Here is a 56564-nt window from a genome sequence, read left to right on the forward strand (position 1 = left end):
GCCTGATCGCCACGTTGGCGCTCAGCGCCGCGAGCAGGATGCCCACGACGACGACGATCGGCACGACGAGGGCGGCGTCGCGCAGGCCGATGAACGGCGTGCCCTGGAAGGTCACCGCCAGGTAGCCCTTGACGAAGAAGTTGACGATGGCGACGATGGCGGCACCCGCCAGCACCGAGCCCACGAGGGCCGCGATCACCCCCTCGAGGATGAACGGCGTCTGGATGAACCGGTTCGACGCGCCGACCAGGCGCATGATGCCGAGCTCTCGCCGTCGGCTGAAGGCGCTGAGCCGGATGGTCGTCGCGATCAACAGCACCGCCGCGATGAGCATCAGCGAGGCGATGCCGATGGCCGTGTAGCTCGCGGCGTTCAACACCGAGAAGATCGGGTCGAGGTACCCCCGCTGGTCGACGACGCTCTGCACGCCGGCGAGGCTCGACAGGCTCTCGGTGAGCACGTCGGACTGCGTGGGGTCCTTCAGGTTCACCCAGAAGGTCTCGTTGAGGTACGCGGGCTGGACGAACTCGGTGGCCGGGCTGTCGGCGAACTGCTGCTTGAAGCGGTCGTACGCCTCGGTCTGGTCCTCGAAGTAGAACTTGTCGACGTACGGCGTGAGCACGTCGCTCTGCAGCTGGGCCTCGACGCCGTCCTTCTGGTCTTGCGTCGCCATCGCGCCGGTGCAGTTGCCCGTCGTGTCGGTGTCGGTGCAGAGGTAGACGGCGACCTGGGCCTTGTCGTACCAGTAGCCCTTCATCTGCGTGATCTGCATCTGCAGCAGCGCGGCCGTGCCGACGAAGGTCAACGAGATGAACGTGACGAGCACGACCGAGACGACCATCGAGGCGTTGCGGCGCAGGCCGCTGCCGACCTCGCTCATGACGAGTCCGAGTCTCATGCGTCCGCCCCTCTCGTGCTCAGGTCTTCGACTCCGATGGCCTGGATGGGCACCGCCTGCGTCTGGTAGCCGCCGTGGCGCTCGTCGCGCAAGATGTTGCCCGCGCTCAGCTCGATCACCCGACGTTGCATCTGGTCGACGATGCCGGCGTCGTGCGTGGCCATGATGACCGTCGTGCCCCCGGCGTTGATGCGCTCGAGCAGGGTCATGATGCCCGCACTCGTCGAGGGGTCGAGGTTTCCGGTCGGCTCGTCGGCCAGCAGGATGGCGGGCTTGTTGACGATGGCCCGCGCGATCGCGACGCGCTGCTGCTCACCGCCCGAGAGCTCGTGCGGCAGGCGGTGCTGCTTGCCGACCAGGCCGACCATCTTGAGGACGTCGGGCACGGCTTCTTGGATGAAGCCCTTGCTCTTGCCGATCACCTGCAGGCTGAACGCGACGTTGTCGAAGACGTTCTTCTGCGGCAGCAGGCGGAAGTCCTGGAACACCACGCCGAGGTTGCGGCGGAAGTACGGGACCTTGCGGCTGGACAGCGTGCCGAGACGCTGGCCGAGCACGTGGATCTGGCCCTGCGACGGCTTCTCTTCTTTCAGCACGAGCCGCAGGAAGCTCGACTTGCCGGAGCCGCTGGCCCCGACGAGGAACACGAACTCGCCCTTGAGGATCTCGAGGGTGACGGCGTTCAGTGCGGGCCGGGGGTTGCCGACGTAGACCTTGGTGACTTCATCAAACCGAATCATGACGGGGATCACCCTAAGCGCGGGTCAAGGCGATCGGCGCAACGACTCGCTGCGGTGCTAGTCCTGGTCGTCGCGCTTGCGCCAGCGGATGCCGGCCGAGATGAAACCGTCCAGGTCGCCGTCGAAGACGTTCGAGGGGTTGTTCACCTCGTGCTCGCTGCGGAGGTCTTTCACCATCTGGTACGGCGCCAGCACGTAGCTGCGGATCTGGTCGCCCCAGCTGGCCGTGATGTTGCCCGCGAGCTCTTTCTTCTTGGCGTTCTCGGCCTCTTTCTGCAGCAGCAACAGGCGCGACTGCAGCACGCGCATGGCGGCGGCGCGGTTCTGGATCTGGCTCTTCTCGTTCTGCATCGAGACGACGGTGCCGGTCGGGATGTGCGTCAGGCGGACGGCCGAGTCGGTCGTGTTGACGCTCTGACCACCGGGGCCCGACGAGCGGAACACGTCGACGCGGATGTCGTTCTCGGGGATGTCGATCGACTCGGTCTCTTCCATCAGCGGGATGACCTCGACCGCGGCGAAGCTGGTCTGACGCTTGCCCGCCGCACCGAACGGGCTCATGCGCACGAGACGATGCGTGCCGGCCTCGACGCTCAGGGTGCCGAACGCGTAGGGCGCGTCGATCTCGAACGTGGCGCTCTTGATGCCCGCCTCCTCGGCGTAGCTGGTGTCCATCACCGTGGCGGACATGCCGTGCTTCTCGGCGTAGCGCAGGTACATGCGCAGCAGCATCTCGGCGAAGTCGGCGGCGTCGACCCCGCCGGCACCGGCGCGGATCGTGATGACCGCGGGCCGAGGGTCGTACTCGCCGTCGAGCAGGGTCTGCACCTCGAGGACGTCCATCATCTTCTGCAGGGCCTTGAGCTCGGCCTGCGCCTCGTCGGCGCTCTCTTGGTCGTCGCCGTCGTTCGCCATCTCGACGAGCACCCCGAGGTCGTCGAGCCGCTGCTCGGTCGTCTCGAGCTTCTCGAGCTCGGACTGCCGGTGGCTGAGGGCGCTGGTGACCTTCTGCGCGTTCTCGGTGTCGTCCCACAGGTCGGGTGCCGAGGCCTGCTCGCTGAGCTCGGCGATCTCGGCCACGAGACGGTCTTGCCCGATCACCGCACGGATGTCTTCGAACGTGGCCCGGAGGGCGGCAATCTGCTCAGAGAAATCCAGTGCGATCATGGTCCCCGAGCTTACCCGGCGCACGTGGGGGCGACGTGCGGGTGCGGGGACGGGCCCGGGGGCTCGCGCGTCAGCGCCGGGCGACGCCCGCCTCACGCAGGGCCACGTCGGCGAGGCGCCGGACGACCTCGGGTTCGCCCGCGCGCCACGCCGCGACGGGGTCGGGCGACACGGCGAGCGCCGCCCGGGCGTCACGGCCGGTCAGGGCCCGCAGCGCGAGCAGGTCGTCGCCGCCCGGCAGGGCGAGCAGCGACCGGGTCGAGGAGGCGCGGCGCGCGAAGGCGATCCGCCCGCGCAGCCAGACCCACAGCACCACGAGGCTCGGCACCCCGGCCACGACGAGACCCGCGACCAGCGCGGCGCGGGCCACGCCGTCCTGCTGCTGCCGTCCGGCGTCGGCGAGGGACTGACCGGCACCGCTCGCTCCGTCGAAGGGTGCGCTGGCGGCGTCGCCGACCAGGGGCACCCCGGCCAGGGCGCGCGAGGCGTCCTGCATGGTGCCCTGGAAGCCGGCCCCCGCCTCCTCGAGCTGTCGCCCGAGGTCGGCGAAGGTGCCGATGAAGCCCGCGATCGCCACCCCGAGCACGACGAACGCGACGACGAGGCCGATCGCCACCACGTCGCCGGTCACCTGGCGGGCACGGACGAGGGGCGACGACGAGTAGAGCTGCATGGTCACAGTGTGCCCGCCCGTCGCCGGTGGGCGGCGACCCCGGGCGGCGACCCCGGGCAGGCGGGCCCGGCGTCAGCGGGTGCCGAGGGCGGGCGTGCGGTCGGCGTAGCCGGCTCGGCCGGCCCGGGCGACGGCGTCGGGCAGTGCGGCGAGCAGGGCGTCGACGTCGGCCTCGGTCGAGGTGTGACCGACGGTCATGCGGAGCGCCCCGCGGGCCGCGTCGGGCGACAGCCCCATGCCGAGCAGCACGTGGGACGGTTCGGGGATGCCCGCCTGGCACGCGGACCCGGTCGACACGCTGACCCCGGCGGCGTCGAGCAAGAACAACAACGAGTCGCCCTCGCACCCCTCGAAGGTGAAGTGGGCGTTGCCGGGCAACCGGTCGACGGGGTCGCCGCGCAGCACCGCGCCGGGCACCGAGGCCAGCACGCCGGCGACCAGGCGGTCGCGCAACGGCTCGTAGTCGGCGTGCGGTTGTTCGGCCGCGACGGCGAAGGCCACGGCGGCCGGGGCGTCCTGGGTGCCCGAGCGCACCTGCCGCTGCTGACCCCCGCCGTGGATGAGGGGCACGACCGTCGCCGACCGCGACAGCACGAGGGCTCCGATGCCGATCGGCCCGCCGACCTTGTGCGCGCTGACGCTGAGCGCCGCGAGCCCCGACGACGCGAAGTCGATCGGCACCTGCCCGTACGCCGCCACCGCGTCGGAGTGCACGGGCACCCCGTGTGCGGCGGCGAGCGCGACGACCTCGTCGACGGGCTGCATCGTGCCGACCTCGTTGTTGGCCCAGAGCAGGCTGACGAGGGCGACGTCGTCGTGCTCGTCGAGGGCCGCGGCGAGCGCGTCGACGCGCAGTCGGCCCCGCTCGTCGAGCGGCAGCCAGGTGACGACGGCGCCCTCGTACCGTTCGAGCCACTCGACGGTGTCGACGGTCGCGTGGTGCTCGCCGGCGGGGACGAGGAGGCGCGGGCGCGGTCGGTCGGACTGCCTCGCCCACCAGAGTCCCTTGATCGCGAGGTTGACCGCCTCGGTGCCGCCCGAGGTGAAGACGACCTCGATCGGGTCGCAGCCGAGGGTCGCGGCGACGCGTTCGCGAGCCTCTTCGAGCACCCGCTTGGCGTTCTGCCCGGCGGAGTGGATCGACGACGGGTTGCCCACGGTGCCGAGGGCCTCGGCGTAGGCGGCGATGGCCAGCGGGTGCATCGGGGTGGTGGCCGCGTGGTCGAGGTAGACGCTCATGGAAGGGTCCTCAGGCTGGGGTGGGGCGGGTGCGCCGGTGACGCCAGGTGATTTCGGGGCCGACGCGCGCCTCCTCTACTGTAAGTGCCGTGACCGACCTCGACCCCCTGCGCGACCTCGGCGTCCGCACCGGCCCCGACGGGCCGACCCTGCGGGTCTGGTCGTCGTCGGCGACGCGCGTCGACCTCGTGATCGACGACGCTCCCCACGACCGCGTCGTGCCGATGGTGCGTGACGAGCACGACGTCTGGAGCGCCACCGACGGCGCCCTGACCCCCGGTCGTCGGTACTGGCTGCGGGCCGACGGCCCCTCGGGCCCGGGTAGCGCCTTCGACCCGTCGCTCGAGCTGCTCGACCCGTACGCGCGCGGGCTCGGTCGCACCGGCCGGGGCACGTGGCGCTCGGCGGTCGTCGACGAGGCGTTCGACTGGGGCGGGGTCGAGAAGCCGCGCACGCCGCTCGACCGGGTCGTCGTCTACGAGGCGCACGTCAGGGGGCTGACCCGGCTGGCGCCGTTCGTGCCCGAAGAGCTGCGGGGCAGCTACGCCGGTCTCGCCGCCGAGTCGACCATCGCCTACCTGCAGGGGCTCGGCGTCACGGCCGTGCAGCTGCTGCCGGTGCACCAGCACGTCGACGAGCAGCGCCTCGTCGCGCAGGGCATCGAGAACTACTGGGGCTACAACACCCTGAACTACTTCGCGCCGCACGCCGCGTACGCGAGCCGCGACGCCCAGCTCGCCGGGGCGTCCGCGATCGTGCGCGAGTTCAAGGGCATGGTGCGCCTGTTGCACGAGGCCGGCATCGAGGTCTACCTCGACGTCGTCTACAACCACACCGCCGAAGAGGGCGAGGTCGGCGGGCCGGTGACGAGCCTCCGGGGTCTCGACGGCGCCGCCTACTACCGGCACGACGCCGAGGGCCGCCCCGTCGACGTGACCGGCTGCGGCAACTCGCTCGACACCAGCACGCCCGCCGCCTCGCGACTCGTGCTCGACTCGCTGCGCTACTGGGCGAACGAGGTGCAGATCGACGGGTTCCGGTTCGACCTGGCGGCCACCCTCGGGCGGGGCGCCGACCACGCCTTCGACCCCGAGCACCCGCTGCTCTCGGCGATCGTGACCGACCCGGCGCTCGAGGGCGTGAAGATGATCGCCGAGCCGTGGGACGTCGGGCTCGGCGGCTGGCAGACCGGGGCCTTCCCCGAGGGCTGGATCGAGTGGAACGACCGCTTCCGCAACCGGGCCCGCGACTTCTGGTTGACCGACATCGCCGCCGCGCGGTCGCAGGGCGCTCCCCCGTCGGGTCTCGGCACCTTCGCCTCGAAGCTCAGCGGGTCGAGCAACATCTACGCCCGCGAGCGCGGTCCGCTGTCGGGCGTCAACTTCGTCACGGCGCACGACGGGTTCACGCTGCTCGACCTCGTCTCGTACGACGGCAAGCACAACCTCAGCAACGGCGAGGCCAACCGCGACGGCACGGACGACAACCGCTCGTTCAACCACGGCGTCGAGGGCGACAGCGTCAACCCCTGGATCTCGGACGCCCGACGCCGTTCGATGCGCAACCTGCTCGCCACCCTGTTCGTCTCGGCCGGCATCCCGATGCTGACGGCCGGCGACGAACGCGGCCGCACCCAGCACGGCAACAACAACGCGTACTGCACCGACAGCGAGCTGACCTGGGTCGACTGGACCGACGAGCCCTGGCACCGCGACCTGCACGACGACGTGGCGACGCTCGCCCGGCTGCGGGCGGAGAACCCCGCGCTCCGCCCGTCCCGCTTCGGCCTCGACGGCGCCTGCACGCTGAGCGCCAACGAGATGTCGTGGCACTCGGCCTCGGGCGACGAGATGCGGCCCGACGAGTGGAACGACCCGGGCGTCCGCACCCTGCAGTACCTCGCCGTCTCGACGCCCGAGCACGAGGCGCCGAACACCGTGCTGGTCGTGGTGCACGGTGCCGAGACGAGCGTCACGGTGACGCTCCCCCGGCACGAAGGCGTCACCTCGTACGACGCCCTGTGGTCGAGCGACGACCGGAGTCTGCCCCACGACACCGCCCCCGGCGACGAACTGATCGTCTCGGGGCCGACCGTCGTGCTGTTCCGCGCCGTGACCGTCGACGCCGGCACGAGCGGCGGGGCCGACGCCACCGACGGGGCCGACGCCACCGGCGACGCCGTCGGGGCCGACGCGTGACGAAACCGACCGCAGGAGGCGCGCGCGGCCCCGCCACGCCGGCCACCGTCGCGCTCACCGCGGCCGGCATCGCCTTCACCCCGCACACCTACGAGCACCACGACACGGCGACGAACTTCGGCGAGGAGGCCGCGGCCGAGCTCGACCTGTCCGAGGAGCGCGTCTTCAAGACCCTCGTGGCCGACGCCGACGGCACCCTCGTCGTGGGAGTCGTCCCGGTCTCCGGTCGCCTCGACCTCAAGGCCCTCGCTGCAGCCGTCGGAGCGAAGAAGGCCTCGCTCGCCGAGCCCGCCCTCGTCGAACGCCGCACGGGCTACGTCGTCGGCGGCATCAGCCCGCTCGGCCAGAAGACCGCCGCGACGACCGTCGTCGACGCGAGCGCCGCCTCCTTCCCGTCGGTGTTCGTCAGCGGCGGGAGGCGCGGGTTCGACATCGAGATCGCCCCCGACGACCTCGTGCGCGCCACCGGCGGCACCTACGCGGCGATCCGCCGCGACTGACGCCCGCCGCGCCTCCCGCACACCAGCCCGCGGAGCCCACGCCGCCACGAAGTGGACACCGCGCCACGCGAAAACGTGGCGCGGTGTCCACTTGGTGGCGCGAAGAGAGGGCGACGGGCGCCGGGGCGGCAGAGCAGGCCGGGCGCGGCGAGCAGGCAGGCCGGGCGCGGCGAGCAGGGCGGGCGGGCGCGGCGAGCAGGCCGGGCGGCGAGGCAGGGCGGGCGCGGCGGCGGGCACACGGCGAGCGCGGGCTAGGGTCGGGCGCATGACCGGCAGTCCGGCCCGGATCGAGGGCACGCTCACCTCGTGGGACGACGACCGCGGGTTCGGGTTCCTCACCCCGGGTTCGGGGCGGGGCCGCGCGTTCGTGCACATCACGGCGTTCAGCCGGGGGTCGGCGCGGCCCCGCGTGGGCGACGCCTTCTCGTACGAGGTCGACCGGCACGGTGACCGGGGGCCGGCGGCGGTCCGCGTCGCAGCGGTCGGTGGCCGGTGGTCGGCGCCCCGGGCCCGGGCGCCGCGCCCGACCCGAGGCGGGCAGGTCGCCCTCGTCGTCGGGCTCGTGATCGTGGTGGCGGTCGTGGTCGGCGTCGCGACGCTCACCCCCGCGGGAGGACGCACCGCGGCCGTCGACGACGCCCTGCCCTGGCTGATCGGCGGCGCCCTCGTGCTCAGCCTGGTGACGGCCGTCGTCTACGCCGTCGACAAGTCCGCCGCCCGCCACGGACGACGCCGCGTGCCCGAACGCGTCCTGCTGCTGCTCGGACTGGTCGGCGGCTGGCCCGGAGCCCTCGTCGCGCAGCAGCTGCTGCGTCACAAGACGAGCAAGCGGTCGTTCCAGGTCGCCTTCTGGGCCACGGTGGCCGTCGACGTGCTGGCCGTCGCGGCCGCCCTCGTGCTCGTCGGCTAGCACCGCGCGCTCGTCCGCCGGCGTACCGCCGGCACGCGCACCGCCTGCACGCACACCGCCGGCACGCGCACCGAGACCCCGGTGGACCGCCGAGACACTCGTGAGCGCGCGGGTGTCCCGGCGACCTCCCGGGGCCTCGCCGACCTCAGACCAGCTGCTTCTCGCGGGCGAAGTGGCAGGCGGCCGTGTGGTCGGCGCCGTCGCGGCCGTGCGGCAGCATGGCGGGCACCTCGTCCTCGCACCGCGAGCGCTGGGCCTCGGGCAGCATCGCGTAGAGCGGGCACCGGCTGCGGAACCGGCAACCCGTCTGCTTGACCGTCGGCGTCGGCGGGTCCCCCGGCAGCACGATGTGCTCGCGGGCCCGCTCCTTGACCGGGTCGGGCACCGGCACCGCCGAGAGCAGCGCCTGCGTGTAGGGGTGCAGCGGGTGCTCGAACACCTCGTCGACCGGGCCCGTCTCGACCGTGCGGCCGAGGTACATGACCGTGACCCGGTCGGCCACGTGCCGGATGACCGAGAGGTCGTGCGACACGAACAGGTACGACAGGTCGAGCTTCGCCTTGAGCTCGGCGAGCAGGTTGAGCACGCCGGCCTGGATCGACACGTCGAGCGCCGACACCGGTTCGTCGAGCACGATCAGCTTCGGGTCGGCGGCGAGCGCCCGGGCGATCGAGATGCGCTGCCGCTGCCCGCCCGAGAACTCGTGCGGGTAGCGGGTCGCCGCGGCCGCCTCGAGCCCGACGAGCCGCATCAGCTCGGGCACGCGGCGCGACACCTCGTCGCGGGGCCGCCCGATGGCCAGCAGCGGTTCGGCGATGATGTCGCTCACCGGCTGGCGCGGGTCGAGGCTGGCCATGGGGTCCTGGAAGACCATCGACACGGCGCCGCGCAACCGCTTGACGGTCGACCCGTCGAGCTTGCGGTCGAGGGCCGTGCCGAGCAGTTCGATCGTGCCGGCCTCGGGCACCCGGAGGTCCATGATCTCGTGCAGGGTCGTGCTCTTGCCCGAGCCCGACTCGCCCACGAGCCCGAGGGTCTCGCCCTCGCGCACGTCGAGGTCGACGCCGTCGACGGCCCAGACGCTGCCGACCCGGCGCTTGAACACCGAGCCCTTCGTCAGCGGAAAGGTCTTGACCAGCCCGTCGACGTGCAGCACGCGGTCGCGAGAAGCCCGGGGCACCGCCGCCAGGGCCGAGGTGAGGGCGGGTGGCAGGTCGTAGACGTCCTCGGGGTCGGTGCCCTCGCCGACGAGCTGGTCGGCGTGCAGGCACGCGGCCCGGTGGCCGGCCTCGACCGCGGGAGCCTGCTCGAGGGCGGGTTCGTCCACCCGGCACTCGGCCGTCGCCAGCGGGCAGCGCGCCGCGAACGGGCAGCCGGGGGCGAGCGACAGCAGCGACGGGGGCGTGCCCGGGATCGGCACGAGCGGCTGGTCCGAGCGCTGGTCGAGGCGTGGCAGTGCGCCGATGAGGCCGACCGTGTACGGCATGCGGGGGTGGGCGAACAGGTCGTCGGCGGTCGCCGTCTCGACGACCCGCCCCGCGTACATCACGGCGATGCGGTCGGCGAACCCGGCGATGACGCCGAGGTCGTGGCTGACGAAGATCAGGGCGGCCCCGGTCTCGCGCTGGGCCGTGCGGAGCACCGAGATGACCTGGGCCTGGATCGTGACGTCGAGGGCAGTGGTCGGCTCGTCCGCCAGGATCACGTCGGGGTCATTCGCGATCGCCATCGCGATCATCGCCCGCTGCCGCATGCCCCCCGAGAACTCGTGCGGGAACGAGTCGACCCGGCGCTCGGGTTCGGGGATGCCGACCAGCCCGAGCAGCTCGATCGCCCGCTCGCGAGCCTGCTTCTTCGAGCCTCCGCGGTGGATGAGCACCGTCTCGGCGATCTGCTGACCCACCGTGTAGACCGGCGTGAAGGCCGACAGGGGGTCCTGGAAGACCATGGCGATGCGCTTGCCGCGGATCGCCGACATCGACTTGTCGCTGCGACCGAGCAGCTCCTCCCCGTCGAGCGTGATCGACCCCGTCACCTTGGCGGTGGCGGGCAGCAGGCCGAGCACGGCCAGGCTCGTGACCGACTTGCCCGAGCCCGACTCGCCCACGATGCCGAGCACCTCGCCGCGCCGCAGCGTCAGGTCGACGCCGCGCACGGCGCGCACGGCGCCGTCCGGGGTCGGGAAGGTCACGGTCAGGTCGTGCACCTCGAGCACCGGGGCCGAGGAGGCGCGGGTGCGGTCGACCGGTTCGGTGAGCGTCATGCGCGCTCCCCCTTCTCGTCGTTCGTGCGGGTCGGGGCAGCGGAGCCGACGTCGGCCCCGGGGGCGGGGCTCGCCGCCTCGGAGACGCCGCCGGTGCGACCGAGGGGCGCCGCGCCTCCTCGGCTCTCGGCCGTGCGGCCGCGCGTGCGGCGACGGCGGCCGGTGCGACCGGCCGTCGAGGTCGGGTCGAGCGCGTCGCGCAGGCCGTCGCCGAGCAGGTTGCTGGCGAGCGCGAAGACGATCAGGGCGCCGGCCGCGAAGAAGAACAGCCAGGGCTTGGTCGTGGCCGCGCTCTGGTTCTGGGCGATGAGCGTGCCGAGCGACACGTCGGGCGGCTGCACGCCGAAGCCGAAGTACGACAGCCCCGACTCGGTGAGCACGGCGGCGCCGATCGCGATCGTGGCGTCGATCACCAGGAACGACGCGACGTTCGGCAGGATGTGCCGCACGATGATCGTGAAGTGGCCGATGCCCATGTAGCGGGCGGCCCGGATGAACTCCCGCTCCTTGATGCTGAGGGTGAGCGAGCGCACGACGCGGGCGGTGATCATCCAGCCGAACAGCGCGAGCAGGGCGACGAGGATCAGCCAGCCGTACTGCTTGAGGCGCGGCGAGAGGATCGCGATGATCAAGAACGACGGCAGCACGAGCAGCAGGTCGACGAAGACCATGACGGCCCGGTCGACCCAGCCGCCGAAGTACCCGGCCATCGCGCCGAGCATGCCGGCGATGACGGTCGAGAACAGCGCGACGAGCAGGCCGATCAGCAGCGACTTCTGCAGGCCCCTGGCGGTCTGGGCGAAGACGTCCTGGCCGATGTTGTTCGTGCCGAACCAGTGGGCGCCGGTCGGCGGCGACGACAGGGCCGTGTAGTCGATGTAGTCGTAGGCGTACGGCGAGACGAGCGGGCCGACGAAGGCGAAGACGAACAGCAGCACGACGGTCACGAGGCCGACGGTGGCGCCGCGGTTGGCGAACAGGCGTCTGAAGGTCAGCACGAGGCGGTTCGGCGTCGTCGCCGCCGCCTCTTCTCGCGACTCGGGCACGACGGCGTCGGACGGGCCCTCGAGGAGGTCGGGTGTGAACCGGGTCATGGGGCGGCCCTACTTCTGCGCTCGGACGCGCGGGTCGAGCACCGCGTTCAGCACGTCCGACACGAAGCCGGCGAGCAGCACGACGACGGCGCTGTAGAGGGTGTACGTGACGACGACGTTGATGTCGTTCGCCTGCACGGCGTCGATGAACCAGGCGCCGAGGCCGTTCCAGGCGAAGATCTTCTCGGTGAAGGTGGCCCCGGTCAGCACGCCGAGGAACGCGAAGGCGAACAACGTCGTCATCGGGATCAACGCCGTGCGCAGCCCGTGCTTGAAGATCGCGGGGCGGCGGCGCAGCCCCTTGGCCCGGGCGGTGCGGATGTAGTCGGCCTGCAGCACGTCGAGCATCGTCGCCCGCTGGTACCGGCTGTAGACGGCGATCAAGCCGACGCCGATCGAGATGGTGGGCAGCAGCAGGTGGGCGATGCGGTCCCACGCGATCGTGCCGAGCCCGCCGGTCAGGTTGGGCGTCGCCTCACCGGTGAAGGTGATCAGCTGGTACCCCAGGACGTCGTTGAGCTTCGTCGCCCCGATCTTCAGCAGCACCGCCGTGAGGAACACCGGCGTGCTGATCAGGACGAACGACAGCACCGACGAGACGCGGTCCGAGAACGCGTACTGCCGGATGGCGTTCCAGGTGCCGACCACGACCGCGAGCACGATGCCGAGGATCGACCCCACCAGCAGGAGGCGCAGGCTGACGCCCAGCCTCGGCCCGAATTCTGCCGCGACCGGCTTGTCCTGGATGGTCTGGCCGAGGTCGCCGGTGACGGCACCACCGAGCCAGTGGACGTAGCGGTCGCCGAGGGGGTCCTTGTCGTTGACGCCGATCGAGGTGAGCTTGGCGTCGACGATCTCGGAGGACGGACGCGGGTTGCGGTCGGCGTAGACGGAGCGCGGGTTGAGGGTCGCCGAGGCGAGGAAGTAGGTGAGCGACGTCGCGATGAAGACCAGGGCGACGTAGTACACCAGCCGGCGGGCGAGGAATCGAGCCATGGCAGATCACACTAGACGTACCCCGAGCCCGGGCCAGCTGGCCAGGTTTCGAGCGTGTAACGAATTCTCATGAAAGTTTGCGCGGATTCAGGGCGTCCGTACATTTGTGCACACGCTGTCAGATGTCGACAGACGCCGCACCTCGTGACACCACGGGCCGCCGTCGTCCTCGGAACGACCCTGATCAGCACTTTTCATCACGATGCAGTTCGGAGTGCCATGAAGATCACGAAGAAGCTCGGCCTCGCAGCCGGCCTCGTCAGCATCGCCCTCGTCGTCACGGCGTGCAGCGGAGGCGGCGGCAACGACGGCGACGGGGCCGCGAAGAACGGCGAGTTGTCCCCCGACGGCGACATCAACGCCACCGCGGCGGCCGACGTCGAGCAGGGCGGAACGCTCACCCTGCCGCTCAGCCAGCTGCCCTCGCAGTGGAACTACGGCCAGCTCGACGGCGCGCTGGTCGACTCGGCGCTGATGGAGAGCGCCGTGCTGCCCCAGCCCTTCCGCATCGACGAGAAGGGCGTGCCGCAGATCGACGAGAACCTCGTCACGAGTGCCGAGGCGACGAGCGACGACCCGCTCGTGGTGACCTACGACATCAACCCCGACGCGGTGTGGAACGACGGCACGCCGATCACGGTCGCGGACTTCCAGGCCTGGAAGACCGCCCTCGACGGCTCGAACGCCGAGTACCTGGTCGGCAGCACCCTCGGCCCCGACCGCATGGCCTCGGTCGAGGCCGGTTCGAGCGACAAGCAGGTCGTCGTGACCTACTCGGAGCCGTTCTCGGACTGGAAGAGCATGTTCGCGCCGCTCTACCCGGCCAGCCTCTACAACGACCCGACCGCGTTCAACACGGCCTACGTCGACGACCTCCCGGTCTCGGGAGGACCGTACAAGGTGGAGAAGATCGACACCACGGCGCAGACCGTGACGATCGTGCCGAACGAGATGTGGTGGGGTGACGCCCCCAAGCTCGACTCGGTGGTCTTCCGCGCCCTCGACAGCGACGCCGACGTCGACGCCTACCTGAACGGCGAGATCGACTACGTCACGGGCAACTCGTCCGAGCGCTACGACCGCCTGAAGGGTGCGAAGGACACCGACATCCGGGCAGCACCGTCGGCCCGCTACACGCACGTCGACTTCAGCACGAAGGGCATCCTCGCCGACGAGAAGATCCGTCAGGCGATCCAGCACGCGGTCGACCGCGAGGCCCTGGGCAAGGTCATCACGAGCACCCTGCCCTACGAGCTGCAGACCCTCAACAACCACCTGTTCCTCAGCACCGACGGCGCCTACCAGGACAACGCGAAGGAGACCGGCGACTACGACGTCGACGAGGCGAAGAAGATCCTCGCCGACGACGGGTGGGAGCTGAACGGCGACGTGCTCGAGAAGGACGGCGAACAGCTCGAGGTCGCCGTGACGATCCCGTCCGGCACGCCCATCTCGCAGCAGCTGTCCGAGGTCATGCAGAGTCAGCTCGCCGCGGTCGGCATCAAGCTGACGATCAACGCCGTCAGCGTCGACTCGTTCTTCGAGGACAACGTGACCCCCGGCAACTACGACATGACGATCTTCGTCTGGGCCGGCACCGGCTACCAGGCGTCGGGCGTCAGCATCTACAACTCGGACGAGCAGGGCCAGAACTACGGCCGCGTCTCGAGCCCCGAGATCGACGACCTGCTGAGCCAGGCCGTCGCCGAGGGCGACCCCGACACGGCGGCCGACCTGTACAACCAGGCCGACGAGAAGATCTGGGAGATCGGGCACTCGATGCCGATCATCCAGGCTCCGCTGATCTCGTTCCAGAGCCCGAAGCTCGCGAACTACGGCGCCCGTGCCGGAGCGAGCGACGTCGACTGGACGATCGTCGGCTTCACGAAGTAGACCGCGCCACCCCGGGCCCGTCCGCCCTCTCGCTCAGCGGGAGGCCGGACGGGCCCTTCGCGTCCGCACCCGACGTCGCTGCGCCTCCACCAGTCCGGTGGCGAGGGCGTAGCCCGCGTAGCCGAGCAACGCCACGGCCAACAGCGGCACGATCCACGACCGGGCGTCGCCGTTCACGACCTGGTTGACGAAACCGAGCCAGGGCACCGAGTACCACAGGGTGCCCCGCACCTGCTCGGGCAGCACGAGGGCGGCGTCGGGCTCGGAGTTCGCGTCACCCTTCGTGACGAACGCCGTGCCGCCGTCCGACGACGACACGATCTCGGTGACCCGGTGGCTGATCACCTCGGGCCGACCGCTCTCGATCTGGTAGGTCACGACGTCGCCGATCCGGATCTCGTCGACCGGCGTCGGTGCCACCACGATCAGGGTGCCCGGGGGCAGTCGGGGCTCCATCGAGCCGGTCAGCACGGTGAGGGGCGTCGCCCCGGCTGCCTTCGGCACGACGATCAGCACCACGGCGAGCCCGAGGACCACGGCGAGCAAGCCTGCGCTGAGGCCGAGACCGAGGGCGTGCCGCAGCCCCCTGCCGCGCACGGCTGCTCGGCGGCCGCTCACGGCTGCGCGGCGGCCGCTCACGGCTGTTCCCCCGAGGCGTCGTCGTCGTCGACGTCCGCACGACGTCGCCCGACCGCCACGAACGCGCCCGACAGCACGGCGATCGCCGCGATCAGCAGCGGCAACCAGCTGCCCCGGAGGGGCAACGGCACGAAGTCGTCCAGAGCGTCCAGGGCGTGGACGGGCAGGTCCGTGTCGCCCCACGAGTCGGCGGTGCCGCCGCCCGACCGCCCCGCGCCGCCGACGGAGGACGCCGCCCCGCCGGCCGGAACAGCCGAGGAGGCGCGGGTCGCCACCGCCTCGACGGTCGCGCTCGACGCGCGGTCGCCACCCGCGCCTCCTGGGGTCAGGCCGTCGCCGACGCCGGGGTCCGAGGCCTCGGCCCCCGCGCAGCCCGCGACGACGGCTCCCCCGGTCAGGCCGGTGAGCGTGACGAGGACGCCGAAGTCGAGCGTCTGGTCGTCCGTGCCGGCACCCGCCGACTCGTCGAGGGCGACCGAGACGGTGACCGGTGCCTCCTGCCCGGCGGCGAGCCGGACCGGGGCGAGCACCGGGGTGCACCCGTCGTCGGCCAGGGTGACCGGCGGCACGTCGCCGAGGTCGAGGTCGGAGTGCGAGCTGACCGTGACCGTCTCGGCGAACGCGGCCGACGAGGTCGTGACGTCGACGAGCCGGGCCCCGAGCGTGGCGGGCCCGGTCGAGACGTTCTTCACCCAGAAGGTGCCGGTCGTGCTCGCCCCCGGCACGAGCCGGAGGTCGTCGCCGAACAACGCCGAGTCGAGCCGACCCTCCCAGTGCCGGCCGTCGTCGCTCACCATGAGGCGCGGGGCCTCCCCCGCGACCGCCGGCGACGGGGTCGCCAAGGCACCACCGACCGCCGCGACGAGGGCCGCGGCGGTGACGGCGGCGACGACCGGTCGACCGTGTCTCACGGGCACTGGATGTTCCTCGTGCCGTACTGGTCGTAGACCACCCTCAGCGTGCCGACGGCCATGAGGTCGGTCGGCTGGCCGTCGACCACGACCCGGATGTCGACGGTGATCGGTCCGTCGCCGAACGGGTCCTTCGGCAGGGTGTCGCGGGTGAAGGCGAAGTGCGGGTAGTCGCCCGTCTGCTCGGAGGTCGAGACGCGGGTGCTGCCGACGTAGCTCGCGTAGCGGGTCGCGGTCGCTCGCGACGACGGGTCGAAGTCGAGCCACGCGTAGGCCTCGCCGTCCGGCCGGCAGACGGCCGTCTGCGCCGGCGCGATCGTGTTGTTCTGCACGATGCGGCGGTCCAGCGGGGTCGCCGTCCACGACCCGGCGGCGAGCGAGACGGTGAGGGTCGGGTTGACGCGTCCGGTGGGCGAGGACGTCGCGATCGAGGTCCGCAGGCACCAGGTGACGGACGCCTTGCTCGCGAGCGTCCCGGTCATGTTCGGGACGGCCGCCCAGGTGCCCTCGACCCGGCCCGAGCCCACGGTGGCGGAGGCGATGCAGTCCGAGGCGGCGGGGACGGGCCAGGCCACGAGGGCGATCGACCGGGCGAGCTCGGTCGAGCTGCCCGAGCTGAGCACGCCGCCGGTCGAGTAGGTGGCCTGCACGGTGCCGGAGTTCGTGACGGTCCACGGCGCGGTCAACGACCTCGTCGAACCGGCGTAATCGGCCTGCAGGCCGTCCACCGTGCCGGCCGAGAGCGCGACCGCGCCGGTCCTGACCTGCTCGGTCAGGGTGGCGTTCGCCGTCCAGAGCGCGGCCGCCGCGCCTCCTGACGCCAGGACGACGCCCACGATCACGCCGACGACGAGGGCGGCCGTCGCGCGGCGGGCCGAGGCGCGTGCCCGACGGCCCGTCACGGCGCCACCTGCGTGCCGGTCAGGACGAGCCCGATCGACGAGGTCTGGGCCTGCACGGCTGCCGGTGCGTCGCCGTCGAGCGTGACCACCACGCATCCGGTGACGGTCACCCCGGCGGGCAACGTGAAGTAGCCGCTGCCGGTGTCGAAGGCCGAGGGGCGGGCCGAGTAGCCGCCCACGCCGGTGGTGCAGTCCGCCGACTTCGCCACGGCGGTCAGCCGCACCGTCAGCTCGCCGACGAGCGACGACGTCGACGCGGTGGTGGTCCCCGCGGCGACCCTCATGGCGAGGTCGACCGAGCCGGTGTTGGTCGCGGTGAAGGTGCCGGCGGTCGCCCCGCCGGGGCCGAGCACGGTCGCGTCGAGGGCCGTGACGGCGCCGACCGAGAGGCCTGCCGTGCCCGAGCTGACCGTGACGGCGGTGGGGGCCACCGAGCCGTTCCACAGCGCGTACGTGCCCCCGGTCGCCACGAGGGCGACGGCGACGGACCCGCCCACGACGGCCGTCCACGCCCAGAGCGAGCGCAGCGGACGACGAGGCGAGGAGGCGCGCTCGGCCGAGCGGTGGCGCGCGCGTCCCGCAGGTGACGGTCTCGACATCGGCTCACCCCCTGGTGGTCGGTCGTGCGGTGGTCCGGACCCGGTGGTCGGCCGGGTCGGACGATGGGGTGGCGGCCGGACCGCGTCGGGTGCGGTCCGGTCGCCGGTCGGTGGGGCGGGTGCGGGGCCGACGGGCGGCCCGCACGCGCTACGCGATGGCGCGCTGCTTGAGCGTGAAGGTCAGCTTGCTCAGGTCGAGCGTGCCGCCCTGGCTGGCGGCGTCGGTGACGGTCGAGGGCAGCTCGACGACGAAGGTCACCACGGCCGAGGTGCTGCCGGCGGAGACGGGAGCGACGACGTAGCTGCCGGCCGTGCTGCCCGCGGTGACGCCCGAGGGCAGGGTCGAGCTGCCGGCGGCGGTCGAGACGGTGAGCGCGTTCGTCACGTACGGCTTCAGGCTGCCGGTGACCGACGTCGCGTCGTAGGTGAGGTCTGCCCGCAGGTCGGTGCCGGAGGCCACGATGGTGATCGGCTGCGTGAACTGCAGCTTGCTGCCGGGGACCACCTTGTAGGCCGCGACCTGGGCCGTGGTGAGGGCCGTGCTGCGGCCGTTCGTGACGTCGGTCCAGCTGCCGGCCGACGACTGGGTGAGCGACAGCGTGCCCGAGGCGACGCTCGAGGCGTTGACCTCGGTGCTGGCGTTCCAGAGGGCGAAGGTGCCGGCGCCTCCGAGGAGGAGGGCGATGCCGGCGGCACCGGCGACGGCACCCGTGACGAGCTTGTTCATGGTCGGTCCTGTTCCGCGCGCCGGGGCGCGCTCGAGCACCGCCGTGCGCCGTCGGTCGGGTCGACGTCGGGGTGGCGCACGGCGTTGCAGGGCTGTCGGCTCCGGGTCGGGCGGCCGATCGGTGTCGTCGGGCGCCGGGCTCTCGAGGAGTTCGGGTCCATCGGGCGGGCAGGCCGCGACGACGTGTCCGACATTACGCGGTCCCCCAAAGTGCCGACAGGTTTTCTATGCATTTGCATGCACCCAGTTGGGGGGACAAAACGGACCGCGGCGTCTGTCGGCGTTGATGCGGACGACCATCCGTCCCCCGACGGCCCGGTTCGGCGGCCCGACCCGCCCTCGACGGCCCGGCCCGGGACCGGCCGCGCCAGACCGGGTACGGTCGACAGCGTGGCGACAGCATACGAACCCAGAGTCGGGCGGATCCCCATCACGGGACTCACCCCGACGACCCCCGACCGCGTGTTCCCGACGAAGGCCTTCTCCGGCGAGGTGGTCACCTTCGGGGCGACCGTCTTCCGCGAGGGTCACGACCTGATCGGAGCCGACCTCGTCACGACCGATCCCGAGGGGGTCGAGGCCCGGCACCGCATGGTCGCCGGCATCCCCGGCACCGACCGGTGGACGGCCCAGGTGCAGCTCGAGGCCGAGGGCGACTGGACGTGGCAGGTCGAGGCGTACACCGACGACTGGGCCACCTGGCTGCACGCCGCCGAGATCAAGGTGCCCGCCGGGCTCGACGTCGAGGTCACCTTCGCCCTCGGCAGCCGGTTGCTGACCGACGCCGTGGCCGACCACCCCGACACGACGCTCATCCGCGACGCGGCCAAGGCGCTCTCGAACGCCGCGCTCTCCCCCGCCGCGCGCCTCCGGGTCGCGACCGACCCGCGCCTCGCCGCCGTCCTCGCGGTCACCCCGCTGGCCAGCCTGGTCACCCGCAGCGCCCCCGAGGCCCTGCGCGTCGAGCGCAGCCGCGCCGGCCTCGGCAGCTGGTACGAGTTCTTCCCGCGCAGCGAGGGCGCGCGCAAGCAGGCCGACGGCACCTGGAAGAGCGGCACGTTCCGCACGGCCGCCCGTCGACTGCCCTCGATCGCCCGCATGGGCTTCGACGTCGTGTACATCCCGCCGGTGCACCCCATCGGCACGACGTTCCGCAAGGGGCCGAACAACACGCTGACCGCCGGGCCCGAAGACCCCGGGTCGCCGTACGCCATCGGTTCGCCCGACGGCGGGCACGACGCCGTGCACCCCGACCTCGGCACGGTCGCCGACTTCCGCTGGTTCGTCGACGCCGCCAAGAACGCCGGCCTCGAGCTCGCACTCGACCTGGCCCTGCAGTGCTCGCCCGACCACCCCTGGGTCACCGAGCACCCCGAGTGGTTCACGACGCTGCCCGACGGCACGATCGCCTACGCCGAGAACCCGCCGAAGAAGTACCAGGACATCTACCCCCTGAACTTCGACAACGACTACGAGGGCGTCAGCCGCGAGGTGCTGCGCATCGTGCGGCACTGGATCGAGCTCGGCGTCACGATCTTCCGCGTCGACAACCCGCACACCAAGCCGGTGCGCTTCTGGGAGTGGCTGCTGCACGAGATCCGCAGCACGAACCCCGAGGTCGTCTTCTTGTCGGAAGCCTTCACCAAGCCGGCCATGATGCAGGCGCTCGCCCAGGTGGGGTTCCACCAGTCGTACACGTACTTCACCTGGCGCAACGAGAAGTGGGAGCTCGAGGAGTACCTCCACGAGCTGTCGAAGGAGACCAGCGCCTGGTTGCGCCCGAACCTCTTCGTCAACACGCACGACATCCTCACGCCCTACCTGCAGTTCGGCGGTCCCGCGGCGTACAAGATCCGCGCCGCGATCGCCGCGACGGCGTCGCCGACCTGGGGCGTCTACTCGGGCTACGAGCTCTTCGAGGACGTGGCCCGACCCGGCAGCGAAGAGAACATCGACAACGAGAAGTACGAGTTCAAGCCGCGCGACTGGGCCGCCGCCGAAGAGGCCGGGGCGTCGCTGGCGCCGTACCTCACGCAGCTCAACCGCATCCGCGCCTCGCACCCGGCGCTGCGCCAGCTGCGCAACCTCGAGATCCACTCGAGCGACGACGAGTCGATCCTGGTCTTCTCCAAGTACCTGTCGCGGGCGCACACCCGTAGCGGTCGCGCCGACGGCATCATCGTCGTCGCCAACGTCGACCCGCACTCGGCGCGCGAGACCACCGTCCACCTCGACGTGACGAAGTTCGGGCTGCAGCCCGGCGGCACCTACACCGTGCGCGACCTCATCACCGGTCAGTCGTGGACCTGGGGCGACGACAACTACGTCCGACTGGACGCCTTCGTCGAACCGGTGCACGTCCTCTCCGTCGACCTCAACCGAGCCCCGTAGGAGCGACCCGATGACCACCACTCCCCCGACCGAGCCCGACGCGACCCCGGCGGTCGAGCCCGACACGACCCCGGCGATCGAGCCCGACGCGACGTCGGCCCCCGCGGCCGAGCCCGACACGACCTTCGCCCTGGGCGACGACGAGGTCCACGCGGCCGCCGCCGGCACCCACGACCACCCGCACGCCGTCCTCGGCGCGCACCCCCGCGGCGGTCGGACCGCCGTCCGCGTCGTCCGACCGCTGGCCGACACGGTCACGGTGACCGGCGCCTCCGGGTCGTCGTTCGCCCTCGAGCACGTCGCGCACGGCCTCTGGCAGGGCGTCACGAGCGAGCCCCTCGGTGCCTACACGGTCGAGGCGACCTACCAAGGAGGCGCGGCGTGGGTCTCCGACGACCCTTACCGCTTCGCGCCCACCGTCACCGAGTTCGACCTCTACCTCTTCGGCGAGGGACGTCACGAGCAGCTCTGGAAGATGCTCGGCAGCCACGTGCGCGAGCACGAGGGTGTCACCGGCACCTCCTTCGCCGTCTGGGCGCCGCACGCGCGTGCCGTCCGTGTGAAGGGCGACCTCAACGGCTGGAACGGCGAGCGACACGCGATGCGTCGACTCGACGGCAACGGCATCTGGGAGCTCTTCGTGCCCGGCGTCGACGGCGGCGTCTACAAGTACGAGATCCTCACCCCCGACGACGTCTGGGTCGAGCGGGCCGACCCGATGGCGCGCACCTCCGAGGTGCCGCCGCTGACCGGCTCGGTCATCACGAAGGCCGCACACGCCTGGTCGGACGACGCGTGGATGACCTCCCGCGCCGAGAACGACGTGCACCAGGGGCCGATGAGCGTCTACGAGCTGCACGTCGGCTCGTGGCGCCCCGGCCTCTCGTACCGTGAGCTCGCCGACCAGCTGATCGAGTACGTCGGCGACCTGGGCTTCACCCACGTCGAGTTCATGCCGCTCGCCGAGCACCCCTTCGGCGGCTCGTGGGGTTACCAGGTGACCGGCTACTACGCCGTGACCAGCCGGTTCGGCAGCCCCGACGACCTGCGGTACCTGATCGACCGGCTGCACCAGGCCGGCATCGGCGTCATCATGGACTGGGTGCCCGGGCACTTCCCGAAAGACGAGTGGGCGCTCGCGAAGTTCGACGGCCAGGCCGTCTACGAGCACTCCGACCCGCGTCGCGGCGAGCAGCCCGACTGGGGCACCCTGGTGTTCAACTTCGGCGACTCGCAGGTGCGGAACTTCCTCGTCGCGAACGCCCTCTACTGGCTCGAAGAGTTCCACATCGACGGGCTGCGCGTCGACGCCGTCGCCTCGATGCTCTACCTCGACTACAGCCGCAACGAGGGCGAGTGGCTGCCGAACGAACACGGTGGACGCGAGAACCTCGAGGCGATCAGCTTCTTGCAAGAGGCGAACGCGACGGCGTACAAGCGTCACCCGGGCATCGTCATGATCGCCGAAGAGAGCACGAGCTGGCCCGGCGTCACCCGCCCGACCAGCGAGGGCGGCCTCGGCTTCGGCGTCAAGTGGAACATGGGCTGGATGCACGACACGCTCGACTACGTCGAGAAGGACCCCCTGTACCGCGCGTACCACCACGGCGAGATCACGTTCTCGTTCGTCTACGCGTTCAGCGAGAACTTCATGCTGCCGATCAGCCACGACGAGGTCGTGCACGGCAAGGGGTCGTTGCTGACCAAGATGCCCGGCGACCAGTGGCAGAAGCTCGCCAACCTGCGCGCCTACCTCGCCTACATGTGGGGTCACCCCGGCAAGCAGCTGCTCTTCATGGGCAGCGAGTTCGGGCAGCCCAGCGAGTGGAGCGAAGAGCGAGGGCTCGACTGGTGGATCCTCGACCAGCCCGTCCACCAGGGGCTGCACGGCCTCGTCGCGCGCCTCAACGAGGTCTACCGCGACGAACCCGCGCTCTGGGCGCACGACTTCGACACCGAGGGCTTCGAGTGGATCGAGGGCGGCGCCGCCGAGCACAGCGTCGTGGCGTTCCTCCGCAAGTCGGGCACGGGTGAGTCCGTCGCCGTCTTCGCCAACTTCTCGGGACAGCCCGTGCGGATGCGCTTCGGCCTGCCCGAGGCAGGTCGGTGGGACGAGATCCTCAACACCGACGCCGAGGTCTACGGCGGCTCGGGCGTGGGCAACTTCGGTGGCGTGACCGCGACCGACGAGCCGTGGGCGGGCCGCCCCGCCGCGGCCGACGTCCAGCTGCCGCCCCTCGGCGTCGTCTGGCTCAAGCTGAACCGCTGAGTCGACCCCGCACCACCACACGACCCCCGCGACCCGTCAGGGCCGCGGGGGTCGCGTCGTGGTGAGGTCGCGTCGTGACCGCAGGAGGCGCGGGTCAGTACAGCAGCATCGCCAGACGACGCCGGGCGGCCGCCACCCGAGGGTCGTCCACCCCGACGATCTCGAAGTACTCGAGCAGGCGGGCCCTGGCCACGTCGCGCCCCTGGGAGTCGAGCGACGGGAAGACGGTCAGCACCCGGTCGAAGGCGTCGTCGATGTGTCCGCCGCTGAGGTCGAGGTCGGCGACGTCGAGCTGGGCGTCGACGTCGGTCGGTGCCGAGGCGGCCGCCGCCCGGACGTCGGCGAGCGACGCACCCTGCAGGCGTTCGAGCAACGACACCTGGGCGAGGCCGGCGACCGCGAGCTGGTCGCGGGGGTCTTGGGCGATGGCCGTCTTGTACGCGGTGATCGCCGCGGCGTAGTCGCCCCGGTCGATCGCGTCGTAGGCGTCCTGGTGGTGCGGCGGCAGCGGCTCGGGCTCCGGCTCGACGTCGTCCGCCTCGCCGACGGGAGCGCCGTCGACGACCGCGGTGCCCGTGACGCCGTTCTGTGCCGCGAGCTCGAGCACCTGCTCGAAGACGTCACGGACCTGGGCCTCGGGCAGCGCTCCGACGAAGAGCTGGACGGGGCGGCCGCCGATGACCGCGGCGACGGCCGGGATCGACTGCGCCTGGAAGGCCTGGGTCAGCTGGGGGTTGGCGTCGACGTCGACCTTGACGAGCAGCAGGCGGCCCGCGTACTCGCCCACGAGCTTGTCGAGCACCGGCGAGAGCTGCTTGCACGGGCCGCACCACTCGGCCCAGAGGTCGACGATCACCGGGACGGTGTTGCTGATCTCGAGCACCTGGGTGAAGGTGGCGTCCGTCGCGTCGAGCACGAGACCCGGCACCGCGACCTGACCGGAGGCGGCTCCGCCACCCGCGCCTCCTGCGGTCGGGGCCTCGGGGGCCTCGCCCGAGGGCGCGGCGGGGGCCGGCGGGCGGTTGACGAGCGACGAGAGGTCGACCGCGCCACGGAGGCCGGCGGGGACGGGGGGAAGGTTGGTCATGGCAGCTCCTTGGCAGAGATGAGGGCCTGGCTGAATCCGAGCAGGACGATCGGGTCGTCGCTGCCCACGGGCGGGACGGAGAAGAGCAGCTCGACGCCGTAGGTCGCCTCGATGCCCTTCGACGACTCGTCGAGGCCGAGCAGGGTCTTGACCGTGCCCTCGGGGTTCACCTTGGCCCCGGTGGCCGTCGGCTTGACGGTCTCGATCTCGTTGAGCGCCACCGAGACGATGGCCCCGGCGTCGTTCGTCGCGAACGCGACAGGGGTCTCGTCGTCGGGTTGCGAGGCGTAGTCGATCGACGCGGTGGTGGGCAGGGCCGCCCGCTTGGCGTCTTTGTACGTCTTGCCGATCTTCTCGCGCAGGGTGTCGCCGTCGCCCTGGAACTGCGCGGCGTACTGGCTCTCGTCGCCGTTGCGCAGGATGTCGCCGTACGCCTCGGCCAGCTGGTCGGGCTGCAGCTTCAGCAGCTTGACGTCGGGCGAGAGCCGGGCGGCGCCGACCGAGGCGGGCGCCACCGTGAGCGGCGTCTGCGTCTGCAGGCTGACGGCGTACTCGACCTTGTACGGGTCGCGCGCCGTGGCCTGCTCGAGGGTCAGCGCGACCGGCGCCACGCTCTCGTCGGCGTCCTGGACGACGACGAACGCCGACCGGGGCCACGAGTCGGCCTGCTGCGGCAGCGTGAGCGTGACGGTGCCGGAGGGGATCGCCAGGGGGGCGGCCGCGGCCGCGTCCTTCGACCGGATGGCGTAGTTGGCCTGACGCTGTTCGAGCGCGGGGCCCGTGAAGCGCGTCGCGGCGAGGTCGCCGTCCAACGAGGCGTCGGCCTCGGTGGCGGTCGCCGAGATGCGCTCGACGATGCGTTTCGCCTGGGCCACGCTGATGACCGGCGGCTGCAGCGCACTGCCCTGGTCGCCGCCACCCGTGCCGTCGGTCGACGTGGGCGTCGGGGTCGGGGTGGACGAGTCGGAGCCCCCGGCCGGAGCCTGCTGCGGCCAGTAGTCGGCCGTGCACGCCGAGAGGGCGAGCGACGACACGAGGACGATCGGTGCGACGGCCACGAGACGACGGATGCCGCGGGGACGACCTCGGGCGGGCGCGATCGTCTCGGTGCCCTGGGCGTCGAGGGCCCGGACGGCCTTGCGGCCGGCCCGACGAGAGAGCCGGGGGCGCTTGCCGTCGCCCGACCGGCGACGTGGGCCGCGGGTGCGGCGGTGGTGGAGGATCGCCCAGACGTAGAGCCCGATGCCGATCAGCAGCACCACGAGACCGCCGACGATCAGCGGACCCGCGAGGGGCGTCGCGGTCGAGAGCGGCCAGGTGACGCGGACGTCGGAGGGTGCGGGCTGTGTGCCGTCCGACACGACGACGAGCGACACGTCGTCGGGGGCGTCGAGCGAGAACGTCAACTGCGAGCCCGAGTACTGGTCGAACCAGAGGTCGGAGTCGGTCGGGTCGGGAACCTCGGTGCTGTCGCCCGAGACCGTGCGGCTGACGAGGCCGCCCGTGGCCTCGTCGTACTCGACCTCGTTGTAGGTCGCGTCACCGACCCAGCCCAGCACGTCGGAGGTGCGGCCGTAGGCGGCGAAGGCCGTGTCGCCACCGGACACCGACACGGTCTGGCGGCCGTCGTGACCGTGCAGCGCGGAGGCGGGGACGACCGTGACGGTCGCGTCGGAGTCGGAGGTGTCGACCTGGGACGACACGCTCGGCGGGGGTGCGAAGACGGTGCGCTGGGCGAAACCCAACGCGACCATCACCGCCGCCAGGACGACGACGACGACTGCCACGATGAAACGCACGTTTCTCTCCCTCCGAGCCACCATCCCGGTCGGGGCGCCAGGAACCGTCGTGGTCGACGACGAGCCTCGCACGAGCCTGGCCGGGAGGCCGGGCGCGGCAGCAGAATTTAAGACGACTCAGCGTATCCGACGAGGCTGAGAGGCGCCTAACCCGCAGGTCGGCGTCCGCCGAGGGGCTCGCACTAGCATCGTGTCTCGGACCGCGCCCCGGTCCGGACCCTGCACCGAAGGAGACACCGTGGCCGCTGACGAAGCCGATTTCGGCATTGAACTCCGGGGCTACCGGAAGGACGAGGTCGACCGCGTCCTCGGCGACCTGCGTCGGGAGCTCATCAAGGCCAACGCCGACCGGGCCGACCGGGCCGGCGAGGTCGCGTTCCTGCAGCAGCGCGTCGACGAGATCCGCGCCGAACTCGAGGAGGCCGGCACCCCGACGTACTCAGGCCTCGGCAGCAAGCTCGAACAGACCCTCCGGCTGGCCGAACAGCAGTCCACGGCGCTCATCAGCCAGGCCGACATCGACGCCGAAGCCCTCCGCTCGTCGTCCACGAGCGAGGCCAAGCAGCTGGTCGACGACGCCACCGAGCGGGCCACCGCCCTGCTCGACGACGCGAGGGGTCGTGCCGCGGCGCAGGTCGCCGAGTCGACCGCCGACGCGGACCGCCTGGTCGCCCGCGCCAAGGCCGAGGCCCGCGACCTGCTGCAGGAGGCCCAGCGCGACGCCATCTCGATCCGGGGCTCCGCGGCCACCGAGGCGGCGCAGAACGTCTCCACCGCCCGACGCGAGGCCGCCGCCTTGCGGGCCGAGGTCGAGCACGAGGTCGCCGAGCTGCGGGCCGCGGTCGCCGGGGACCTCGCCGAGGCCCGTGACGAGGCCGAGACCCTCGCCGCCGACACGCGCGAGGCCAGGGCGGTCTTCGAGGCCGACGCCGAGCGGCAGCGCGCCGACCTCGACCGCGAGGGCGTGACCGTCCGGGCCGAGCTCGCCCGGCTCGACGAGACGACCCGCGCCGACCTCGACGCCGAACTCCTCGCGCGACGCGGCGAGCTCGATCGCGAGATCGCCGCCGGCCGGGCCGGACTGGCCGACGACGTGGCGGCGCAGCGGGCCGAGCTCGAGCGCGACGTCGCCGCCGCGCGGGCCGAGCTCGCGCACGAGGTCGCCGAGACCCGGGCGCTGCTCGCACGGGACGTCGACGCCACCCGCGCCGACCTGACCGACGAGGTAGAGTCCACCCGCGTCGAGCTCGAGCGCGAGATCACCACCGGTCGAGACCGTCTCGCCGCCGAGATCGTGCAGGCCCGGGCCGAGCTCGAGAGGGAGCTCGGCGACGCCCGCACCGAGCTCGAGCGCGAGACCCGCCGTCGTCGCGACGACCTCGACCTCGCCGAGACCACGTCGCGCGAACGCATCGAGCGCATCACCGTCGAGACCGACGAGCGCCTCCGCCGTGAGAGCGACGCCCAGGCCGACCGCCTGGCTCGTGAGGACGCCGACCGTCGGGCCGAGCTCGCGGCCGAGGTCGACCAGGCCCGTGCCGAGCTGGCGGCCGAGACCGCCGAGGTCCGCGCGACGCTGGCGGACGAGACCGAGGCCCAGCGCGCGCGGCTCGTCGCCGACGACGTCCGGGTGCATGCCGGCCTCGAGGCCGATCGTGAGCGCGCGACGGCCGACCTGCGCCGCGACCTCGACCAGGGCCGAGCCGACCTCGAGGTCGAGTTGCTCGCGCGCCGCGACGAGGCCGAGGCCGAGCTGACCCGCCGTCACCGCGATGCCGTCGCCGAGACGCAGGACCTCCTCGACTCGGCCGCCGAACAGCTGGCCGACGCCACCCGCCGTGCCACCGAGGTGCGGCGCGAGGCCGACGAGCTCGAACGCGAGGCCGGTGAGCACTCGCGCACGACCCGGTCGGATGCCGACGCGACGGCCCACGAGGTGCTGACGAACGCCGACGAACGGGCGCGGTCGATCGTGGCCGAGGCCCAGCAGCGGGCGGACGACCTCCTCGGTGACGCCGAAGAGCGTCTCGCCGAGATCACGCGCGAACGGGACGCGGTCGCCGACTACTTCGAGAACCTGCGTGGCATGATCGGACAAGTCGGCGGCGGTACGTCAGAGTAGGGCGACAGGCCGTGCCGGGTGATCGGCGCGGCCGCGGCCACGACCGGCCCGTGCAGTCGACAGGAGCCCGCCCGTGAAGATCCACAACCCGTTCCGCATCGGGTTGCTCGCCGGTCTCGGCGTGCTCGTCGCGCTCGTGATCGGCGGGGCCGTCGGTCAGCTCTCGACGATCCTGACCTACGTGGGCGCGGCCCTGTTCATCTCGCTCGGCCTCGACCCCATCGTCTCGTGGCTCGAGAAGCGCCGCGTGCCCCGCGGCATCGCGATCGTCATCGTCCTCGTGGCGGTGGTCGGCGCCTTCGTCGGCGTCGTGTTCGCGATCGTGCCGGTCATCGTGCAGCAGACGACGAGCCTGATCCAGGCGCTGACCTCGTACCTGCAGAGCGTCACCACGCAGCAGTTCGTCGACAACTTGCAAGAACTCGTGCCGCAGAACGTCTTCGACGTGCAGGACGCCCTCGACTCGATCGTCGACTTCCTCACCAACCCCGACAACGTGGTCACGATCGGCGGCGGGGTGCTGGCCGTCGGCGTCGCCATCGGCAACGGGCTCTTCGGCACGGTCGTCGTGGTGATCCTGACGATCTACTTCACCTCGTCGATCAACAGCGTCAAGCGTGCGGTGTACCAGCTCGTGCCGGCGTCGAAGCGCGCGACGTTCGTCGACATCTCGGAACAGATCAGCCAGTCGGTCGGTCGCTACGTCATCGGACAGTTCACGCTCGCCGCGACCAACGGCATCCTCAGCTTTGTCTTCCTCACCATCATCGGTGCCCAGCAGCCCGCCGTGTTCGCGTTCATCGCGTTCCTCGGCTCGATCATCCCGCTCGTCGGCACGATCAGCGGTTCGGCGATCATCGTGCTGGCACAGATCGCCCTGCTGCCGCAGTCACCCGCCACCTGGGTCACGGCGGCCGTCTACTACCTCGTCTACATGCAGGTCGAGGCCTACCTGCTCAGCCCGCGCATCATGCGCCGAGCGGTGCGCGTCCCCGGCGTCATCGTCGTCATCGCCGCGCTCGTCGGCGGCACCCTGCTGGGCGTGCTCGGGGCCCTGATCGCCATCCCGGTCGCCGCCTCCGTCCTGCTGATCATCCGCGAGGTCTACGTGCCCCGACAGAACCAGCTCTGAGGGCTGTCACGAGGCGCGCGGGGCGGCCAGGAGGTGCGGGGCGGTCAGGAGGCGCGGGGCGGCCAGGTGGACGGCAGGGGCAGCGCACCGGGCGCGACGTGACGGACGATCTCGGTGAGCACGCGGCTGGTCTGCTTCTCGCCGACCCAGAGGTGCTTGCCTCCGTCGACCGCCACGACCTCGGCCTCGGGCACCACGGCGAAGCGCCGACGAGCCTCGTCGGGTCGCAGGTAGTCGTCGAACTCGGGCACGACGGCCACGACGGGCGTTCCCGAGCCGCGCCAGGCCTCGAGTTCGGCATCGGTCGTGCGGTGCAACGGCGGCGACAGCAGCACGACACCCGCCACATCCACGCCGAGGCCGTGTTTCAGGGCGACCTCGGTGCCGAAGGACCATCCCACGAGCCACGGGGTGGGCAGACCGCGGCCGCGGACGAACGCCACGGCGGCCGCGAGGTCGGCCGCTTCGGCCACCCCCTCGCCGAACTCGCCCTCGGAGCGCCCGCGTGGCGAGGACACCCCCCGGAAGTTGAACCGCAACACGGCGATGTCGGCCAGCGCGGGCAGCCGCGCGGCCGCCTTGCGGATGACGTGCGAGTCCATGAACCCGCCCGCGGTCGGCAGCGGGTGCAGCGCGACGATCGTGCCGACCGGATCACGGTCGGCGGGCAGGCTGAGTTCGCCGACCAACGTGAGGCCGTCGTCGGTGCGCAGCTCGACGTCTTCGCGTCGAGCGGGCAGCAGGACTCCCCCGCGGATGTCGACGACGTCGGTGTCGGGGCTCGTCACGAGATCCTCCAGCAGTGGGTGTGCCAGTGGCGGCGGGCCGCCAGGTCGTCTTCCGCCCCGAAGAGCCCGTCGGCCCGCCAGGCCACCACGTGCGGCGTGGCCGGGGCGATGCCCAGCGAGCAGCCCGGGCAGACGTAGTCCTTGACGGCCGACGTGGCCGAGACGGACTGGACGTTGAACGAACGCCCGTGCTTCGTCTCGACGGTCAGGCCGCCGAAGGACGCCCGGGTGAGGTCGTACGCCTCGTCTGCCTCGCGCCGGTCGCGCGTGCGACGGGGACGGTTGCTTCGGGGCATGCCGACCAGCGTAGCAACGGCCTCGGCGTCGAGGGCGTCGTGGCTGTCACGTACCGGCTCGATCAGTACCAGTTGTTGGCCACGGAGTGACCCCAGGCACCACACGGGTTGCCGTACCGACCACCGATGTAGTTGAGGCCCCAGGTGATCTGCGTGGCGGGGTTGGTCTGCCAGTCGGCGCCGACGGAGCCCATCTTGCTGCCCGGCAGGGCTTGAGGGATGCCGTAGGCCCCACTGGACCGGTTCGACGCGTAGACGTTCCAGCCCGACTCTTTCTGCCAGAGCGACACCAGGCAGTCGTACTGGTCGGAACCCCACCCACGAGAGGCCACGATCTCGGCGGCGATCGCCTTGGCGCTGCCGGGGTCCGGCGTGCCGGCGACGGGAGCCGCGGAGGACTTCTTCGCGGTGCCCGACGACGCACCGGAGGTCGCCTCGGGGGCCGCGGTCTCTTCCACCACGACGGGGGGCGGCGGTGGCGGCGGCACGTACTCGGTCACGCCGTAGGCGTCACGGTCGGCGACCGTCACGGCGGCACCGGCGACCGTGAGGGTCTGCCCGGGAGCGGTCAGGACCGACGCGGCACCCGGGACGCTCGTGGCCGCTTCGGCCCCGGCCAACGGGTTGACCAGGGATGCCGAGACGAAGGCGAAGGAGGCGCAGAAGCCCACGAGGGGCAGGACGAGGCGGCGAGCAGCACCGGCTCGGCGGGGAGCGGTGGTGTGACCACGGCCGGGACCCGTGAAGGCGAGCCCACCGGGAGCAGGTCGACGGACCACGCTCTGCGAGGCCGGGATGCGGACCCGTCGTCGAGTCGAGGGTCGTTCGACGGCGGCCGGGTGCTCTCGTCGAGAGGGACCGGGTGTCGGATTGGATGCGTGCCTGCCCATGAGTCCGTCCAGGGTAACCGAATCGTGGCGCGACGGCCAGGGTCGACGGGTCCGCGTGTCGGGGCCGCTCGACAAGCATCACCGGCGTCGCGTCGACGGCGCCCGGTCGAGGGTCGGCCTGCAGCCGGCGGACGGCGCGCAGCGGGTGGTCGGCGCCGTCAGCGGACCGCGAGCATGACGTCGACGACCGTGTCGAGCAGCAGGTCCACCTGGCTCTCACGGTACCCACCGCGCCGAGGCCTGAAGACCGACGAGCGCACGTCGTCGATGCTGAGCGGACGACCGTCGGTGAAGTAGCCGTGCAGGCGACGAGTCAGCCGGTCGACGTCGCGGGGGTGGTACCCCGTGGTGAGGATGCCGACCCGGTCGAAGCGGTGGCCCTGGGGCCGTTCGAGGCGCGCGACGATGTCTTCGGCCCCCGAGCGGGCGTCCGAGAACCAGGACGACTCGCGTCCCGACGAGACGGCGCGTTCGCGCTCTCGACTCGCGAAGGCGTCCTCGAGACGTTCGAGGGCGGCGTCGACGTGGGCCGTTGAGTAGCCGTGCTTCGTCAGGCCGAAGGCGGTGCGGCGGATGCGTGCCGCGTCGATGCCGATGCTGGCGTCACCGGCGTAGGCCTTGCGCGCCTCAGCCAGGAACGAGTCGACCTCGTCGACGTCGTAGCCCCGCTTGCCCTTCGGAACGGTGGGGAATGTGCTGCTCACGGCCACCATCATGCCGCATCACCCGATGTCGAAGGGCTGGACGCGCGGCCCCGCCGACTTCGACCGGAGACGCTAGGCGAAGAGGAGGTAGAGCCCGTACGCCGCCGCTGCGGACGGCAGGGTGCTGTCGAGCCGGTCGAGGAACCCACCGTGACCGGGCAGCCAGGTGCTGATGTCCTTGATGCCGAGGTCGCGCTTGATGAGCGACTCGGACAGATCGCCGATGGTCGCCGTCACGATGATGACCCCGCCGAAGACCAGACCGAACCACCAGGGTTCGTCGAGCAGGAACACCGAGAGCAGGACCGCCGCGATCAGGCTGGCCGCGACCGAGCCGGCGAAGCCCTCCCACGTCTTCTTCGGGCTGATGCGGGGGGCCATCGGGTGCTTGCCGAAGTTCAGGCCGGTCGCGTACGCGCCCGTGTCGACGGCGATCACGACGATGAGGGCCGAGAGGGTCCACCACTGCCCGTCGGGCCGGGCCGCCATGAGCACCATGAAGCTGCCGAGGAACGCACAGTAGATCTGGACGAAGGCCCCCGCCCCGAGGTCTCGACCGAGCGAGGAGGCGCCGCTGCGGTGCGAGGGACGGGCCAGCTCGACGAGGCGCCACGCCGACACGAAGACGATGCCGCCGACCAGAGCTGCCCAGTGACCCGCCGCGCCGCCGTAGAAGGCGGCGGGCACGACCGCGACGCCCGCGAGCACGCTCGGGAGGCGAGGGACGTCACGACCCGCGAACCGCAGCGCACTGGCGAGTTCGAAGCACAGCGACCCGATGAGGGCCGCGGCGACGATCATGAAGAACGCCTTGACGAAGATCAGGCTGAGCAGCACGGCGGCGCCGAGCAGCACGCCCACCGCGATGGCCGCCGGCAGGTTGCGTCCGGTGCGGGCCGTCAGCTTCTCGTTGCGGGAGTCGAGTCGGGCCTTGCCTGCCCGGAGCTGCGTCTCGATGTCGTGCCGAGCGGCCTGCGCACGGGCGTCGAAGTCGGCCCGGCGACTGCCGAGGGTGCTCTTCTGAGCCGGTGACGATTCGTCGGAGCCGGCCCCGTCGGGTCGATCGCTCATCAGACCTCGAGCAGCTCCGCTTCTTTCTTCTTCAGGGCGTCGTCGATCGAGTCGATGTAGCCCTTCGTGATCGACTCGAGTTCTTTCTCGGCACGAGCCACCTCGTCGTCGCCGACCTCGGTCTTCTGGGCGTCGAGCGCCTCTTTCGACTTGCGTCGGATGTTGCGGACCTGCACCTTGGCGTCCTCGCCCTTGGTGCGGACGATCTTCACGTACTCCTTCCGACGCTCCTGCGTGAGCTCGGGGATGGTGACGCGGACGATGGTGCCGTCGTTCGTCGGGTTGGCCCCCAGGTTCGGGAAGGTCGCGATGGCCTTCTCGATCTCTTTCAGGGCCGTCTTGTCGTACGGGGTGACGATCATCGTGCGGGCTTCGGGCACCTGCAGCGAGGCCAGCTGGGCCAGAGGCGTCGGGGTGCCGTAGTAGTCGATCGGGATCTTCTGGAACAGAGCCGGGTTGATGCGGCCGGTGCGCACCGTGCCGAAGTCGTTCTTCGCGGCGTCGAGCGCCTTGTCCATCTTCTCGCGCGTGTCGGTGAGTACGTCGTTGATCGCCACTGGTGCTCCTTGTTCGGTTCGCGGTCGAGCTTAGTCGTCTAGTTGCTGACGATCGTGCCGATGCGTTCGCCACGGATGGCGCGGGCGATGTTGCCCTCGCCTTCCATGCCGAACACGTGCATGGGCATGCCGTTGTCCATGCAGAGGCTGAAGGCGGTCGAGTCGACCACCTTGAGCCCCTGCATCAGGGCCTCTTGGTAGGTGAGTCGGTCGAGCTTGACCGCCGAGGGGTCGTGGCGGGGGTCGGCCGAGTAGACGCCGTCGACGCCGTTCTTGGCGACCAGCACCTCGGTGGCCCCGATCTCGAGGGCACGCTGGGCCGAGACGGTGTCGGTCGAGAAGTACGGCAGGCCGGCCCCGGCGCCGAAGATCACGACGCGTCCCTTCTCGAGGTGTCGCTCCGCCCGACGGGGGATGTAGGGCTCGGCGACCTGGGTCATCGCGATGGCGGACTGGACGCGCGTCGCGGCACCGGCCTGCTCGAGGAAGTCCTGGAGGGCCAGGGCGTTCATGACGGTGCCCAGCATGCCCATGTAGTCGGCCCGACCGCGGTCCATGCCGCGCTGGCTGAGCTCGGCTCCCCGGAAGAAGTTGCCGCCGCCGACCACGATGGCGATCTCGACGTCGGTCGCGGCGTCGGCGATCTCGCGGGCGATCGCACCGACCACGTCGGGGTTCACGCCGAGCTGGCCGCCGCCGAAGGCCTCACCCGAGAGCTTCAGCAGGACGCGTCGTCGTCCGGTGGTGTCCGATGTCATGCGAGTCTCCGTCTCGTCGTGGCCGTAGCCAGGTTAGCGAGTTCGGGCTGGTCGCCGTCCGTCGCCGGTGGTGCGCCCGGCGTCGGCACCTCGGCCGGGCATGGCGACGGGGCCCGAGACACGTTCGTCTCGGACCCCGTCACGGTGCTGACTAGGCGCCGACCTTGATGCGGGCGAAGCCCGTGATCGAGAGCCCTGCCTCGTCGACGACCTTCGCGACCGACAACTTGTTGTCTTTCGCGTAGGCCTGGTCGAGCAAGGCGATCTCTTTGAAGAAGCCGGTCAGGCGACCCTCGATGATCTTGGGCAGGGCCGCTTCGGGCTTGCCCTCGTTCTTCGCCGTCTCTTCGACGATGGCGCGCTCCTTGTCGACCTGCTCGGCGGGCACGTCGTCACGCGACAGGTACGTCGGCGCGGCGAAGGCGATGTGCTGAGCGATCGAGCGGGCGGTCTCGGCGTCGTCACCCGTGTAGCCCACGACCACGCCGACCTGCGGGGGCAGGTCTTTGGAGGTCTTGTGCAGGTAGATGGCGAACTGCTCGCCCTCGATGCGGGCGACGGTGCGCAGCTCGACCTTCTCGCCCATGAGCGCGGCCTCGTCGTTGACGAAGGCCTCGACGGTCTGGCCGCCGATCGCGGAGGCGTTGCCCTCAGTGGCGCTGGAGGCGCCGGCCGCGTGCACGGCCTCGAGGACCTGGTCGGCCAGGGCGACGAACTTCTCGTTCTTCGCGACGAAGTCGGTCTCGCTGGCGAGCTCGATCAGCGTGGCGTAGCCCGAGCCGGGCTTGGCGGCGACGAGTCCGGCGGTGGTCTGACGGCCCTCGCGCTTGGCGACGCCCTTCAGTCCCTTGACGCGCAGGATCTCGACGGCCTTCTCGATGTCGCCGTCGGCTTCTTCGAGGGCGTTCTTGCTGTCGACCATGCCCGCGCCGAGGCGGTCACGGAGGATCTTGACGTCAGCGATGGTGTAGTTGGCCATGTGTCTGACTTCCTTTCGTGGAGTCGGAAGGTGAAGAGGTGTGGGCTACTTCGAGTCGGCGTCGGCCGGCTCGGCCGACGTGGCCTCGGTCGCCTCGGCGACGGGCTCGGCGACCGGCTCGCCCAGGGGCTTCGCGGCGACCTGTGCGTCGGCGTCGTTCTCCTCGACGGGGACCTCGGCGGCGGGCGCCTCGGTCGCGGGTGCCTCGGCGGCGGGCGCCTCGGCAGCGGCGTCGGCAGCCTTGGCCTCGCCCTGCGCGAGCAGCTCGGCCTCCCACTCGGCCATGGGCTCGACGGGCTGGTCGGCGTCCTCGGGCTTCTGGTGACGCTGCACCAGGCCCTCGGCGGCGGCGTCGGCGACGATGCGCGTCAGCAGGCCGACGGAGCGGATCGCGTCGTCGTTGCCCGGGATCGGGAAGTTGATCTCGTCGGGGTCGCAGTTCGTGTCGAGGATGCCGATGACCGGGATGCCGAGCTTCTTGGCCTCGTCGATCGCGAGGTGCTCTTTCTTCGTGTCGACGACCCAGAGGGCGGACGGCGTCTTGGTCAGGTTGCGGATTCCGCCGAGCGTCTTGTGCAGCTTGTCGAGCTCGCGCTTCTTGATCAGCAGTTCTTTCTTGGTGAAGCCCTGCGTCGTGTCGTCGAAGTCGATGTCTTCGAGCTCTTTCATGCGGGCGAGGCGCTTCGAGACCGTCTGGAAGTTGGTCAGGAGGCCACCGAGCCAACGCTGGTTCACGAAGGGCTGGCCGACGCGGTTGGCCTGCTCGGCGATGGAGCCCTGAGCCTGCTTCTTGGTGCCGACGAAGAGGATGGTGCCACCGTGGGCGACCGTCTCCTTGACGAAGTCGTAGGCCTTGTCGATGTAGCCGAGCGACTGCTGCAGGTCGATGATGTGGATGCCCGAGCGCTCGGCGAGGATGAATCGCTTCACCTTCGGGTTCCAGCGGCGGGTCTGGTGTCCGAAGTGGACGCCGCTGTCGAGCAGCTGGCGGATGGTGACGACGGCCATGGTCGTTCTCCTTGGTTCTGGGCACGCCCGCGGGCGTGCCTGCTTGTCGGTTGTCGGGCGACCGGTCGGTCGCCGCTGCCTGGTGCCCGGGCACACGTCCGCCGACCGCACCGTGAGGCGCGTTCGGACCGAATGGACGCGGAGGCCGGGAGCGGCGCGAGACGACGGGGTCGTCTCGACGTCGGTGCGTCCGAGGACGCACAGGGCACGCGAAGTCAGTCTGCTGAGCAGACTGCAGTGCTCATGCTAGCACCACCGACACGCCCGAGGAGGCGGTGGTCGCCACCCGACGGAGGCGACCACCGCGCACCCGCACCTCGTTTACGGGCGGCGTCGACCGAGGCCGAGCAGCCCCCGCTTCGGTGCCCGCGCCTCCTCGAGTCCGTAGTGGTCGCCGAAGTCGTCGCGCAGCTGCGTGCGCTGGGCGCGCAGGAAGCGTCGGTGCTCGGAGTCGAAGGCCCGGAAGGTCGCCACGCAGATGCCGATCATGACGACGCTGAACGGCAGCGCCGTGATGATGGCGGCCGTCTTCAGGGCGTCGAGCCCGCCCGTGACGAGCAGGGCGATGGCCACGAGGGCCGTGACGACCGCCCAGAAGATGCGCACCCACGGCTTCGGCTCGGTGTCGCCACCGGTCGAGATCATGCCGAGCACGAGCGAACCGGAGTCGGACGACGTGATGAAGAAGAGTCCGATCAACAGGATGGCCCCGAACACGGCGATCGAGCCGCCGGGCAGCCCCTGCAGCATCTCGAACAGGGCGCCCTCGGTGTCGACGGACCCGTCGGCCGCGACCAGCCCGCCGCTGCCGAAGACCTCGCGGTAGAGCGCGGCACCACCCATGACGCTGAACCAGAGGAAGGTCAGCAGGGTGGGGACGACGAGCACGCCGACGACGAACTCGCGGACCGTCCGGCCCTTCGAGATGCGGGCGATGAAGATGCCGACGAAGGGCGCCCACGACATCCACCACCCCCAGTAGAACGTCGTCCAGGCGCCCTGCCAGGCCTCGCCCTCGGCGCCCGAGAAGGCACTGACGGTGAAGGTGAGACCGACGACGTTCTGCAGGTAGTTGCCGAGCGACTGGACGAAGTCGCGCAGCAGGAACAGCGACGGCCCGCTGACCAGCACGAAGACCAGCAGCAGCGCGGCCAGCACGATGTTGGTGTTCGAGAGCCACTTCATGCCCTTGGTGACACCGCTGACGAGGGAGAAGATCGTGACGCCGGTGATGCCGGCGATCAGGATCACCTGGACGAGCAGCGTCGGTTCGGCGATGCCCGCGGCCGAGAGGCCGGCCGAGATCTGCAGCACGCCGAGCCCCAGCGACGTCGCGACGCCGAACAGCGTGCCGACGACCGAGACCACGTCGATGACGTTGCCCCACAGGCCGTGGACGTGCGTCCCGAGCAGCGGTTCGAGCGCGTACCGGATCGACACGGGCCGCCCGCGACGATGGATCGCGTAGGCCATGCCGAGCCCGACGACGATGTAGATGGCCCAGGCGTGCACGCCCCAGTGCAGGTACGTCTGGCTGAGGGCCTGGCCGGCGAGCTGGTTGGCGTCGCCGGTCACCCCGGGTCGCGGGCTGGCGTAGTGGCTGAGCGGCTCGGCGACCCCGTAGAAGACGAGGCCGATGCCCATGCCCGCGGCGAAGAGCATCGAGAGCCACGACAGGCGCGAGAACTCAGGCTCGTCGTCGTCCTTGCCGAGCTTGATGTCGCCGTAGCGGCTGACGCCCATCCAGAGCGCGAAGACCACGAAGACGGCGGCGAGCAGGACGTAGTACCACCCGAAGGCCCCGACGATGCCGCTCTGCACCGACCCGAAGAGGCTCTCGGCCACGGTCGGGAAGGCCATGGCGAAGGCGACGAAGCCGAGGATCACGGCCGCGGCGGGCCAGAAGACCCACGGGGCGAACGCTCTCTTGCGGAGCGCGACCGGCGCCTCCTGGGGGTCGTCGTGGGTGACGCGGGCCGCGCCTCCCGGTGTCTCGTCGGCGGGCACGACCTGGGTCGAGTCGTCGGCGTGGCTCATCGGAAGTCCTCTCAGAATGCGAACGTCCCGCCCAGGAGGTGGACGGGACGTTCAACGATCATGCCAGGCTCAGGCCTTTGCAGCCCGCCCCGAGTCGGCCTGGACGGCCGAGATGCCCATCTCTTCGAGCGACCGCCCCTTGGTCTCGGGGATCTTCGCCAGGACGAAGAAGAACGAGACGAGCGCGAAGAACGCGAAGATGCCGTACGACACCGACAGGCTGAGGGCCGCCAGGCTCGGGAACGACACCGTGACGACGAAGTTCGCGATCCAGTTGGCCATGCTGCCCACGCCGAGGGCCGTGGCGCGGATGCTGTTCGGGAACATCTCGCCGAGCAGCACCCACATGAGCGGCCCCCAGGTGGCCCCGAACGAGACCACGAACAGGTTGGCCGCGACGAGGGCGACCGGGCCCCAGGCACCGGGCAGCGACGGGTCGCCGCTCGCCGTGGTGGTCGCCTGGCTGAACGCGAGGGCGGTCACCGCGAGGCTGACGAACATGCCGACCGAACCGGCCAGCAGCATGGGCCGGCGGCCGACCTTGTCGACCAGCCCGATCGCGATGAAGGTCACGGCGACGTTGACCACGGCGGTGATGGTCGAGATCAGGAACGAGTCCTCTTCTTGGAAGCCGACGGCCTGCCAGAGGGTGGTCGAGTAGTAGAAGATCACGTTGATGCCGACGAGCTGCTGCAGCACGGCGAGGATGATGCCGACCCAGACGATGGGCTGCAGGCCGAAGCGGCTGCCCCGGATCGACGACTTCTTCTCGAGCTCGGCCTCGGTGCGGATCGAGTCGGTGATCTCTTTCAGGCTCGTGTCGACGGTCTCGGCGGGCACGATGGACTGCAGGACCTTCTTGGCCTCGTCCTCGCGTCCGTCACCGGCGAGGTAGCGCGGCGACTCGGGCAGGCGCCACGCCAGGACGCCGTAGACGACCGACGGGACGATGCCGACGAGGAACATCCAGCGCCAAGCGGCGAGGCCGAACAGCGACGGCTCGGAGGCGCCACCCGCCGTGACCGCGAAGAGCTGGTCGGACAGCAGGGCGGCGAAGATGCCGAGCGTGATGGCGAGCTGCTGGAACGACGCCAGGCGACCACGGATCGCCTTGGGCGAGACCTCGCTGATGTAGGCGGGAGCGATGACCGACGCGATGCCGATGCCCAGGCCGCCGATGACGCGCCAGAGCACGAGGTCCCAGACGGCGAAGGCCGCGGCGGCACCGATCGAGCTGATCAGGAACAGGCCTGCGCCGATCAGCATGACCTTGATGCGGCCCATCCTGTCGGCGAGGCGGCCGGCCACGTAGGCGCCGATCGCACAGCCGATGAGGGCCGAGGCGACCGCGAAGCCCGAGGCGAACTCGGTCAGGCCGAACTCGTCGGTGATCGACTGGACTGCCCCGTTGATGACCGACGAGTCGAAACCGAACAGGAACCCGCCGATGGCCGCCGCCACGGCGAGCGCGGTCACCCGCCTGTTCAGGCTCTTCGTCGTTGCAGTGGTGTTCGACACCTGTACTCCTTCACGGCTCGAGGAGCAGGGCTCGTGGCCACGACTCCCCCACAAACGGTGTGCACGGGGTGTTCGTGCACGGGTGAACCTTACGCCTCGCCGAGAAAGCTTGCGCATCCGGCAAGGTGCCGGTATGCGTTCTCACCTCAGGGTGTCGTCTCGTGCGTCGGCCCTCGTCGCCATGACGACCCTCGTCGTCGCCTCCGCCGTCGCGGCGCCGGCCACGGCGACGGCCGCGATCATTGGCGTTCGGGCGTCCGGGGCAGGAGGCGCGGTGTGGGCCTGGCCCGTCGCCGCGCCCCACCCGGTGGTCCGGCCCTTCGTCGGCCCACCGAACCCGTGGTCGCCGGGGCATCGCGGCATCGACGTCGGGACGACGCCGGGGGCGGTCGTCCTGGCGCCCGACGACGGCGTCGTGCACTTCGCCGGGGTGGTCGTCGACCGACCCGTCCTCTCGATCGCGCACGCCGACGGGGTGCTCAGCAGCGTCGAGCCCGTCACCGCCGACGTGGTGAAGGGCGACGTCGTGACCCGGGGGCAGACCGTGGGGGTGCTCGACCCGGGGCACTGCGCCGACCGGTCCTGCCTGCACCTCGGGGCCCGGGTCGACGGCGAGTACGTCTCGCCGCTGCTGTTCTTGGGGGGCGTCGAGCCGTCGGTGCTGCTGCCGACCCGGAGGTGAGCCGGCTCGTCGGCCGTGCGGCCGTGCGGCCGTGCGGCCGGGCCGTCAGGCGCGCGGGTGCGCCGAACGGTAGCTGTCGCGGAGCCGGTCGGTCGACACGTGCGTGTAGATCTGGGTGGTGCCGAGACTCGCGTGGCCGAGCAGTTCTTGGACGGCCCGCAGGTCGGCTCCCCCGTCGAGCAGGTGGGTGGCCGCCGTGTGCCTCAGGGCGTGCGGGCCCGCCGGCCCCCCACCGGGCAGGTCGGCCAGCAGGCCGGCCACCAGGCGGTACACCGCCCGGGTGCCGAGACGCCCACCGGTCGAGCCGACGAAGAACGCCCCTGCGGCCTCGGCCGTGACCAGGGCCGGACGCGCCCGGTCGAGGTAACGGCCCAGGGCCTCGGCCGCAGGCACCCCGAACGGCACCACCCGTTGCTTGGCGCCCTTGCCCGTCACCCGGACGGTCAACCGCCCGAGGTCGACGTCGGCCACGTCGGTGCCGACCAGCTCGGACACGCGGAGGCCCGCCCCGTAGAGCAGCTCGACGACGGCGAGGTCTCGGCGTGCTCCCGGGTCGTCGGTGTCCGCGCGCACGGCGAGCGAGGCCAGCAGGCCGTCGACCTGCGCCCGGGTGAGCACCCGGGGCAGTCGGCTCTCGGCCTTCGGCGCGCGCAGCCGGGCGCCCACGTCGACCGGCGTCCGGTCGGTCTCGTCGAGCCACCGGGTGAAGGCCCGGACGCTCGCCGACCGCCTGGCGAGGGTGGCCCGGGCGAGGCCGGCCTGCGTGCCCTGCCAGAGCCAGTCGCGCAGCAGGTCGAGGTCGAGGTCGCCCACCTCGCCCGGGCGACCGAGACGGTGCTCGGTGAAGGCCACGAGCGAGTCGAGGTCGGCCCCGTACGACCGCACGGTGTGGTCGCTGAGCCCCCGGCCGTCGTGCAGGTGGTCGGCGAACCGCTCGACCTCGCCCAGGAGGCGCGTCACGGCAGGGCCCGCCCCTCGCGTCTCGACCCCGGCTCGTGCATGCCGACAGGCTAGCCATCACGGCGCCCCCTCACCCGTCGCCACCCCGACCCGTGCCGCCGTGCCGCACCCGACAGGTCGAGCTCGGCGAGGACGTCGCGGACGGTCTCGAGCGACAGCCCGCTCGCGACGGCCAGCTCGTCGGTCTCGCGGGTCGCCGTCGTGCTGAGGGCGTCGAGCACCCTCATGGTCTCGGGAGCGAGGCGGCGGCCCTGGAGCGACGTGGCGACCAGGTCGGTGGCGACACCGGCGAGGGCGAGCACGTCGTCGGCGCTCGTGATGCATTCGGCCAGGCCCGAGCGGATGAGGGCGTGGCAGCCGACGGACGACGGCGACGTCACGGGCCCGGGGACGGCGCCGACGGGACGCCCGAGCGACTGGGCGTGCGCGGCCGTGTTCAACGACCCCGACCGGCCCCCGGCCTCGACCACGACGGTGGCCGCGGTCAACGCCGCGATCAGCCTGTTGCGTTGCAGGAAGCGCCAGCGGGAGGGCTTGCCGCCGCAGGGTGACTCGGAGATCATCACGCCCGTGTCGACGATGCGGTGCAGCAGGGTGTCGTGGCCGGCCGGGTAGAGGTGGTCGACTCCCCCGGCCATGACCGCCATGGTCGTCGCCGACGCGGCCAACGCCGCCCGATGGGCCGCCCCGTCGACGCCGTAGGCGGCACCCGAGACGATCGCGAGGCCGTGGTCGACGACGCCACCCGCGAGGTCGGCCGAGACCTGCTCGCCGTAGGCGGACGCGGCGCGCGACCCGACGATCGCGACGCTGGCCGACGGCGGGGGTACCGAGGACGCACCCCGTGCCCACAGGGCGACGGGAGCGTGTTCGCCGAGGTCGTCGAGGGCCGACGGCCACCCCGGGGCACCCGGTACGAGCAGCCTCGACCCGACGGCCCTCGCCGTGCGGAACGACCGCACGATCACGGCCGTCTCGAGTCGCGGCCGCCACCTCGTCAACGCCCGGGCGAGGTCGAGCCGTTCGACGTCGTCACGGGTGGCACCCGCGTCGAGCAACCGGCCCGCCAAGAGCCCGGGGCGAGGTTCGTCGCATCCGACCACCGCCTCGAGCACGGCGCGGAGGCCGACGGCGGGCCCGAGCACCGACCGGACGACACCGCCCACCGCGTCGCCCGGCTCGACCACGCCGGTCCAGGCGCCGAGGGCGAACGCCCGCACGACGTCCCCCTCGGAGAGCTCGCCCTCGTCGAACAGCACCGGTCGCACGAGGTCGACGAGCTCGCCCGGAGTCGCCCGGAGCAGGTCGCTCACAGCGACTGCCGCATGCTCAGCGCCCGGACCACGTGTCGCCGGGCGGGCGCACGGTCGTCGTCGAGGTCGGCGAGGGTCCACGCGACCCGCAGGACCCGGTCGTAGCCTCGCATGGTGAGGGCTCCGGTCTCGAGGGCCCGGTCGATCGGCTGCGAATCTGCCGCCGACAGACGGTTCGCGGGGTCGCGCAGCCACGTGCCCGGCATCTCGGAGGACAGCGACCACGGCGTCGCCTCGAGACGCTGCGAGGCACGTCGGCGGGCCCGTTCGACCCGGGTGCGCGCCTGCTCCGTCGTCGTCTGCACGACGTCCGCCGAGGCCCGGAACTGCGACGAGCTGATGCGTGACACCCGCAACTGCAGGTCGATGCGGTCGACGAGCGGCCCCGAGAGCTTGGCCAGGTACCGTCGCCGCTGGTGCGGCGAGCAGCTGCAGTCGGAGTGCCGCGAGCCGTACCGGCCACACGGACAGGGGTTCGCCGCGGCGACGAGTTGGAACCTCGCCGGGAAGCGCGCCACCGACCGCGACCGGTGGACCACGGCCTCGCCCGACTCGAGGGGCTGCCGCAGGCAGTCGAGGACGCTCTGCGAGAACTCGGGCGCCTCGTCGAGGAAGAGCACGCCGCGGGTCGCCCTCGACGCGGCGCCCGGTCGGATGACCCCGCTGCCGCCGCCGACCAGGGCTGCCGCGCTGCAGGTGTGGTGGGGAGCCTCGAAGGGCGGCCTCAGGTCGAGCTCACCGGTGACGGCGACACCGGCCAACGAGCGAATGGACGCGACCTCGAGGGCCGAGTCGGCGTCGAGGTCGGGCAGCAGGCCCGGAAGACGGGCGGCGAGCATGCTCTTGCCGGCACCGGGCGGACCGACCATCAGCACGTGGTGGCCGCCCGCCGCCGCGACGACGAGCGCCTCGACCGCGTCGACGTTGCCGATGACGTCGGCCAGGTCGAGGTCGGTCGGCAGGACGCGGTCGGCGCGCGACCTCGTGATGGCCTCGACCGGTTCGGGCACCAGGTCGGCCCCGTGCCACACGGCCGCCTCGCGCAGGCTCGGCACGGGCACCACGCGGATGCCCGGCACGAGCGACGCCTCGTCGGCGTTGTCGGTGGGCACCATGACCGTGGTGGCCCCGGCGCGACGCGCGCCGAGCACGGCGGGCAGGACGCCGTCGACCGGGCGGAGCCGACCGTCGAGGCCGAGCTCGCCGAGGTGGACGACCCGCTCGACGGAGTCGGCCGGCACGAGTTCGGCCGCCGCCAGTGCCGCGATGGCGATGCCCAGGTCGAACGACGACCCCTGTTTCGGCAGCGACGCCGGCGACAGGTTGACCGTCAGCTTCCGGGCCGGCAGCGCGCAGCCCGAGTTGGTCGCGGCCGACCGGACCCGGTCGCGGGCCTCGCCCAGCGAGGTGTCGGGCAGTCCGATGATGACGAAGGCCGGCAGCCCGGCACCCATGTCGGCCTCGATCTCGACGAGGGCACCGTCGACGCCCAGCAAGGCGACGGCCCGCGTCCGTGCGACGCTCACGCGCCGGCCCCGCGGACGTGGTCGATGCGCTCGTGCCCGGCGCACCGCTCGACCGTGATGCCCACGACGTCGATGCGCAGACCTCGAGGCGACGGCGACGGGTGCGCCTGACACCACGCCGCGGCCAGGCGCCTCAACCGGGCGAGCTTCGCCGGCGTGACCGCCTCGAGGGCGTGGCCGAAGCCGGTGCCCGTCCGCGTCTTCACCTCGACGACGACCAGCTCGTCGCCGTCGACGGCGACCAGGTCGATCTCGCCCTCGCGACAGCGCCAGTTGCGCTCGACGACGCACATGCCCTGCGCCTCGACGTACTCGGCTGCGACGTCTTCGCCGCGCCGACCCAATTCGTCCTTCTTCGCCATGTGGACCTCCTGTCAGGAGGCTGGCGGACGCCCGTCGGTCACGGCGCTTCCCGGCCGACGGCTGGGGAGGACGACGCGACGGGAACGGCTGGGGACGAGGCGTGGTGGAGCGTGACCGGAACCCCGACCCCGACGGACCGCGACGGGGCTACTCGTCGAGCGCGAGTTCTTTCGGCAGTTCGAGATCGCGGGTGGTCAGCTCTTCGACGTTCACGTCTTTGAAGGTGAGCACGCGGACGGATTTCACGAAACGGTCGGAGCGGTAGACGTCCCAGACCCAGACGTCGGTCATCGACAACTCGAAGTAGAAGTCGTGCTCGGTGTCGCGCCGCACGAGGTCGACCTCGTTGGCCAGGTAGAAGCGTCGCTCGGTCTCGACCACGTAGCGGAACTGCGACACCACGTCGCGGTACTCGCGGTAGAGCGCGAGCTCGACCTCGCGGTCGTAGTCTTCGAAATCGTCCTCGTCCATCGGGGGATCATCTTACGCGGCCCCGGGAGCTCGGGACGCCGGACCCCCGTCGACCGAGGTGGCGACTCAGTGCAGCCAGGTCAGGCGGTGCAGCGGCGACGGGCCGAGTTCCGAGAGGGCCCCGTAGTGTGCCGACGAGCCGTAGCCCTTGTTGCCCGACCAGCCGTAGCCGGGGTGGACGCCGTCGGCCTCGATCATCAGCCGGTCGCGTTCGACCTTGGCGATGACCGACGCCGCCGCGACGGACGCGCAGTCACGGTCGGCCTTGACCCGGGTCGTGATGCGCGGCGGGGTGCTCAGCTGTGGCGAGAGGTAGTCGTGGTTGCCGTCGAGCACGACGACGGACTGCATGATGCCGACCCCGGCGTGGTGCAGGGCCGTCAGCGCACGCTTGCCGGCCAGCCCGAGCGCGACGACGATGCCGAGCCGGTCGACCTCGTGCGCCTCGGCGAACCCCACCGCGTGGTGGGACACCCACGAGGTCGTGAGCGGGTAGAGGGCCTCACGCCGTTTCTCGGACAGCAGCTTGGAATCGCGGAGGCCCGGGGGCACGTCGAGGCACTCGACGTGGACGGCGCCGAGCCCGACCGCGACCGGCCCGGCGATGGCCCCTCGACCGACCTCGTCGCAGCCGATGACCCAGGTGGCCCCCGACGCGTGCAGCTCGCGCTCGAACTCGAGGGTCGGGTCGACGACGGGCGTCATTCGCCCTCGCGCTCGGTCCCGCGGAAGACGTCGGGGTAGTCGCCGAGCCACGTCCAGCGGTCGGTGGGCCAGCTGATGACGAAGGCGCGCCCGACGACGTCGCTCATGGGCACGAAGCCCTTGCTCGGCGTCGCACCGTTGTAGCGGCTGTCCTTCGAGTTGTAGCGGTTGTCGCCCATGACCCACAACGAGTCGGCCGGCACGGTCACCGAGAAGTCGATGGCCGAGGCACGGGTCTCGCCCGGAGGGAAGTTGACGTACGGCTCGTCGAGCGGCACGCCGTTGACCGACATCTGCCCGAAGTCGTTGCAGCACTCGACCGTGTCGCCGGGCAGGCCGATGACGCGCTTGATGAGGTGGTCGTTGCTGTCCTGGGCACCGAGACCCACCTGCGTGAGGAACCACGAGACGCCGTCGGACACCGGGTTGCCGGTGGTGGTGCTGATCGGCGCCGTGCCGTCGAGCCAGCCACCCGGGTCGGTGAACACGACCACGTCGCCCCGCTTGACGTCGACGAGGTCGGGCACGAGCTCGTTGACGATGATGCGGTCGTTGATCTGGAGGGTCTGTTCCATCGAGCCCGAGGGGATGTAGAACGACCGGATCAGGAAGGTCTTGATCAGGAACGAGATCAAGAGCGCCGCCAGGAAGATCACCAGGACGTCGCGCACGAACGTGCCGATGCCGCGTTTCTTGCCGTCGTCGCGACGAGGACGCAGGGCGCGCCTCACTGTGTCATTCGTCATTTAACCACCCGAGCTCCCCGCCATCTTAGACGGCGGGGAGCTCGGAGGATGTCGCGGGGAACGTGACTAGTTGTCGCGCTTCTCCTTGATCTTGGCCTTCTTGCCGCGCAGTTCGCGCAGGTAGTAGAGCTTGGCGCGACGGACGGCGCCACGGCTGACGACCTCGATGTGGTCGATGACCGGGGAGTGCACGGGGAAGGTGCGCTCGACGCCGACCTGGAAGCTCACCTTGCGGACCGTGAAGGTCTCGCGGATGCCCTCGTTCTGCTTGCCGATGACGACACCCTGGAAGACCTGCACGCGCGAGCGGGTGCCTTCGATGATGTTGACGTGCACCTTGACGGTGTCGCCGGCGCGGAAGTCGGGGACGTCCGTGCGGAGGTTGGCGGAGTCAACCGCGTCGAGGATGTGCATTGTCGTTCGCTCTCTGCAACCGCCACAGGTCGACTGCGTGTCTGGGGCGCGTCACGCGCCCGTCATGATGAAGAAGGTGTGCTCTGGATCGGCAGACTCCCCTGTGGCAGAGTCGTGCGCAGGCACAAGCGTCAATTGTGCCACAGCACGGGCACCCGTGTCAGCTTCGCGGCGTGATGGTGATGACGGGGTCGTCGTCGCCGAGGCCGGACCGACGCCCGGCGGCGGCCCCGGTGCCCGACGCGGCCCTCTCGAGGTCGGCCAGCGACGTCGCCATGCGGGCCCGCGCCTCCTTCGCGAACTGCCAGAGCCCCGCGGCGAAGAGGCCGACGCCAGCGGCGATCGCCACGACGGCGCACAGGGCGAACAGGGCGGTCGAGAGGTCGAGCGCCGAGACCCCGCCGGCGACCTGCGTGAACGCCGACGACGAGGGCGACTCGGCCGAACTGTCGACGATGAAGAAGCCGAGGCCGAGCTGACCGAGCCACGAGAGCGAGAGCAGACCGACGTCGGCCCACGAGACCGCCTTCGTCCGGCGGACGCTGCGACGCCCCACGACGACGCCCGTGGCGATCGCCTGGCCCACGAACAGCAGGGGCACGAGCAGCAGCTGCCCCACGAACTGCAACCCCAGGGGCACGCCGAAGAAGGCCCGGCCCAGCAGCACCCAGAGCGGCAACGCGAACACGGCGACCCAGAGGAGGCGGTAGTAGACCCGGCGCATCGTCATGCGGTCGAGGCTACGAAACGATCATGGAGAACGGCTGCACGACCGGACCGCGATGGTCGAGCCGGGCGGACGGGTCGTTCAGTCGAGCAGGTCGGGACGCACGCGACGCGTGCGCTCGAGCTGCTGCTCTCGACGCCAGGCCGCGATGGCGGCGTGGTTGCCGCTCAACAGCACGGGAGGCACGTCGAGGCCCCGCCAGGACGCCGGCTTGGTGTAGCTCGGGTACTCGAGGAGCCCGTCTTCGTGGCTCTCTTCGGTGAGGCTCTCGGGGTTGCCGACGACGCCGGGGACGAGGCGGCCGATCGCCTCGATCATCGCCGTCACCGCGACCTCGCCGCCGTTCAGCACGTAGTCGCCCAGGCTGATCTCGCGGACGGTCGCGCGCGTGGCGGCGTGCTCGACGACCCGCTGGTCGATGCCCTCGTACCGGCCGCAGGTGAAGACCAGGTGGGGGGCGAACGCCAGCTCGCGGGCCGTGGCCTGCGTGAACGGCGTGCCGGCCGGCGACGGGACGATCATGATCGTGTCGTCGGGGGTCGAGGTCTCGCCGAAGACGTGGTCGAGCGCTTCACCCCAGGGCTCGGGGCGCATCACCATGCCGGCACCGCCACCGTAGGGCGTGTCGTCCACGGTGCGGTGCCGGTCGTGCGTGAAGTCGCGCAGGTCGTGCACCTCGACGTCGAGCAGCTTCTGCTGGCGCGCCTTGCCGAGCAGCGAGATGTCGAGCACCCCGAAGAACTCGGGGAAGATCGACACGATGTCGATGCGCACGCGTCAGTGCTCGTCGTCGGTGGCGGAGTCGCCGTCGGACTCGACCGGCCCGTCGGAGCCCCTGTCGGACTCGTCCGGCGCGTCCGGCGCGTCCGGCTCGCCCGGCTCGTCGGAGTCGTCGGCCAGTTCTTCGAACAGACCCTGCGGCGGGGTCACCACGACCACGCCGGCGTCGATGTCGACCTTCGGCACGATGGCCTGGACGAACGGGACGAGGACCTCGCCGGACGCGGTGTCGACGGCGAGCAGGTCTTGCGCAGGGAGGTGGTCGACGCGGGCGACCGTGCCGACGACGACGCCGTCACGCTCGACGCGGAGGCCGACCAGCTGGTGGTCGTACCAGGCGTCGTCTTCTTGCGGCAGTTCGTCGGCGTCCTGGTCGACCCAGAGGATCGCCTTGACGAGCGACTCGGCGCCCGTGCGGTCGTCGACTCCCTCGAAGAACCCCACCGGGTGGCTGTTGTACCAGCGCAGCTCGGTCAGGGTGAGGGTCTTGTCGTGCCAGGCGCTGTCGGCGGGCACCTGCAACCGGAACACCGCACCCGGCACGAAGCGCTGCTCGGGGGTGTCGGTGAAGAGTTCGAGCTTGAGGGCACCCTTGAGGCCGTGGGCCTTGGTGAGTCGCCCCACCCGGAGTTCGGTCTTGCGGTCGGACGGCACGGTTCTAGAGGTCGCCGTCGACGACGTCGACCCGGACGCGCTTGCCGTCGGCCAGGGCGGTGACCAGGGTGCGGAAGGCCTTCGCCGTGCGACCGGCCCGACCGATCACGCGACCGAGGTCGTCGGCGTGGACGTGCACCTCGAGGACGTCGCCCCGAGGGGAGTTCTTCTCCACGACCTGCACCTCGTCCGGGTGATCGACGATCCCCCGGACGAGGTGTTCGAGTGCAGGTGCGAGCACCGACTACGCCTCGGTGGTCTCGGCGTCGTCGCTGGACTCGGCAGGAGCCTCGGCCTTGGCCGCGGGCTTCTCGGTCTTGGGCACGAGGACCGGCTTCTTCTTCTCGTCGGCGACGAAGGCGTCCTTCGGAGCCTTGGTCTTGACGGTGCTGACGGCGTCGGCGTCGCCCTTGAACTTGCCCCAGTCACCCGTGAGCTTCAGCAGCGCGGCGACCTGCTCGGTCGGCTGCGCGCCGACGCTCAGCCAGTACTGCGCACGCTCGGACTCGACCTCGATGAACGAGGGCTCTTCGGTGGGGTGGTACTTGCCGATCTCTTCGATGACGCGACCGTCGCGCTTGGTGCGCGAGTCGGCGACGACGATGCGGTAGTACGGGGCGCGGATCTTGCCCATGCGCTTGAGACGGATCTTGACAGCCACAATTCTCCTGTGTGATGTGATGTGGGCGAGTTGCCAGCCGTGAGCGTGGGGGCACACTCGGCTCGAAAGCTCTGATGGGAGTCGAACGTCGTCTGATTAGAGGGTCGGACGACAGAAGACTCGACCTCACATTGTTGCAGACGAACGGCCATCTGCACGAATTGCGTCCCGTCGTGTCCGGCACCGCGCCTCCGGGGGGTCGCCGGGCGCCGCCACGGTCGTCGACGGGCGACGGCGACGGCCCGGGCGCGCACCCGACTGGCAGGATGGACCAGCCCTGACGCCCACGGGAAGGCCACGCGGATGCGCATCGATTTCACGACCTCAGAGCGGTCGACCCTCGGCGTCGAGTGGGAGCTCGCCCTCGTCGACCACGAGACGGGCGAGCTCGCCCCCCATGCCCCGGCGATCCTGGCCGACCTCGCCCACGTGAACGACGGCGGTCCGGAGCGGCTGACGACCGAACTGCTCACCAACACGGTCGAGGTCGTGACGGGCGTGCACCACCGCGTGTCCGACGCCGTCGACGACCTCAGGGGCACCATCGACCAGGTCCGCGGGCCGGCCTCGGTGCTCGGCGCCGACCTGATGTGCGCCGGCACCCACCCCTACAGCCGCTACGCCGACCAAGAGGTGACGCCCGACAAGGAACGCTACGCGACGTTGATCGACCGCACCCGCTGGTGGGGTCGGCAGATGATGATCTGGGGCGTGCACGTCCACGTCGGCATCGACGACCGCGCCAAGGTGCTGCCCGTGCTGAACGGCATGCTGACCTACCTGCCGCACTTCCAGGCGCTGACCGCCTCGAGCCCGTTCTGGGTGGGCGAGGAGACCGGGTACGCCTCGAACCGCGCCCTGATGTTCCAGCAACTGCCGACCGCGGGCCTGCCGCCGCAGTTCGACGCCTGGGCCGAGTACGAGGCCATGGTCGCCGACCTGACCCACACCGGCGTCATCGACGACCACAGCGAACTGCGCTGGGACCTCCGCCCGTCGCCGAAGTGGGGGACCCTCGAGACGCGCGTCTTCGACGGCATCGCCACCACGGAAGAGCTCGCCGCCGTGACGGCCCTGGTGCAGTGCCTGGTCGACGACATGTCCGAGCGCCTCGACCGCGGCGAGACGCTGCCGACCATGCAGCCGTGGTTCGTCCGCGAGAACAAGTGGCGGGCCGCGCGGTACGGCATGGACGCCATCGTCATCCAGAACGCGGCCGGTGACGAGCGGCTCGTGACCGACGACCTGCGCGAGCTCGTCACGACCCTCGAGCCGGCGGCCGAGCGCCTCGGCTGCCTCGACGAGCTGCACTCGCTCGCCACCATCACCGACCGCGGGGCGAGCTACCAGCGACAGCTCGCCGTGGCCGCCGCGCACGGCGGCGACCTGCGCCCGGTGGTCGCGTCACTGGTCCGCGAGTTCGACGAGGGGCTCTCGGCCGCCGAGTGACGACGCCCGCTCCGCGTCGTGCGGGGCGGGCGTCGTCGGACGTCAGGAGGCGCGGGTCGGGTCAGCCGCGCCCGAGCATCTTCTGCAGCGACGCGAGTTCTTCGGGTGAGGGTGCCCCACCGCCGGCGGCACCCGCGCCGCCGCCCAGCCCGAAGCCGGAACCGCCGGGGGCCGACGACGCCGGCTTGGCGCCCGTGGCGAGGGCCGCGTTCTGTGCCGCGCGCTTGGCCGGGTTGCCGGCCTTCGAGCCCTTCTTCTTGGGCTGCGCCTTCTTGCCGGCGTACGAGGCACCGGGGATCGGCCCCATGCCGGGCACCTGCGGCACGCCGCCCTTGGCGACGGTCTTCATCATCTTCGAGGCCTGCTCGAAGCGCTGGACGAGCTGGTTGACGTCGGTGACGGTCATGCCGGAGCCTCGGGCGATGCGCAGGCGGCGCGAGCCGTTGAGCAGCTTCGGCGTGGTGCGCTCTTGGCGGGTCATCGACTGGATGATCGCCTCGGTGCGGACGATCTCGCGCTCGTCGAAGTTGTCGAGCTGCTCGCGCATGCCCTTGGCGCCCGGCAGCATGCCGAGCATGCCCTTGATCGAGCCCATCTTGCGCAGCTGCTGCATCTGCGTGAGGAAGTCGTCGAGCGTGAACGAGTCGGTCGCGATCTTCTGCGCGACCGCCATCGCCTCTTCTTCGTCGAAGGCCTGCTGGGCCTGCTCGATGAGCGAGAGGATGTCACCGAGGTCGAGGATGCGGCTCGCCATGCGGTCGGGGTGGAACGGCTCGAAGTCGTCGAGCGACTCGCCCGTCGACGCGAACATGATGGGCCGACCGGTGACCGACGCGACGCTGAGCGCCGCACCACCGCGGGCGTCGCCGTCGAGCTTCGAGAGCACGACGCCGGTGAAGTCGACTCCGTCTTGGAAGGCCTTGGCGGTCGCGACAGCGTCTTGGCCGATCATCGCGTCGATGACGAACAGCACCTCGTCGGGGTCGACCGCCTTGCGGATGTTCGCGGCCTGCTTCATGAGCTCGGCGTCGACGCCGAGGCGACCGGCCGTGTCGACGATGACCGTGTCGTACTGCTTGTCGCGGGCGTACTTGATGGCCTGCTTGGCGACCTTGACCGGGTCGCCGACGCCGTTGCCGGGCTCGGGCGCGAAGACGTGCGCACCGGCCTGCTCGCCCACGACCTGCAGCTGCGTGACGGCGTTCGGGCGCTGGAGGTCGGCCGCGACCAGCATCGGTGTGTGGCCGTCTTTCACGAGCCACTTGGCCAGCTTGCCGGCGAGGGTCGTCTTGCCGGCACCCTGGAGGCCCGCGAGCATGATGACGGTCGGCGGGTTCTTCGCGAACTCGAGCCGACGCTGCTGACCGCCGAGGATCTGCACCAGTTCTTCGTTGACGATCTGGACGACCTGCTGCGCGGGGTTCAGCGCCTTGCTGACCTCGTCGCCGAGGGCGCGGTCGCGCACCGTGTTCGTGAACGCCTTGACGACGTCGAACGCGACGTCGGCGTCGAGCAGGGCGCGGCGGATCTCGCGCACGGTGCCGTCGACGTCGGCGGGGCTCAGCTTGCCCTTGTTGCGGAGGTTCTTGAACGTTTCCGCGAGGCGGTCGGAGAGGGTTCCAAAAGTGGCCATGGTGCGCCCATCTTAACCGACCGTCGGCGTCCTGCGCGTCGGAGCCGCGCCTCCTCGGCCCGTCTTTGTTGTACCGAGTGCATCAATGCGGTTACCCTCGGCGCATGACCACGACGCGACGCCTGGGCGTCACGGGCCCGCCGCTGGACTACGACGAGGGCTGGCGCCTGCAGCGCGAACTGCACGCCGACGTCGTCGCCGGGCGGCTCGACTCGGCCCTCGTCCTCTGCCAGCACCCGTCCGTCTACACGGCGGGGACGCGGACGCAGCCGACCGACCTGCCTCGTGACGGCTCCCCCGTCGTCCCGGTAGACCGGGGCGGACGCATCACCTGGCACGGCCCCGGCCAGCTTGTGGCCTACCCGATCGTGCGCCTGCCCGAGCCGCTCGACGTCGTGGCGCACGTGCGGGCGCTCGAGGCCTGCCTGATCGAGGTCTGCGCCGGCGTCGGCGTGCCGGCCGTGCGCGTCGCCGGGCGCAGCGGCGCCTGGGTGCGGGGGCCGCTCGCCGACGAGAAGGTCGCGGCGGTCGGCGTCCGGGTCGCCGAGGGGGTCACGATGCACGGCGTCGCGCTGAACTGCGACGCCGACCTGGCGGCCTACGACCAGATCGTGCCCTGCGGCATCGCGGACGCCGGCGTGACCAGCCTGACCCGCGCCTCCGGGAGGCGCGTGGCCGTCACCGACGTCGCGGACGCCCTCGAGACCACCCTGACCGCCTACCTGACCAGCCTCGAGACCGTCGGCTGCGTGCCGGCCCGACCCGACCCCGTGGGAGCCCACCGATGACGACGACCGCACCCGAGGGCCGACGCCTGCTGCGCGTCGAGGCCCGCAACGCCGAGACCCCGATCGAGAAGAAGCCGGCCTGGATCAAGACCACCGCCAGGCAGGGCCCCGAGTACCGCGCCCTGACCGAGCTCGTGGTCGACAAGAAGCTGCACACCGTCTGCCAGGAGGCCGGCTGCCCGAACATCTTCGAGTGCTGGGAGGACCGCGAGGCCACCTTCTTGATCGGCGGCTCGCAGTGCACCCGACGCTGCGACTTCTGCCAGATCGACACCGGCCGGCCGAGCCCCCTCGACCGCCGCGAGCCGCTCTCGGTCGCGGAGTCGGTGCGCGAGATGGGGCTGCGCTACGCGACGGTCACGGGCGTCGCCCGCGACGACCTCGACGACGGAGGCGCGTGGCTGTACGCCGAGACCATCCGTCGCATCCACGAACTCAACCCGGGCACCGGCGTCGAGATCCTCGTGCCCGATTTCAACGGTCTCCCCGAGCGGCTCGGGCAGGTGTTCGACGCCCGACCCGAGGTGTTCGCCCACAACGTCGAGACCGTGCCCCGCATCTTCAAGCGCATCCGCCCCGCCTTCACCTTCGAGCGGTCGCTCGACGTCATCACGCAGGGGCACGACGCCGGCCTCGTGACGAAGTCGAACCTCATCCTCGGCATGGGAGAAGAGCGCGACGAGGTGATCGACGCCCTCGAACGCCTGCGGGAGGCGCACACCGACATCATCACGCTGACCCAGTACCTGCGCCCCAGCCCCCGGCACCTGCCGGTCGCCCGGTGGGTGCACCCCGACGAGTTCGTCGACTTCCGCGAGATCGCCGAGGACATGGGCTTCAGCGGCGTGCTGGCCGGGCCGCTCGTCCGGTCGTCGTACCGCGCGGGCCGACTGTGGGCGCGAGCGACCGAGGCGCGCGGCGGGGTCGTGCCCGACGCACTGCGGCACCTGCTCGAGGCGGGGGCCGGACGCCAGGCCGTGTGAGCCGCGCCGAGGACGACGCAGGAGGCGCGGGTCGCGTGACCCGCGCCTCCTGCGCTTCGGTCGACCGCGTCGACGGCGTCGACCGCGTCTAGGCGATCAGGTTCTGGACGAACACGTGCGGCGTGAAGCCGGTGAGGTCGCCGATGCCCTCGCCCTGGCCGACGAGCTTGATCGGGATGCCGGTCTGCTCTTGCACGGCGAGGACGAACCCGCCGCGGGCCGAACCGTCGAGCTTCGTCAGCACCAGGCCCGTGACCCCGGCGTGCTCGATGAAGGCCTGTGCCTGGGCCAGGCCGTTCTGGCCGGTGGTCGCGTCGAGCACGAGCAACACCTCGGCGATCTCGGTCTGCTTCTCGACGACGCGCTTGATCTTGCCGAGCTCGTCCATCAGCCCCGACTTGGTCTGCAGGCGACCGGCGGTGTCGATCAGGACGATCTCGATGCCCTCGCGCATGGCGAGCTCGACCGTCTGGAACGCCACCGACGCGGGGTCCTGCCCCTGCTGCTGCGGTCGGACGATGCGGGCCCCGGCACGGTCGGCCCAGGTCGCGACCTGCTCGACCGCCGCGGCGCGGAAGGTGTCGGCCGCCCCGACGACCACCGAGCGGTCGTAGTTGCGCAAGAACTTCGCGAACTTGCCGATCGTCGTCGTCTTGCCGACGCCGTTGACGCCGACCATCAAGACGACGGCGGGGCGGGCGCTGAGTTTGAGGGTCGAGTCGAGCTTGGACAGCCGCTCTTCGAGCGTCTCGCGCAGCATGCGCTTCAGGTCGGCCGGGTCGGTGGTCGAGTAGCGCTGCACCTTCGCCTGCAGGTCGTCGATGATCTGCTCGGTCACGTCGGGGCCGAAGTCGGCGCCGATCAGGGCCGCCTCGAGGTCGTCCCACGTCGTCTCGTCGATCGTCTTCTTGGCGAACATGCCACGGAGGGCACCGGAGAGGGACCAGGGAGAAGCCATGCGCGCCAGCATATTCGGCCCCGGGCGAGACCGCGGACGTGCAGAGGCTGTAAGCTCGCCGGGTTGAAGGGGAGTACTCCCACGCGGTGGCGTCGTCAATACGGAAGAGACCGATCTCGACCCGGTGCACCGGTTCGCAGCCGTCCTGATCAGGACGCGACGCGAGTGGAGGAGACCTTCGGTACCCGCTGCGTACTGGAGGTACACACATGGACGTCCATTTCCTGACCTGGGCGATCACCATCGCCGGCATCATCGGCCTGCTGTTCTTCGACTTCTTCAGCCACGTGCGCACCCCGCACGAGCCGACGATCCGTGAGTCGGCGATCTGGTCGTGCGTCTACATCGGCATCGCCATCCTGTTCGGAGTCGGCGTCGGCGTCTTCTCGAACTGGACCTTCGGCGGTGAGTACTTCGCCGGCTACATCACCGAGAAGGCCCTCTCGGTCGACAACCTGTTCGTCTTCCTGATCATCATGACCAGCTTCGCGGTGCCCCGCATCTACCAGCAGAAGGTGTTGCTGGTCGGCATCGCGATCGCCCTGCTGTCGCGTGGTCTCTTCATCGCCGCGGGCGTCGTCATCATCGAGAACTTCTCGTGGGTCTTCTACCTGTTCGGCATCCTGCTCTTCTGGCTCGCCTACAGCCAGGTCAAGGGCGGCCACAACGACGACGAGAAGGACGAGGCCGACAGCAAGCTGATCCGCGCCCTGCGCCGCGTCATCCCGACCTCGAAGGACTACGACGGCCAGAAGCTGACCACCAAGGTCGACGGCAAGCGCCTCTTCACCCCGCTCTTCCTGGTCATGGTCGCCATCGGCCTGACCGACGTGCTGTTCGCCCTCGACTCGATCCCGGCGATCTTCGGCCTCACGCAAGAGGCGTACATCGTCTTCACGGCCAATGCGTTCTCGCTGCTCGGACTGCGCCAGCTCTACTTCTTGATCTCGGGCCTGCTCGAGCGCCTCGTCTACCTCGCGCAGGGCCTCGCGGTCA

54 protein-coding genes (1 of these 54 running past the window's edge) are annotated in these 56564 nt (G+C 71.1%); 13 read left to right on the plus strand and 41 right to left on the minus strand.

The genetic code is table 11. The features are described from left to right. The 5 genes from ftsX to ASG05_RS03135 all read right to left on the minus strand — a co-directional run. A partial coding sequence (gene ftsX / locus ASG05_RS03115; RefSeq protein ID WP_082486284.1) for a permease-like cell division protein FtsX occupies positions 1-898 on the minus strand: 898 nt, incomplete at its 3' end. After that, positions 895-1638 carry a cell division ATP-binding protein FtsE gene (gene ftsE, locus ASG05_RS03120; RefSeq protein WP_043593759.1) on the minus strand — a complete coding sequence of 248 codons (744 nt, stop codon included), beginning with the start codon at positions 1636-1638 and terminating at the stop codon, positions 895-897. The genes ftsX and ftsE, both read right to left, overlap by 4 nt. A gap of 57 nt (positions 1639-1695) precedes the next feature. Then, complete coding sequence (gene prfB / locus ASG05_RS03125; RefSeq protein ID WP_056257195.1) at positions 1696-2805, minus strand: peptide chain release factor 2; 1110 nt, start codon at positions 2803-2805, stop codon at positions 1696-1698. 70 nt (positions 2806-2875) lie between these two features. Continuing rightward, complete coding sequence (locus tag ASG05_RS03130) at positions 2876-3478, minus strand: hypothetical protein (RefSeq protein ID WP_056258340.1); 603 nt, start codon at positions 3476-3478, stop codon at positions 2876-2878. 72 nt (positions 3479-3550) lie between these two features. Next, a complete protein-coding gene (locus ASG05_RS03135) occupies positions 3551-4717 on the minus strand; it encodes a cysteine desulfurase family protein (protein WP_056257197.1) in 1167 nt (388 codons plus the stop codon). 89 nt (positions 4718-4806) lie between these two features. On the opposite strand from ASG05_RS03135, the gene glgX reads away from it, so the two are divergent. The 3 genes from glgX to ASG05_RS03150 all read left to right on the plus strand — a co-directional run bounded on the left by glgX (position 4807) and on the right by ASG05_RS03150 (position 8325). Continuing rightward, complete coding sequence (gene glgX / locus ASG05_RS03140; protein ID WP_082486286.1) at positions 4807-6915, plus strand: glycogen debranching protein GlgX; 2109 nt, start codon at positions 4807-4809, stop codon at positions 6913-6915. After that, the gene (ybaK, locus tag ASG05_RS03145) at positions 6912-7415 is read left to right on the plus strand and encodes a Cys-tRNA(Pro) deacylase (protein ID WP_056257200.1); all 504 of its coding nucleotides are present in this window, start codon (positions 6912-6914) and stop codon (positions 7413-7415) included. Before glgX ends, ybaK begins: the two co-directional genes overlap by 4 nt. Before the next feature lie 265 nt (positions 7416-7680). Continuing rightward, positions 7681-8325, plus strand: coding sequence for a DUF1294 domain-containing protein (locus tag ASG05_RS03150; RefSeq protein ID WP_056257202.1), 645 nt, complete (start codon positions 7681-7683; stop codon positions 8323-8325). A gap of 145 nt (positions 8326-8470) precedes the next feature. On the opposite strand, the gene ASG05_RS03155 is transcribed toward ASG05_RS03150, so the two are convergent. From ASG05_RS03155 to ASG05_RS03165, 3 genes are read right to left on the minus strand one after another with little or no spacing between them, the layout of a single operon-like run. Next, on the minus strand, positions 8471-10588 hold the full coding sequence (locus ASG05_RS03155) for an ABC transporter ATP-binding protein (protein ID WP_056257205.1): 2118 nt from the start codon (positions 10586-10588) through the stop codon (positions 8471-8473). Then, positions 10585-11682: an ABC transporter permease gene (locus tag ASG05_RS03160; RefSeq protein WP_082486288.1), complete on the minus strand. Its 1098-nt coding sequence runs from the start codon at positions 11680-11682 to the stop codon at positions 10585-10587. Before ASG05_RS03160 ends, ASG05_RS03155 begins: the two co-directional genes overlap by 4 nt. A gap of 9 nt (positions 11683-11691) precedes the next feature. Further along, positions 11692-12678 carry an ABC transporter permease gene (locus ASG05_RS03165; protein WP_056257208.1) on the minus strand — a complete coding sequence of 329 codons (987 nt, stop codon included), beginning with the start codon at positions 12676-12678 and terminating at the stop codon, positions 11692-11694. Between the two features lie 219 nt (positions 12679-12897). Here ASG05_RS03165 and ASG05_RS03170 point away from each other — a divergent pair, with 219 nt between their 5' ends. Continuing rightward, positions 12898-14571, plus strand: a complete 1674-nt coding sequence (locus tag ASG05_RS03170; protein WP_056257211.1) for an ABC transporter family substrate-binding protein — start codon at positions 12898-12900, stop codon at positions 14569-14571. A gap of 33 nt (positions 14572-14604) precedes the next feature. On the opposite strand, the gene ASG05_RS03175 is transcribed toward ASG05_RS03170, so the two are convergent. The 5 genes from ASG05_RS03175 to ASG05_RS03195 all read right to left on the minus strand — a co-directional run bounded on the left by ASG05_RS03175 (position 14605) and on the right by ASG05_RS03195 (position 18349). Beyond that, complete coding sequence (locus ASG05_RS03175; protein WP_056257215.1) at positions 14605-15210, minus strand: signal peptidase I; 606 nt, start codon at positions 15208-15210, stop codon at positions 14605-14607. Further along, the gene (locus ASG05_RS03180) at positions 15207-16127 is read right to left on the minus strand and encodes a hypothetical protein (RefSeq protein ID WP_056257218.1); all 921 of its coding nucleotides are present in this window, start codon (positions 16125-16127) and stop codon (positions 15207-15209) included. Before ASG05_RS03180 ends, ASG05_RS03175 begins: the two co-directional genes overlap by 4 nt. Continuing rightward, positions 16118-17023, minus strand: coding sequence for a hypothetical protein (locus ASG05_RS03185; protein WP_056257220.1), 906 nt, complete (start codon positions 17021-17023; stop codon positions 16118-16120). The genes ASG05_RS03180 and ASG05_RS03185 overlap by 10 nt, the downstream gene beginning before the upstream one ends. Further along, on the minus strand, positions 17020-17622 hold the full coding sequence (locus ASG05_RS03190; RefSeq protein WP_056257222.1) for a TasA family protein: 603 nt from the start codon (positions 17620-17622) through the stop codon (positions 17020-17022). The genes ASG05_RS03185 and ASG05_RS03190 overlap by 4 nt, the downstream gene beginning before the upstream one ends. Positions 17623-17770: 148 nt before the next feature. Continuing rightward, entirely contained in the window at positions 17771-18349 is a 579-nt protein-coding gene (locus tag ASG05_RS03195; RefSeq protein WP_056257226.1) for an alternate-type signal peptide domain-containing protein, read from the minus strand. A 237-nt stretch (positions 18350-18586) separates the two neighbouring features. On the opposite strand from ASG05_RS03195, the gene ASG05_RS03200 reads away from it, so the two are divergent. Together ASG05_RS03200 and glgB are read left to right on the plus strand one after the other, a co-directional pair. Then, entirely contained in the window at positions 18587-20740 is a 2154-nt protein-coding gene (locus tag ASG05_RS03200) for an alpha-1,4-glucan--maltose-1-phosphate maltosyltransferase (RefSeq protein WP_082486291.1), read from the plus strand. Positions 20741-20750: 10 nt separating this feature from the next. Further along, entirely contained in the window at positions 20751-23009 is a 2259-nt protein-coding gene (glgB, locus tag ASG05_RS03205) for a 1,4-alpha-glucan branching protein GlgB (RefSeq protein ID WP_082486293.1), read from the plus strand. 94 nt (positions 23010-23103) lie between these two features. Here the strand turns inward: glgB and ASG05_RS03210 are convergent, their stop codons facing one another. Further along, positions 23104-24096: a tetratricopeptide repeat protein gene (locus ASG05_RS03210; protein WP_056257228.1), complete on the minus strand. Its 993-nt coding sequence runs from the start codon at positions 24094-24096 to the stop codon at positions 23104-23106. Next, a complete protein-coding gene (locus ASG05_RS03215; protein ID WP_056257230.1) occupies positions 24093-25895 on the minus strand; it encodes a hypothetical protein in 1803 nt (600 codons plus the stop codon). The genes ASG05_RS03210 and ASG05_RS03215 overlap by 4 nt, the downstream gene beginning before the upstream one ends. 238 nt (positions 25896-26133) lie before the next feature. Here ASG05_RS03215 and ASG05_RS03220 point away from each other — a divergent pair, with 238 nt between their 5' ends. Together ASG05_RS03220 and ASG05_RS03225 are read left to right on the plus strand one after the other, a co-directional pair. Then, positions 26134-28017: a hypothetical protein gene (locus ASG05_RS03220; protein ID WP_056257231.1), complete on the plus strand. Its 1884-nt coding sequence runs from the start codon at positions 26134-26136 to the stop codon at positions 28015-28017. Between the two features lie 73 nt (positions 28018-28090). Then, on the plus strand, positions 28091-29149 hold the full coding sequence (locus ASG05_RS03225; protein ID WP_056257233.1) for an AI-2E family transporter: 1059 nt from the start codon (positions 28091-28093) through the stop codon (positions 29147-29149). A gap of 44 nt (positions 29150-29193) precedes the next feature. On the opposite strand, the gene ASG05_RS03230 is transcribed toward ASG05_RS03225, so the two are convergent. The 11 genes from ASG05_RS03230 to ASG05_RS03280 form a co-directional block, all read right to left on the minus strand. Next, positions 29194-29937: an alpha/beta hydrolase gene (locus ASG05_RS03230; RefSeq protein WP_235491369.1), complete on the minus strand. Its 744-nt coding sequence runs from the start codon at positions 29935-29937 to the stop codon at positions 29194-29196. Continuing rightward, positions 29934-30233, minus strand: coding sequence for a hypothetical protein (locus tag ASG05_RS03235; protein ID WP_056257236.1), 300 nt, complete (start codon positions 30231-30233; stop codon positions 29934-29936). Before ASG05_RS03235 ends, ASG05_RS03230 begins: the two co-directional genes overlap by 4 nt. Before the next feature lie 62 nt (positions 30234-30295). Further along, positions 30296-31012, minus strand: coding sequence for a lytic transglycosylase domain-containing protein (locus tag ASG05_RS03240; protein WP_235491370.1), 717 nt, complete (start codon positions 31010-31012; stop codon positions 30296-30298). Positions 31013-31281: 269 nt separating this feature from the next. Continuing rightward, positions 31282-31836 carry a DivIVA domain-containing protein gene (locus ASG05_RS03245; protein WP_056257240.1) on the minus strand — a complete coding sequence of 185 codons (555 nt, stop codon included), beginning with the start codon at positions 31834-31836 and terminating at the stop codon, positions 31282-31284. Positions 31837-31899: 63 nt separating this feature from the next. Further along, on the minus strand, positions 31900-32898 hold the full coding sequence (locus tag ASG05_RS03250) for a phosphatidate cytidylyltransferase (protein WP_082486295.1): 999 nt from the start codon (positions 32896-32898) through the stop codon (positions 31900-31902). After that, entirely contained in the window at positions 32898-33416 is a 519-nt protein-coding gene (gene frr, locus ASG05_RS03255; protein ID WP_056258360.1) for a ribosome recycling factor, read from the minus strand. The genes ASG05_RS03250 and frr overlap by 1 nt, the downstream gene beginning before the upstream one ends. Positions 33417-33493: 77 nt before the next feature. After that, entirely contained in the window at positions 33494-34213 is a 720-nt protein-coding gene (gene pyrH, locus ASG05_RS03260) for a UMP kinase (RefSeq protein ID WP_056257242.1), read from the minus strand. A gap of 151 nt (positions 34214-34364) precedes the next feature. Further along, on the minus strand, positions 34365-35192 hold the full coding sequence (gene tsf / locus ASG05_RS03265) for a translation elongation factor Ts (RefSeq protein WP_056257245.1): 828 nt from the start codon (positions 35190-35192) through the stop codon (positions 34365-34367). A 45-nt stretch (positions 35193-35237) separates the two neighbouring features. Further along, the gene (gene rpsB, locus ASG05_RS03270; protein WP_056257249.1) at positions 35238-36200 is read right to left on the minus strand and encodes a 30S ribosomal protein S2; all 963 of its coding nucleotides are present in this window, start codon (positions 36198-36200) and stop codon (positions 35238-35240) included. A 321-nt stretch (positions 36201-36521) separates the two neighbouring features. Then, positions 36522-38237: a BCCT family transporter gene (locus ASG05_RS03275; protein ID WP_056257252.1), complete on the minus strand. Its 1716-nt coding sequence runs from the start codon at positions 38235-38237 to the stop codon at positions 36522-36524. A gap of 69 nt (positions 38238-38306) precedes the next feature. Beyond that, on the minus strand, positions 38307-39755 hold the full coding sequence (locus tag ASG05_RS03280; RefSeq protein ID WP_056257255.1) for a sugar porter family MFS transporter: 1449 nt from the start codon (positions 39753-39755) through the stop codon (positions 38307-38309). Between the two features lie 133 nt (positions 39756-39888). Here ASG05_RS03280 and ASG05_RS16175 point away from each other — a divergent pair, with 133 nt between their 5' ends. Further along, entirely contained in the window at positions 39889-40437 is a 549-nt protein-coding gene (locus tag ASG05_RS16175; RefSeq protein WP_162240624.1) for a murein hydrolase activator EnvC, read from the plus strand. 45 nt (positions 40438-40482) lie between these two features. Here the strand turns inward: ASG05_RS16175 and ASG05_RS03290 are convergent, their stop codons facing one another. The 13 genes from ASG05_RS03290 to rpsP all read right to left on the minus strand — a co-directional run bounded on the left by ASG05_RS03290 (position 40483) and on the right by rpsP (position 49757). Continuing rightward, on the minus strand, positions 40483-41397 hold the full coding sequence (locus ASG05_RS03290) for a tyrosine recombinase XerC (RefSeq protein ID WP_157490031.1): 915 nt from the start codon (positions 41395-41397) through the stop codon (positions 40483-40485). A 50-nt stretch (positions 41398-41447) separates the two neighbouring features. Next, positions 41448-42710, minus strand: a complete 1263-nt coding sequence (dprA, locus tag ASG05_RS03295; RefSeq protein ID WP_056257261.1) for a DNA-processing protein DprA — start codon at positions 42708-42710, stop codon at positions 41448-41450. Beyond that, on the minus strand, positions 42707-44236 hold the full coding sequence (locus tag ASG05_RS03300; protein WP_056257264.1) for a YifB family Mg chelatase-like AAA ATPase: 1530 nt from the start codon (positions 44234-44236) through the stop codon (positions 42707-42709). Before ASG05_RS03300 ends, dprA begins: the two co-directional genes overlap by 4 nt. After that, on the minus strand, positions 44233-44598 hold the full coding sequence (locus ASG05_RS03305) for a YraN family protein (RefSeq protein ID WP_056257267.1): 366 nt from the start codon (positions 44596-44598) through the stop codon (positions 44233-44235). The genes ASG05_RS03300 and ASG05_RS03305 overlap by 4 nt, the downstream gene beginning before the upstream one ends. A 148-nt stretch (positions 44599-44746) precedes the next feature. After that, on the minus strand, positions 44747-45070 hold the full coding sequence (locus ASG05_RS03310; protein WP_043596320.1) for a DUF2469 domain-containing protein: 324 nt from the start codon (positions 45068-45070) through the stop codon (positions 44747-44749). A gap of 66 nt (positions 45071-45136) precedes the next feature. Continuing rightward, positions 45137-45775, minus strand: coding sequence for a ribonuclease HII (locus ASG05_RS03315; protein WP_056257269.1), 639 nt, complete (start codon positions 45773-45775; stop codon positions 45137-45139). Further along, positions 45772-46521, minus strand: coding sequence for a signal peptidase I (gene lepB / locus ASG05_RS03320; protein WP_056257273.1), 750 nt, complete (start codon positions 46519-46521; stop codon positions 45772-45774). Before lepB ends, ASG05_RS03315 begins: the two co-directional genes overlap by 4 nt. A gap of 66 nt (positions 46522-46587) precedes the next feature. Beyond that, on the minus strand, positions 46588-46935 hold the full coding sequence (gene rplS, locus ASG05_RS03325) for a 50S ribosomal protein L19 (protein WP_054145615.1): 348 nt from the start codon (positions 46933-46935) through the stop codon (positions 46588-46590). A gap of 160 nt (positions 46936-47095) precedes the next feature. Continuing rightward, positions 47096-47665, minus strand: a complete 570-nt coding sequence (locus ASG05_RS03330; protein ID WP_056257275.1) for a hypothetical protein — start codon at positions 47663-47665, stop codon at positions 47096-47098. 78 nt (positions 47666-47743) lie between these two features. After that, positions 47744-48436: a tRNA (guanosine(37)-N1)-methyltransferase TrmD gene (gene trmD / locus ASG05_RS03335; RefSeq protein WP_056257278.1), complete on the minus strand. Its 693-nt coding sequence runs from the start codon at positions 48434-48436 to the stop codon at positions 47744-47746. Positions 48437-48439: 3 nt separating this feature from the next. Beyond that, positions 48440-49096: a ribosome maturation factor RimM gene (gene rimM / locus ASG05_RS03340; protein WP_056257283.1), complete on the minus strand. Its 657-nt coding sequence runs from the start codon at positions 49094-49096 to the stop codon at positions 48440-48442. Positions 49097-49100: 4 nt separating this feature from the next. After that, positions 49101-49337, minus strand: a complete 237-nt coding sequence (locus ASG05_RS03345) for an RNA-binding protein (protein WP_056257285.1) — start codon at positions 49335-49337, stop codon at positions 49101-49103. Positions 49338-49340: 3 nt separating this feature from the next. Next, on the minus strand, positions 49341-49757 hold the full coding sequence (gene rpsP / locus ASG05_RS03350; protein WP_056257287.1) for a 30S ribosomal protein S16: 417 nt from the start codon (positions 49755-49757) through the stop codon (positions 49341-49343). A gap of 303 nt (positions 49758-50060) precedes the next feature. Here rpsP and ASG05_RS03355 point away from each other — a divergent pair, with 303 nt between their 5' ends. Beyond that, positions 50061-51206: a glutamate--cysteine ligase gene (locus ASG05_RS03355; RefSeq protein WP_056257290.1), complete on the plus strand. Its 1146-nt coding sequence runs from the start codon at positions 50061-50063 to the stop codon at positions 51204-51206. A 61-nt stretch (positions 51207-51267) separates the two neighbouring features. Here ASG05_RS03355 and ffh read toward each other — a convergent pair whose 3' ends face one another. Continuing rightward, positions 51268-52839 carry a signal recognition particle protein gene (gene ffh, locus ASG05_RS03360; RefSeq protein ID WP_056257293.1) on the minus strand — a complete coding sequence of 524 codons (1572 nt, stop codon included), beginning with the start codon at positions 52837-52839 and terminating at the stop codon, positions 51268-51270. A gap of 104 nt (positions 52840-52943) precedes the next feature. Here ffh and lipB point away from each other — a divergent pair, with 104 nt between their 5' ends. Further along, a complete protein-coding gene (gene lipB, locus ASG05_RS03365) occupies positions 52944-53627 on the plus strand; it encodes a lipoyl(octanoyl) transferase LipB (RefSeq protein ID WP_056257295.1) in 684 nt (227 codons plus the stop codon). Next, complete coding sequence (gene lipA, locus ASG05_RS03370; protein ID WP_056257298.1) at positions 53624-54610, plus strand: lipoyl synthase; 987 nt, start codon at positions 53624-53626, stop codon at positions 54608-54610. The genes lipB and lipA overlap by 4 nt, the downstream gene beginning before the upstream one ends. Before the next feature lie 88 nt (positions 54611-54698). Here the strand turns inward: lipA and ftsY are convergent, their stop codons facing one another. After that, positions 54699-55580 carry a signaling recognition particle receptor family protein gene (gene ftsY / locus ASG05_RS03375; protein WP_369794381.1) on the minus strand — a complete coding sequence of 294 codons (882 nt, stop codon included), beginning with the start codon at positions 55578-55580 and terminating at the stop codon, positions 54699-54701. Positions 55581-55777: 197 nt separating this feature from the next. On the opposite strand from ftsY, the gene ASG05_RS03380 reads away from it, so the two are divergent. Beyond that, on the plus strand, positions 55778-56564 hold the 5' portion of the coding sequence (locus ASG05_RS03380; RefSeq protein WP_056257299.1) for a TerC family protein. 233 nt of this gene lie beyond the right edge of the window; only the first 787 of its 1020 coding nucleotides appear in the window; it begins with the start codon at positions 55778-55780; its stop codon lies beyond the right edge, outside the window.

The sequence above is a fragment of the Frigoribacterium sp. Leaf186 genome (assembly GCF_001423905.1).
In the GTDB taxonomy this organism is placed as follows: Bacteria; Actinomycetota; Actinomycetes; order Actinomycetales; family Microbacteriaceae; genus Frigoribacterium.

What these genes read in the sequence shown, in the direction of transcription:
- ftsE (WP_043593759.1), bottom strand. Translation starts at nt 1,638, where the DNA reads ATGATTCGGTTTGATGAAGTCACCAAGGTCTACGTCGGCAACCCCCGG.
- prfB (WP_056257195.1), bottom strand. Translation starts at nt 2,805, where the DNA reads ATGATCGCACTGGATTTCTCTGAGCAGATTGCCGCCCTCCGGGCCACG.
- ASG05_RS03130 (WP_056258340.1), bottom strand. Translation starts at nt 3,478, where the DNA reads ATGCAGCTCTACTCGTCGTCGCCCCTCGTCCGTGCCCGCCAGGTGACC.
- ASG05_RS03135 (WP_056257197.1), bottom strand. Translation starts at nt 4,717, where the DNA reads ATGAGCGTCTACCTCGACCACGCGGCCACCACCCCGATGCACCCGCTG.
- ASG05_RS03150 (WP_056257202.1), top strand. Translation starts at nt 7,681, where the DNA reads ATGACCGGCAGTCCGGCCCGGATCGAGGGCACGCTCACCTCGTGGGAC.
- ASG05_RS03155 (WP_056257205.1), bottom strand. Translation starts at nt 10,588, where the DNA reads ATGACGCTCACCGAACCGGTCGACCGCACCCGCGCCTCCTCGGCCCCG.
- ASG05_RS03160 (WP_082486288.1), bottom strand. Translation starts at nt 11,682, where the DNA reads ATGACCCGGTTCACACCCGACCTCCTCGAGGGCCCGTCCGACGCCGTC.
- ASG05_RS03165 (WP_056257208.1), bottom strand. Translation starts at nt 12,678, where the DNA reads ATGGCTCGATTCCTCGCCCGCCGGCTGGTGTACTACGTCGCCCTGGTC.
- ASG05_RS03170 (WP_056257211.1), top strand. Translation starts at nt 12,898, where the DNA reads ATGAAGATCACGAAGAAGCTCGGCCTCGCAGCCGGCCTCGTCAGCATC.
- ASG05_RS03190 (WP_056257222.1), bottom strand. Translation starts at nt 17,622, where the DNA reads ATGTCGAGACCGTCACCTGCGGGACGCGCGCGCCACCGCTCGGCCGAG.
- ASG05_RS03195 (WP_056257226.1), bottom strand. Translation starts at nt 18,349, where the DNA reads ATGAACAAGCTCGTCACGGGTGCCGTCGCCGGTGCCGCCGGCATCGCC.
- ASG05_RS03200 (WP_082486291.1), top strand. Translation starts at nt 18,587, where the DNA reads ATGCACCCAGTTGGGGGGACAAAACGGACCGCGGCGTCTGTCGGCGTT.
- glgB (WP_082486293.1), top strand. Translation starts at nt 20,751, where the DNA reads ATGACCACCACTCCCCCGACCGAGCCCGACGCGACCCCGGCGGTCGAG.
- ASG05_RS03210 (WP_056257228.1), bottom strand. Translation starts at nt 24,096, where the DNA reads ATGACCAACCTTCCCCCCGTCCCCGCCGGCCTCCGTGGCGCGGTCGAC.
- ASG05_RS03235 (WP_056257236.1), bottom strand. Translation starts at nt 30,233, where the DNA reads ATGCCCCGAAGCAACCGTCCCCGTCGCACGCGCGACCGGCGCGAGGCA.
- ASG05_RS03245 (WP_056257240.1), bottom strand. Translation starts at nt 31,836, where the DNA reads ATGGTGGCCGTGAGCAGCACATTCCCCACCGTTCCGAAGGGCAAGCGG.
- ASG05_RS03250 (WP_082486295.1), bottom strand. Translation starts at nt 32,898, where the DNA reads ATGAGCGATCGACCCGACGGGGCCGGCTCCGACGAATCGTCACCGGCT.
- frr (WP_056258360.1), bottom strand. Translation starts at nt 33,416, where the DNA reads ATGGACAAGGCGCTCGACGCCGCGAAGAACGACTTCGGCACGGTGCGC.
- pyrH (WP_056257242.1), bottom strand. Translation starts at nt 34,213, where the DNA reads ATGACATCGGACACCACCGGACGACGACGCGTCCTGCTGAAGCTCTCG.
- tsf (WP_056257245.1), bottom strand. Translation starts at nt 35,192, where the DNA reads ATGGCCAACTACACCATCGCTGACGTCAAGATCCTCCGTGACCGCCTC.
- rpsB (WP_056257249.1), bottom strand. Translation starts at nt 36,200, where the DNA reads ATGGCCGTCGTCACCATCCGCCAGCTGCTCGACAGCGGCGTCCACTTC.
- ASG05_RS03275 (WP_056257252.1), bottom strand. Translation starts at nt 38,237, where the DNA reads ATGAGCCACGCCGACGACTCGACCCAGGTCGTGCCCGCCGACGAGACA.
- ASG05_RS16175 (WP_162240624.1), top strand. Translation starts at nt 39,889, where the DNA reads ATGCGTTCTCACCTCAGGGTGTCGTCTCGTGCGTCGGCCCTCGTCGCC.
- ASG05_RS03305 (WP_056257267.1), bottom strand. Translation starts at nt 44,598, where the DNA reads ATGGCGAAGAAGGACGAATTGGGTCGGCGCGGCGAAGACGTCGCAGCC.
- ASG05_RS03310 (WP_043596320.1), bottom strand. Translation starts at nt 45,070, where the DNA reads ATGGACGAGGACGATTTCGAAGACTACGACCGCGAGGTCGAGCTCGCG.
- ASG05_RS03315 (WP_056257269.1), bottom strand. Translation starts at nt 45,775, where the DNA reads ATGACGCCCGTCGTCGACCCGACCCTCGAGTTCGAGCGCGAGCTGCAC.
- lepB (WP_056257273.1), bottom strand. Translation starts at nt 46,521, where the DNA reads ATGACGAATGACACAGTGAGGCGCGCCCTGCGTCCTCGTCGCGACGAC.
- rplS (WP_054145615.1), bottom strand. Translation starts at nt 46,935, where the DNA reads ATGCACATCCTCGACGCGGTTGACTCCGCCAACCTCCGCACGGACGTC.
- ASG05_RS03330 (WP_056257275.1), bottom strand. Translation starts at nt 47,665, where the DNA reads ATGACGATGCGCCGGGTCTACTACCGCCTCCTCTGGGTCGCCGTGTTC.
- ASG05_RS03355 (WP_056257290.1), top strand. Translation starts at nt 50,061, where the DNA reads ATGCGCATCGATTTCACGACCTCAGAGCGGTCGACCCTCGGCGTCGAG.
- ffh (WP_056257293.1), bottom strand. Translation starts at nt 52,839, where the DNA reads ATGGCCACTTTTGGAACCCTCTCCGACCGCCTCGCGGAAACGTTCAAG.
- lipB (WP_056257295.1), top strand. Translation starts at nt 52,944, where the DNA reads ATGACCACGACGCGACGCCTGGGCGTCACGGGCCCGCCGCTGGACTAC.
- lipA (WP_056257298.1), top strand. Translation starts at nt 53,624, where the DNA reads ATGACGACGACCGCACCCGAGGGCCGACGCCTGCTGCGCGTCGAGGCC.
- ftsY (WP_369794381.1), bottom strand. Translation starts at nt 55,580, where the DNA reads ATGCTGGCGCGCATGGCTTCTCCCTGGTCCCTCTCCGGTGCCCTCCGT.